Annotated in this window: 51 protein-coding genes (1 of these 51 running past the window's edge); 11 read left to right on the top strand and 40 right to left on the bottom strand. The window is 33.2% G+C overall.

All coding sequences use genetic code 11. The annotated features are described in order from the left end of the window. Positions 1-729 precede the first annotated feature (729 nt). Positions 730-2,223: a right-handed parallel beta-helix repeat-containing protein gene (locus FT986_RS14950; RefSeq protein ID WP_147865742.1), complete on the top strand. Its 1,494-nt coding sequence runs from the start codon at positions 730-732 to the stop codon at positions 2,221-2,223. Between the two features lie 121 nt (positions 2,224-2,344). On the opposite strand, the gene FT986_RS14955 is transcribed toward FT986_RS14950, so the two are convergent. Continuing rightward, positions 2,345-3,028: a response regulator transcription factor gene (locus FT986_RS14955; RefSeq protein WP_147865743.1), complete on the bottom strand. Its 684-nt coding sequence runs from the start codon at positions 3,026-3,028 to the stop codon at positions 2,345-2,347. A gap of 84 nt (positions 3,029-3,112) precedes the next feature. On the opposite strand from FT986_RS14955, the gene FT986_RS14960 reads away from it, so the two are divergent. Together FT986_RS14960 and FT986_RS14965 are read left to right on the top strand one after the other, a co-directional pair. Further along, positions 3,113-3,472, top strand: coding sequence for a hypothetical protein (locus FT986_RS14960; protein ID WP_147865744.1), 360 nt, complete (start codon positions 3,113-3,115; stop codon positions 3,470-3,472). A 784-nt stretch (positions 3,473-4,256) separates the two neighbouring features. Further along, on the top strand, positions 4,257-4,889 hold the full coding sequence (locus FT986_RS14965) for a sensor histidine kinase (protein ID WP_187248651.1): 633 nt from the start codon (positions 4,257-4,259) through the stop codon (positions 4,887-4,889). Positions 4,890-5,124: 235 nt separating this feature from the next. Here FT986_RS14965 and FT986_RS14970 read toward each other — a convergent pair whose 3' ends face one another. The 5 genes from FT986_RS14970 to FT986_RS14990 all read right to left on the bottom strand — a co-directional run bounded on the left by FT986_RS14970 (position 5,125) and on the right by FT986_RS14990 (position 13,983). Beyond that, the gene (locus FT986_RS14970; protein ID WP_147865746.1) at positions 5,125-10,071 is read right to left on the bottom strand and encodes a T9SS type A sorting domain-containing protein; all 4,947 of its coding nucleotides are present in this window, start codon (positions 10,069-10,071) and stop codon (positions 5,125-5,127) included. Positions 10,072-10,087: 16 nt separating this feature from the next. Then, the gene (locus FT986_RS14975; RefSeq protein ID WP_147865747.1) at positions 10,088-11,224 is read right to left on the bottom strand and encodes an ABC transporter substrate-binding protein; all 1,137 of its coding nucleotides are present in this window, start codon (positions 11,222-11,224) and stop codon (positions 10,088-10,090) included. Positions 11,225-11,306: 82 nt separating this feature from the next. Continuing rightward, the gene (locus tag FT986_RS14980; protein WP_147865748.1) at positions 11,307-11,894 is read right to left on the bottom strand and encodes a phage tail protein; all 588 of its coding nucleotides are present in this window, start codon (positions 11,892-11,894) and stop codon (positions 11,307-11,309) included. 376 nt (positions 11,895-12,270) lie between these two features. Further along, entirely contained in the window at positions 12,271-12,972 is a 702-nt protein-coding gene (locus tag FT986_RS14985; RefSeq protein WP_147865749.1) for a LytTR family DNA-binding domain-containing protein, read from the bottom strand. Beyond that, positions 12,973-13,983 (bottom strand): sensor histidine kinase, encoded by a 1,011-nt coding sequence (locus tag FT986_RS14990; protein ID WP_147865750.1) that lies wholly within the window; start codon positions 13,981-13,983, stop codon positions 12,973-12,975. A 161-nt stretch (positions 13,984-14,144) separates the two neighbouring features. Between FT986_RS14990 and FT986_RS14995 the strand changes: the two genes are divergently transcribed. Next, positions 14,145-15,980, top strand: a complete 1,836-nt coding sequence (locus FT986_RS14995; RefSeq protein WP_187248652.1) for a S41 family peptidase — start codon at positions 14,145-14,147, stop codon at positions 15,978-15,980. Between the two features lie 154 nt (positions 15,981-16,134). On the opposite strand, the gene FT986_RS15000 is transcribed toward FT986_RS14995, so the two are convergent. From FT986_RS15000 to FT986_RS15025, 8 genes are all read right to left on the bottom strand, one after another. Continuing rightward, positions 16,135-17,391: a type II toxin-antitoxin system HipA family toxin gene (locus FT986_RS15000; RefSeq protein ID WP_147865752.1), complete on the bottom strand. Its 1,257-nt coding sequence runs from the start codon at positions 17,389-17,391 to the stop codon at positions 16,135-16,137. Between the two features lie 3 nt (positions 17,392-17,394). Continuing rightward, positions 17,395-17,682 carry a helix-turn-helix domain-containing protein gene (locus FT986_RS15005; protein ID WP_147865753.1) on the bottom strand — a complete coding sequence of 96 codons (288 nt, stop codon included), beginning with the start codon at positions 17,680-17,682 and terminating at the stop codon, positions 17,395-17,397. Positions 17,683-17,737: 55 nt separating this feature from the next. After that, positions 17,738-18,580 carry a hypothetical protein gene (locus tag FT986_RS16240; protein WP_255505997.1) on the bottom strand — a complete coding sequence of 281 codons (843 nt, stop codon included), beginning with the start codon at positions 18,578-18,580 and terminating at the stop codon, positions 17,738-17,740. Positions 18,581-18,831: 251 nt separating this feature from the next. Further along, positions 18,832-19,338: a ParB/RepB/Spo0J family partition protein gene (locus FT986_RS16245; RefSeq protein ID WP_255505998.1), complete on the bottom strand. Its 507-nt coding sequence runs from the start codon at positions 19,336-19,338 to the stop codon at positions 18,832-18,834. Further along, the gene (locus FT986_RS16250; protein WP_255505999.1) at positions 19,310-19,600 is read right to left on the bottom strand and encodes a hypothetical protein; all 291 of its coding nucleotides are present in this window, start codon (positions 19,598-19,600) and stop codon (positions 19,310-19,312) included. The genes FT986_RS16245 and FT986_RS16250 overlap by 29 nt, the downstream gene beginning before the upstream one ends. Before the next feature lie 965 nt (positions 19,601-20,565). Beyond that, positions 20,566-20,889, bottom strand: a complete 324-nt coding sequence (locus FT986_RS15015) for a hypothetical protein (RefSeq protein WP_147865754.1) — start codon at positions 20,887-20,889, stop codon at positions 20,566-20,568. 199 nt (positions 20,890-21,088) lie between these two features. Beyond that, positions 21,089-22,045, bottom strand: coding sequence for a hypothetical protein (locus FT986_RS15020; RefSeq protein ID WP_147865755.1), 957 nt, complete (start codon positions 22,043-22,045; stop codon positions 21,089-21,091). A 108-nt stretch (positions 22,046-22,153) separates the two neighbouring features. Beyond that, the gene (locus tag FT986_RS15025; protein WP_147865756.1) at positions 22,154-22,684 is read right to left on the bottom strand and encodes a helix-turn-helix domain-containing protein; all 531 of its coding nucleotides are present in this window, start codon (positions 22,682-22,684) and stop codon (positions 22,154-22,156) included. A gap of 574 nt (positions 22,685-23,258) precedes the next feature. Between FT986_RS15025 and FT986_RS15035 the strand changes: the two genes are divergently transcribed. Then, positions 23,259-23,462: a hypothetical protein gene (locus FT986_RS15035; RefSeq protein ID WP_147865758.1), complete on the top strand. Its 204-nt coding sequence runs from the start codon at positions 23,259-23,261 to the stop codon at positions 23,460-23,462. A 615-nt stretch (positions 23,463-24,077) separates the two neighbouring features. On the opposite strand, the gene FT986_RS15040 is transcribed toward FT986_RS15035, so the two are convergent. Then, entirely contained in the window at positions 24,078-24,530 is a 453-nt protein-coding gene (locus FT986_RS15040; protein ID WP_147865759.1) for a hypothetical protein, read from the bottom strand. A 270-nt stretch (positions 24,531-24,800) separates the two neighbouring features. Beyond that, positions 24,801-25,343 carry a hypothetical protein gene (locus tag FT986_RS15045; protein ID WP_147865760.1) on the bottom strand — a complete coding sequence of 181 codons (543 nt, stop codon included), beginning with the start codon at positions 25,341-25,343 and terminating at the stop codon, positions 24,801-24,803. Between the two features lie 676 nt (positions 25,344-26,019). On the opposite strand from FT986_RS15045, the gene FT986_RS15050 reads away from it, so the two are divergent. After that, positions 26,020-26,247 (top strand): hypothetical protein, encoded by a 228-nt coding sequence (locus FT986_RS15050; RefSeq protein WP_147865761.1) that lies wholly within the window; start codon positions 26,020-26,022, stop codon positions 26,245-26,247. A gap of 1 nt (position 26,248) precedes the next feature. Here the strand turns inward: FT986_RS15050 and FT986_RS15055 are convergent, their stop codons facing one another. Together FT986_RS15055 and FT986_RS15060 are read right to left on the bottom strand one after the other, a co-directional pair. After that, complete coding sequence (locus tag FT986_RS15055; protein WP_147865762.1) at positions 26,249-28,297, bottom strand: hypothetical protein; 2,049 nt, start codon at positions 28,295-28,297, stop codon at positions 26,249-26,251. 5 nt (positions 28,298-28,302) lie between these two features. Continuing rightward, a complete protein-coding gene (locus FT986_RS15060; RefSeq protein ID WP_147865763.1) occupies positions 28,303-28,956 on the bottom strand; it encodes a hypothetical protein in 654 nt (217 codons plus the stop codon). Positions 28,957-29,183: 227 nt separating this feature from the next. On the opposite strand from FT986_RS15060, the gene FT986_RS16035 reads away from it, so the two are divergent. Continuing rightward, positions 29,184-29,327 carry a hypothetical protein gene (locus FT986_RS16035; protein ID WP_187248653.1) on the top strand — a complete coding sequence of 48 codons (144 nt, stop codon included), beginning with the start codon at positions 29,184-29,186 and terminating at the stop codon, positions 29,325-29,327. A gap of 754 nt (positions 29,328-30,081) precedes the next feature. On the opposite strand, the gene FT986_RS15065 is transcribed toward FT986_RS16035, so the two are convergent. Together FT986_RS15065 and FT986_RS15075 are read right to left on the bottom strand one after the other, a co-directional pair. Further along, positions 30,082-30,519 (bottom strand): hypothetical protein, encoded by a 438-nt coding sequence (locus tag FT986_RS15065; RefSeq protein WP_147865764.1) that lies wholly within the window; start codon positions 30,517-30,519, stop codon positions 30,082-30,084. An 892-nt stretch (positions 30,520-31,411) separates the two neighbouring features. Further along, positions 31,412-32,590 carry a site-specific integrase gene (locus FT986_RS15075; protein WP_147865765.1) on the bottom strand — a complete coding sequence of 393 codons (1,179 nt, stop codon included), beginning with the start codon at positions 32,588-32,590 and terminating at the stop codon, positions 31,412-31,414. 626 nt (positions 32,591-33,216) lie between these two features. Here FT986_RS15075 and FT986_RS15080 point away from each other — a divergent pair. Together FT986_RS15080 and FT986_RS15085 are read left to right on the top strand one after the other, a co-directional pair. Continuing rightward, entirely contained in the window at positions 33,217-34,482 is a 1,266-nt protein-coding gene (locus FT986_RS15080) for a site-specific integrase (RefSeq protein WP_025743357.1), read from the top strand. A gap of 21 nt (positions 34,483-34,503) precedes the next feature. Continuing rightward, positions 34,504-35,025: an ORF6N domain-containing protein gene (locus tag FT986_RS15085; RefSeq protein WP_025743358.1), complete on the top strand. Its 522-nt coding sequence runs from the start codon at positions 34,504-34,506 to the stop codon at positions 35,023-35,025. Positions 35,026-35,078: 53 nt separating this feature from the next. Here FT986_RS15085 and FT986_RS15090 read toward each other — a convergent pair whose 3' ends face one another. From FT986_RS15090 to FT986_RS15130, 8 genes are all read right to left on the bottom strand, one after another. Continuing rightward, a complete protein-coding gene (locus FT986_RS15090) occupies positions 35,079-35,945 on the bottom strand; it encodes a cation diffusion facilitator family transporter (protein ID WP_025743359.1) in 867 nt (288 codons plus the stop codon). 84 nt (positions 35,946-36,029) lie between these two features. Then, positions 36,030-36,830: a DUF4138 domain-containing protein gene (locus tag FT986_RS15095; RefSeq protein WP_027126729.1), complete on the bottom strand. Its 801-nt coding sequence runs from the start codon at positions 36,828-36,830 to the stop codon at positions 36,030-36,032. A 13-nt stretch (positions 36,831-36,843) separates the two neighbouring features. Continuing rightward, positions 36,844-37,818, bottom strand: coding sequence for a conjugative transposon protein TraM (traM, locus tag FT986_RS15100; RefSeq protein ID WP_025743361.1), 975 nt, complete (start codon positions 37,816-37,818; stop codon positions 36,844-36,846). Next, entirely contained in the window at positions 37,799-38,425 is a 627-nt protein-coding gene (locus FT986_RS15105) for a conjugal transfer protein TraK (RefSeq protein WP_025743362.1), read from the bottom strand. Before FT986_RS15105 ends, traM begins: the two co-directional genes overlap by 20 nt. 21 nt (positions 38,426-38,446) lie before the next feature. Beyond that, positions 38,447-39,286, bottom strand: a complete 840-nt coding sequence (locus FT986_RS15110) for a hypothetical protein (protein WP_034230060.1) — start codon at positions 39,284-39,286, stop codon at positions 38,447-38,449. Then, positions 39,286-39,843, bottom strand: coding sequence for a conjugal transfer protein (locus FT986_RS15115; protein WP_339917541.1), 558 nt, complete (start codon positions 39,841-39,843; stop codon positions 39,286-39,288). Before FT986_RS15115 ends, FT986_RS15110 begins: the two co-directional genes overlap by 1 nt. A 35-nt stretch (positions 39,844-39,878) precedes the next feature. Further along, complete coding sequence (locus tag FT986_RS15120; RefSeq protein WP_025743365.1) at positions 39,879-42,281, bottom strand: TraG family conjugative transposon ATPase; 2,403 nt, start codon at positions 42,279-42,281, stop codon at positions 39,879-39,881. Between the two features lie 270 nt (positions 42,282-42,551). Further along, positions 42,552-42,839, bottom strand: a complete 288-nt coding sequence (locus FT986_RS15130; protein WP_025743366.1) for a hypothetical protein — start codon at positions 42,837-42,839, stop codon at positions 42,552-42,554. A gap of 229 nt (positions 42,840-43,068) precedes the next feature. Between FT986_RS15130 and FT986_RS15135 the strand changes: the two genes are divergently transcribed. Then, entirely contained in the window at positions 43,069-43,671 is a 603-nt protein-coding gene (locus FT986_RS15135) for an N-acetylmuramoyl-L-alanine amidase (protein WP_231567375.1), read from the top strand. A 72-nt stretch (positions 43,672-43,743) separates the two neighbouring features. Here the strand turns inward: FT986_RS15135 and FT986_RS15140 are convergent, their stop codons facing one another. From FT986_RS15140 to FT986_RS15150, 3 genes are read right to left on the bottom strand one after another with little or no spacing between them, the layout of a single operon-like run. Beyond that, positions 43,744-45,453 (bottom strand): hypothetical protein, encoded by a 1,710-nt coding sequence (locus tag FT986_RS15140; RefSeq protein ID WP_027126734.1) that lies wholly within the window; start codon positions 45,451-45,453, stop codon positions 43,744-43,746. 60 nt (positions 45,454-45,513) lie between these two features. Next, positions 45,514-47,289: an ATP-dependent helicase gene (locus FT986_RS15145; protein WP_027126735.1), complete on the bottom strand. Its 1,776-nt coding sequence runs from the start codon at positions 47,287-47,289 to the stop codon at positions 45,514-45,516. Further along, positions 47,286-49,400 carry an ATP-dependent endonuclease gene (locus FT986_RS15150; RefSeq protein ID WP_027126736.1) on the bottom strand — a complete coding sequence of 705 codons (2,115 nt, stop codon included), beginning with the start codon at positions 49,398-49,400 and terminating at the stop codon, positions 47,286-47,288. The genes FT986_RS15145 and FT986_RS15150 overlap by 4 nt, the downstream gene beginning before the upstream one ends. Before the next feature lie 235 nt (positions 49,401-49,635). On the opposite strand from FT986_RS15150, the gene FT986_RS15155 reads away from it, so the two are divergent. Then, positions 49,636-50,061: a hypothetical protein gene (locus tag FT986_RS15155; RefSeq protein WP_027126737.1), complete on the top strand. Its 426-nt coding sequence runs from the start codon at positions 49,636-49,638 to the stop codon at positions 50,059-50,061. Positions 50,062-50,063: 2 nt separating this feature from the next. Here the strand turns inward: FT986_RS15155 and FT986_RS15160 are convergent, their stop codons facing one another. The 9 genes from FT986_RS15160 to FT986_RS15195 all read right to left on the bottom strand — a co-directional run. Then, complete coding sequence (locus FT986_RS15160) at positions 50,064-50,726, bottom strand: ATPase (RefSeq protein ID WP_110355858.1); 663 nt, start codon at positions 50,724-50,726, stop codon at positions 50,064-50,066. After that, positions 50,723-51,316, bottom strand: coding sequence for a hypothetical protein (locus tag FT986_RS15165; protein ID WP_231567362.1), 594 nt, complete (start codon positions 51,314-51,316; stop codon positions 50,723-50,725). Before FT986_RS15165 ends, FT986_RS15160 begins: the two co-directional genes overlap by 4 nt. 99 nt (positions 51,317-51,415) lie before the next feature. Next, complete coding sequence (locus FT986_RS15170) at positions 51,416-51,694, bottom strand: helix-turn-helix domain-containing protein (RefSeq protein ID WP_025743375.1); 279 nt, start codon at positions 51,692-51,694, stop codon at positions 51,416-51,418. A 276-nt stretch (positions 51,695-51,970) separates the two neighbouring features. Continuing rightward, the gene (locus tag FT986_RS15175) at positions 51,971-52,822 is read right to left on the bottom strand and encodes an RteC domain-containing protein (RefSeq protein ID WP_027126739.1); all 852 of its coding nucleotides are present in this window, start codon (positions 52,820-52,822) and stop codon (positions 51,971-51,973) included. A 506-nt stretch (positions 52,823-53,328) separates the two neighbouring features. Continuing rightward, positions 53,329-55,287 (bottom strand): heavy metal translocating P-type ATPase, encoded by a 1,959-nt coding sequence (locus FT986_RS15180; protein ID WP_076547101.1) that lies wholly within the window; start codon positions 55,285-55,287, stop codon positions 53,329-53,331. Positions 55,288-55,320: 33 nt separating this feature from the next. Next, on the bottom strand, positions 55,321-55,863 hold the full coding sequence (locus FT986_RS15185; RefSeq protein WP_027126741.1) for a hypothetical protein: 543 nt from the start codon (positions 55,861-55,863) through the stop codon (positions 55,321-55,323). Between the two features lie 459 nt (positions 55,864-56,322). Next, positions 56,323-56,682, bottom strand: a complete 360-nt coding sequence (locus FT986_RS15190) for an STAS/SEC14 domain-containing protein (protein WP_027126742.1) — start codon at positions 56,680-56,682, stop codon at positions 56,323-56,325. Between the two features lie 23 nt (positions 56,683-56,705). Continuing rightward, positions 56,706-56,882, bottom strand: coding sequence for a hypothetical protein (locus FT986_RS16040; RefSeq protein ID WP_164674149.1), 177 nt, complete (start codon positions 56,880-56,882; stop codon positions 56,706-56,708). 9 nt (positions 56,883-56,891) lie between these two features. After that, positions 56,892-57,671: the 3' portion of an APC family permease gene (locus FT986_RS15195; RefSeq protein ID WP_027126743.1), read on the bottom strand. It continues 537 nt past the right edge of the window; the window shows 780 of its 1,317 coding nt (coding positions 538-1,317); the start codon falls outside the window, past its right edge; its stop codon occupies positions 56,892-56,894.

Below are 57,671 nucleotides of genomic sequence, written 5' to 3' on the forward strand. Positions count from 1 at the left end.
AAAGGGTGGTACAGCTACGGTACGGGAAGTAAATGGAAACGTGAAATTGAAAGTACAACCGGAAGCGAAGTAAAATGAAAGAATGGGATTCCCATGAAGAGTTGTATCAACCGCTTTTATACTAAACAAGTTTCTATTTGGCACATCTGGTTAAAAAAACTGATCGCTCAATAAATCATACCGCTTCTGCATAAGATCTATTCTCTTAAAATAATTATAAGATAAATGGCAACCTCATAAACCCTATTAAAGCATAGGAGTTAATAGGGTTTAGCCTTCATTATTTTGATGAGACATAAGAGGAAGTATCCCTCATGAGATACGTTCATTTTAATATGTAGTTAACTTTAAAAGTTAAAATAAAAAACCTACTATGGCAGGGATTTCGTGGAGGTGACTCAGGTTCTCGCTCAAGAACATATTTTTTGTAGCGTAGTGGAACGAGGGATTAAAACCTTTGTTAGTAAAATTTATGGAAAGTTGAATCTAATATTCTTTCCTAAAATAATATCTCTATTGACTACAAGTTATTGCCTCAAGTTTACAAGATTATCTCTTAAATAGTTAGAAAAATTGAGACATCCCTATCTACTATAGTTATATAGACGAGGAATAAGCAATTGAGTAAATATCCATCTAAAATTCAAGTATTTATACTGTTTTTTTAAAGATTAAATTCGCATAACTTTCTAAAAATATTAAATTATTCAATAATAATATTATATCGATATGAATCTAGCTAACCTTTCCGAAAAAATTAAAAGCATATTTTTACATGATTTTTTTTCATCTTTAAATTCGGAGTTAAAAAACCGTAACACTGAACTCTTATCAAACCTTAGTAAAGTAAATTCAAACTTAAGTTCTATAAAAACTCCAAGTTCACTAAAGGAGTATATAATTACAAATATCCCCCCAGAAGGAATAATTATAGATGTTTCAGGTGAATATAAATTTGGAAATGATATCATTTGGAGTCCCAATAATTCCTGTACAGCAATCACTATCAATGCCGACAATGTAACTCTTGATCTCAATCAATTTATTTTATCAGTCAATCCTTCTACATTTGTAAATAATAATGGGGCGCAATTTAATGGGATTTCTGTTTTAGAATCAACAAACATTGTCATACAGAATGGCAGCATTGATAAAGTTTCTTACTATGGAGTAAACATCTCCAAATCGTTAGATATTAAAATAGATAATATTACGATTGGCAACATCAACTACATTGAAACTTCAAAAAAAGATCTAACTCCCTGCGGAATATTTATTGAAAGCACAGATGGGTTTTATATACAAAACAGTATAGTTCAAAATGTATCTGTAACCGCTCCATCCTGTGCGGGTATTCAGGTAATTAAATCTAACGATGGTAAGGTATCAAACTGTAGGTTGGAAAAATTCTTAAATAATGATGGCGGTGTACAAGGTTTTAGTTATATATCAAGCACTAAAATTCTTACTCAGAATTGTACTTGTGAAAATTTTCAATCTCATTACCAAGGAATCACTATGACTACGGGTCATACCGTTATAGGTTATGTACCTATTTTTTGTGATCAACTTGAGTTTAATGATTGCAGCTCAACATCCATGACTGGATGTTGTGATGATTGTCATGGCATGTCTGTTTTTTTAGATACCAACGTGGTGGTTAATAATTTTAGAGCCCTAAAAATCACCGATGGGGTAACTCCAAGAAATACAGGGGCAAAAGCAACAGGGTTAGAAGTCTATGGTAGTAACATCATTATTAACAATTGTAAAGCTAAGGATATAAAGGCTATCATTCCACAAGACCTGCAAAGTGCTGGATTTAGTGCTTGGGGCAATAATATTACTTTTAATGATTGTGTAGCAGATAACGTTACTGTAACAGATGCAGAAGGTACACCTTCTGCATCCTATGGTTATGGTATTGGTTTTGGCTGGGCACCTGACCCTAGATCAGAATTTAACGAAGTTGCCAATAATGTAAAATATAACAATTGTACTACTTATAACTGTCAGATAGGTTTCGATACGTGGTATCATACTAACTCTAATTGGAATGAAGTGATGAGTCATGGGGGTGAAATTTTTATATTAGTTCAACCTAATGCTACACGTACCCTCTCCATGGATCAATGTTCCGAATCACCAAATGGCAAATACCAACAGGTCAGCTTGACAAATAGAGCGAAAAATAATACCTATCCGATGATTAAAAAGACTTAGGATTATATATAATATTTTGCTAAAAAAAGTTGAGTTGAAAAAATAATTAACGGGACAGTGGGTTTAATAACTTAAATTATTTTTTTTCGTTTAGAAATATTATAGTTATTAAACTTTATACTTAAATAGAAAACATACTTTCTTTTAAAAATTTTTCATCCATATCAATAATATTGTTCATAAGGGCATATACAACTAGCCCTGCCGTATTTTTAGCGCCTGTTTTGTCTAAAATATGCTGTCGATGTCCTTCAATAGTTCGAATAGAACGGAATACTTTATCGGAAATTTCTTGGTTGGATAATCCATGACAAATCCAATAAAGAACTTCTTTTTCTTTTTTAGTAAGGTATTCTTTTATTTCAAAAAAGGGCCTTGTGGATTGTTGAGACTTACTTCTTATTGCATCTGCAAAGTCTTGTGTAAGATAGAGCCCTTTTTCATATACAGTATCAATAGCTAATTTCAATTCTTCAGGTTGTATCAGTTTAGGTAAGAAAGCATTCACTCCAAGTTTTACCATATATTTTACAAAACTTGGACTATAATACGATGTTAGAATAATGATCTTAACATCTGCAGATAATTTATTAAGATGCTTAGTAGTTTCTATGCCATCCATACTTTTCATACGTAAATCAAGAAGACATATATCAGGAACAATAGGGTTAGTTTTAAATTTTTCTAAAAATTCATCTCCACTCCCAACTGTATAAACTATTTCAAATTTTTCATAATCTTCTAATATACGAACCAAACCGTTTCTAAATAATATTTCATCATCGGCAATGGCAAGGCGAATCATTTATTCAATACATTGGTTAATAACCCAAATATAGTAGTTTTAAATTTTTAATGTATATTTAAGGAAATTATTAATCAAAAAATTATGGGCAAAGAAACAAATTCTATACCACTGCAAACTGCAAAAAGTTGGGCAAAAAAATGGAGAAAAGAAGAAGGTAATTATAATAAGCATCATTTTTTAAAAGCTTTTTTTATTCCCAAAGAAGATATACTTGAAACTTTAATGGAACAAGTTGATGGATTAAGAGCTTATGTAGGTGTAGATGAAAATAATGAAGAAAAATTAATGATTGTGGGAACCAAATATAATCCTGAAACAGATACTTATGAGGATATGTTACCAGATCGAGAAGAAGGCTTAAGAGGTGAGGTTTATGATTTTACAAGACCTTGTCCTCATATGTGTGATCGTGACAGTTCTCTTAATTCCCTAGATGATTAATATGAATGGGTATTGATGCTTTATTATCCTCTCTAAGCACGAGTGTCTTATTATTAAATGTTATACTTTACCTTATAAGTTTTCGTAACTCTTCTAAAACTTATAAGGTTCTTGTTTTTTACCTGATTACTTCTTTGATCATTCAATGCCTCATGGAAGCCTTTGCTTATTTAGGGTTAAACAATCATTTTTTATCAACCTACTATTTAATATTCAGGTTTTCTTTACTTGGCTTCTTTTTCTTCTATTTGTTTAAGGAGTTAAATTTAAACTCTTTAAAAAGATCAGTTGCAATTATTAATCTATTGGTTCTATCGTTAATTATATTTCAGTATTTTTTTTATCCTGCTTTATACTATAAATTTAACCCCATAGGTTTTTTAATTACCTCACTTATATTAATTGGATATTCTATCATATACCTTTATGAGCTTTTATCTAGAAAAAATGATTATTTATATTTAGTAGTAGGGCTATTGATATATTTAATAAGTAGTTCTATAATATTTATAAGTGCTACCGATATTATTAATATTAATAATGATTTGAATTATTATATATGGATTATAAATGCTTCATTATATTTGGGGTATCAGTTATTGATTTCTTGGCAATGGAGGGAACTATATTTTTCGAAGAAGAGTCTCAAGTAACCCTATTTAGTTTATTGTGTTTCTTAGTTGTACTAAGTATTATTCTCATTTTATTTTTTTTCTTTTCCAAAAAGAAAATAATACAAAAAGAGTTAGAGAAAAAAAACTTAGATCTATTTCATCAAAAGAAATTGTTAGAAGAAAATTTATTGGTTCAAGAAGAAGAACGTAAGCGTATTGGTGGTGAACTCCATGATGATATTAGCTCACAACTAAACCTTATGGCTCTAGATTTACAATTGCTCAACAAACCAAAAATTGAGCATAATGATTTAAAAAAAATTCAGCAGCATTTATTAAACTTGATTTTTAAAGCCAATGAAAGTTCAAGAAAAATTGCACACAACCTTTTTCCTCCAATGTTAGAGAAATTTGGTTTAGAAGCAGCTTTAGAAGAACTCATTGATGATTTCAATTTTAGCAATATTCTAAACATTCATTTTAAAAATGAATATGACCTGAATTTGCTTCCTTCTGCAGCACAATTACATATTTATAGAATATTTCAAGAATTGATAAATAATTCGCTCAAACACGGTAAGGCTAATAAAATTGAAATAAAAATTTTAAACACAAATTCAAAGATCAATTTCTTTTATATGGATGATGGCAAAGGTTTTAAAACTCAGAAATTAAATCGAAAAAAATCAGGGCTTGGTCTTAAAAATATTGAAAATCGAATCTTTTTTTTAGATGGAACTTTTCAATTAAAATCACAACCAAAAAAAGGTATAACTTTCAATTTTTCAATTCCTGAAAAATAAAAAACCAGCTATTATAGTCGTTAAGATTTTCTTTCCCCCCAAAGAAATCAACTCGATAATAACCTAGCTGGTTTTAATTATATATACTTATACTTTCTTATTTCAAAATTAATCAAATGACCACTCTTCACAATCAACATTAATCCTATTTATATAAAATCAGGTATTTCTACCTGTTAAAAGTAAAAGCCTCCTAAAACAGGAGGCTTTTATATAAATTTAAATAAATATCTATTTATTCTTTAATTAACTGTTTGACAATCTGTCCGTTCTTACCTTTTAGCATCACTATATAAACGGCTGCTTGGAGGTTAGAAATATCTATCGTCTTTTCATTGCTCATTTGTACAAGCGATACATGCTTTACAAGCCTTCCGTGAAGGTCATAAATGTTCATTTCCTTCATTTCCAAAAGGTCTTTATTGACAAGTATAACTTGGTTCCTTGCTGGATTCGGGAATAGGCTTAAGGATTTTAAACTTAAGGTATTTGTATCCACTTTTAAATCGGTATCAACTGTGATAACAGAAACACAAACCGATGTGTTCCCTAATTGATCTGTTGCTATAAAAGTGAAATTATATTCACCTTCGCTCAATAAAGTGCCCACTGCTGGGTTTTGAGAAATACTGGTTATAGTACCATCACAATTATCAATTGCAAATACATCCCCGTTTGCCACAAAATCAGGTACGGTAAAGAAATTTTCATTAGGGTTGCCCATAACGGTCTGGTCATCTAGACAATCTATAATAGGTCCCATATCGTCCACCACGGTCACCGTGGAAGTACAAGTAGAAACATTTCCGTTATTATCAGTTACAGTTAAGATAACTTGGTTCATCCCGATCATAGAACAATCAAATGTGTTTACATCTATTTGATAATCTGCTATACTACAATTATCAGTTGAACCATTGTCAACATCTTGGGCAGTAATGGTAACATTACCCGTACTGTCTAGTGAAATGGTGATGTCCTGACATATAGCTGTTGGAGCTTCATTATCAGCTATCATTATAGTGGCAGAAGCCGCAGTCGTACACCCATTAGCATCAGTCACTGTCACATTATAAGTTCCTGACATAAGTCCTGCAAGATCTTCGGTCGTTGCCGTATTACTCCACGAATAAGTATAAGGAGCAGTTCCTCCGGTCACGGTTAAATCTACTGTCCCATCATTTCCTGCGTTACAAGAAACATCGGTAGCTATTGCAGAAGCAGAAAGCGCAGTAGGTTCGGTTACCGTTGCAGAAGCAGTTGTTGTACACCCATTGGCATCGGTTACGGTTACGTTGTAAGTTCCTGCGGTAAGTCCAGTCATATCTTCGGTCGTTGCCGTATTGCTCCAAGCATAAGTATAAGGAGCAGTTCCTCCAGTCACGGTTAAATCAACTGTCCCGTCACTTCCTCCATTACAAGAAACATTGGTAGCTATTGTAGCAGCAGAAAGCGCAGTAGGTTCGGTTACCGTTGCAGAAGCGGTTGTTGTACATCCATTGGCATCGGTCACGGTCACATCATAAGTTCCCGCGGTAAGCCCTGTCATATCTTCGGTTGTCGCTGTGTTGTTCCATACATAAGTATAAGGAGCAGTTCCTCCAGTCACGGTTAAATCAATTGACCCGTCACTTCCTCCATTACAAGAAACATTGGTAATTGTAGCACTTGCAGAAAGCGCAGTAGGTTCGGTTACCGTTGCAGAAGCGGTTGTTGTACATCCATTGGCATCGGTCACGGTCACATCATAAGTTCCCGCGGTAAGCCCTGTCATATCTTCGGTTGTCGCTGTGTTGTTCCAAACATAAGTATAAGGAGCAGTTCCCCCAGTTACGGTTAAATCAACTGTACCATCAGATCCCCCATTACAAAAAACATCGGTAGCAATTGCATTAGTTGTTAAATCTGTTGGCTCAGTAATTATTGCACTTGCTGTTACAGTACATCCATTATCGTCTGTTATTGTTACATTATAGGTCCCTGCTGCAACACCTGTTATTGAGGCAGTTGTCGCAGCGTTACTCCATAAGTATGTGTAAGGCGCAGTTCCGCCTGTAGCATTTGCGGTAGCTTCGCCATCATTAGCTCCATTACAAGTTACATTTTCATCAATTATCGTAGAAGTTATTAGTGCGGCCGGTTCAGTAATTGTTACACTTGCTGTATCGGTACATCCGTTACCGTCTGTTATTGTAACATTATAAGTTCCAGCAGTCACTCCTGCTATTGAAGCTGTTGTTGCTGCGTTGCTCCATAAGTATGAGTATGGTGCTGTTCCGCCTGTTGCGCTTGCGGTAGCTGCTCCATCAGTCCCGCCATTACAGTTTATATTAATTTGTGAGGTAATTGTAGAAGATAAATCTTCATATTCAGCTGTTCGGATGGTTACATCATCAACGATGGCAAAATAATAGTCTCCGTCAAACGTAAGGCGTAATTTGCAATTTGTTAGATCCGATACATTAGTCAAACCAGTTAACTCATATGTCAATTTTGTTGTATTAAATATAGTACCGTTAGATGTCCCTTGTAGAATACTAACATCTGTCCAAGTAACACCTCCATCATTAGAATAGCCGACAGATAATTCAGAAATCTGAAAATCTCTATAAAATAAATAAAGGTCAATATATAACTGTTCACCGTTAAATCCAGAAAGATCAAAAGATGGAGATATCAATCGTCCGCTATGAGGAGAAGGTGAAGTACCTAATCCAAAAGCTCCTTGAACTCCTGCATTATCCATAAAATCAGAATCAAAGAGAGCCGCTCCATCAGTATAAGAAGGAGAAGTGATACCTACTGATGATCCATAATATGCTCCTTGCGATACAGCCCCTTGTGTCCAAAATGCATTTCCAGGAGTTCCATTCCCATCGTATACACTTATAGCTTGCCAAGAACCAGTTGTATTAAAAGGGTTTGCGAAACGCCCATTTGCATCCTCGTTAGGGTCATTTGATCCGCTTCCCCATACAATTTGAGCTCCAGGTGCAGTTATAACGGCAGTTGCAGTAGTAGTACATGAGTTATCATCGGTTATGGTAACTGTATAAGATCCTGCAGGTAAATTATTTATTGTAGCAGTGTTTGCACCGTTGCTCCAAGAATATGTATAAGGAGATGTTCCGCCTGTAGCAGTCACAGTTGCAGAACCATTTCCGTTACATGATACATTGGTTTGCGCGGTGATTGATGCAGTAAAATTGCATGTGGGCTCTGTAATGGTTACCGAAGCGGTAGCTGTACATCCATTGGCATCGGTCACTATTACATTATAAGTTCCGGCAATTACCCCTGCTATTGAGGCAGTTGTTGCGGTATTACTCCAAGCATAAGTGTACGGGGCAGTTCCACCTGTTACGGTTACTGTTGCTGCTCCGTTGCTTCCACCATTGGTAGATACATTGCTGTCAACTGTACCATTGGCCACTAGGGCGGCTGGTTGCAATACATCTACAGATTCTGTAGCTGTACATCCATTGGCATCGGTTACTATTACACTATATGTTCCGGTTGTAAGCCCGATCATATCTTCGGTTGTAGCCGTGTTGTTCCAAGTATAAGTATAAGGAGCAGTTCCACCTGTTACGGTTAAGTCAATTGTTCCGTTGTTACCTCCGTTACAGCTTACATTTCCTGCTACCGCATTGGCTGAAAGTACCGTTGGTTCCAGTACATCTACCGATTCTGTAGCAGTACATCCATTGGCATCGGTTATCGTTACTGAATATGTTCCGGCTGTAAGCCCGATCATATCTTCTGTCGTAGCGGTATTGTTCCAAGCATAAGTATAAGGAGCAGTTCCGCCTGTTACGGTTAAGTCAACTGTTCCGTTGTTACCTCCGTTACAGCTTACATTTCCTGCTAATGCATTGGCTGATAAAATATTTGCAGGTTGTGTTATAGTGAAAGACTGTGCATCGGTACATCCGTTGTTATCGGTTACGGTACAAGTCCACGTTCCTGCGCTCAGTCCCGAAACAGATGTAGTACCATCACCTGTTGGATTTCCTGGCGTCCAGTTGTAAGTATATCCTCCGGCTCCTCCAGTTGCTGCATTTACTGTCGCTGCCCCTGTTGCACCTCCATTACAAGCTATGTTGGTTTGCGAGGCTGGAGTAACATTTAATGTTGTTGGTTCGGTTACCGTTGCCGAGGCGGTAGTTGTACAGCCATTACTATCGGTTATAGTTACTTGGTAGGTACCTGCTGTAAGTCCGCTTATCGTATTGCTATTTGAAGTTGATCCTGATGAAGAGGCAATAGTAGTAGAATTTTTAGTCCAAACATAGCTATAATTTGAATCTCCATTAGTTGCGGTTACGGTAAGAGAGCCTGTAGATCCCCCGTTACAAGAAATATTGGTTTGCGATGTTATAGCAGCTGTCATGATACATGCAGGTGCATCTGGTGTTATGCTGGTTGCAGGATATGCTGATGCTTGAATATTAACAGGGCTATCACTAAAAGTCCAATTAGCAGGGTCATTTATTAATGCTCTTATAGTTGAAGCACTTCCTGTAAATGTTCCTGTATATTTAGCATTATCCTGTTCTGGTAAAGAGGGGAACAAAGCTATAGCATTTACGCCGTTTGTTAAACCTGCGGGAATACCCGAAGTACTTGTGCTTGTTGAAGTACAGTCTCCACTAATATGAGTACAAGTAAAACAACTATGCCAACCACCGGCATCGTCACACCCAGAAGTATGCAAATAATTATCATCTCCATATATCCCTGCAATAAAAGTTGGGCTAGCCGGTTCAGCGCCAGATGAGGATTGATAAGCCAAAATACTGTCTCCACCTAGCAGACTAAAGCCAGTATCTAATCCAGATAGAACTGCTGTTCCCTGAGTAACCGTAAAGGTATCGCTGGCAGTTTCTATAATTGAGACTATAGTGCCTAATGGCAAGCCTCCGCCTGGTGCTGTCCAGACAATATGATCTTCCGTATTTCCATACCAGGTAGCAAATTCTGCCTTCCAGCCTTTATCTGTAAAGTAAATAACTTCGCTTGCGGGTATATCCGTTAAAGCTATAAAAGTAAAGCCATCATCTACATCAGTATGATAGCCTACCATGGCTATATCCCCAGCAGATAATGTTTGTCCTTGAATGTCTTGTACCCAGGTACAACACGAAAGCAATAAAATTAAAAAAAGTAATTTTTGTTTCATAATTAATTGATTTTAGTTAATGGCATAAATAAGCGTTCTGCCAACCTCCAGTCTGATTGGTTTGTTCCATACCCATGGCTCTTTCAAAAAAACAACCCTCATTTTTAAGTATTCTTGATTTTTTAATAGATTTTTTTTGATTTTCATTAATGAAAATTTCATATATATAATGATTGAATACGGTATGATTAGTATTCTGATTAAAGAAAACACTTCCCCTGGGCCCATCTATTGAAAGATTCTCTATGGTTGTACAAATATCTGATTGTAATAGTTTTCTTTTAGAATTATATATTTTTTTTATTATTAAGCCGTTTTCATATCCTAGCATGGCAAATATTGTTGGGTGTTCTCCATCATAGGTCTTTTTATAATTTTTTATAAAATCATCTTCAGAATTCTCCTCATTTTCTATCCATGATCCTATTATATAGACTTGACTCGTATTGTTTAAGGGTAAATTTTCTTTTATCGAAAATGGGGTAAAATAATATTCTGTATTATCTAAAAGATTTGTTTGTTGTATAAAGTCACCATGTTCTTCAGCGAAGAGACCACTATGAAAGGCAAAAACAGTTTTTCCGTCATGGCTCTGTATAACTTGTTGCATTATTTCCGCTTCGTTCTCACGCGGATTAAAAGGAGTAATGTAATGTCCCAAAAAACTCATTTGTTTTTCCTTTAAACCCATTTCTATAGCTTCAAGTATTCCATAACCAGCGTCATAATAAGAAGAAGAACTAACTATATTTTTCATACCCTGTTGGGCAAAATACTTACCTAATGAATAACAGGCCTCATTTAGCCCATAGGAATTAATGTAAACCCCTTTGTGCTTCTCTAATTTATATGGGATATTTGCTCCTAAATTGGATACAATAAGAATTATATTATTGTCTTCTGCATAACTGTAAATATTTTTTGTATTGTGATGACCTAAAAAAGCTATTATTAAACTAATTTCTTCTTGAAAATTTAGTTTTTGAATCTTTTCAATTACTTGACGATCATTAATTCCGATATCAATACTTTCCATATAATATTGAACAGGCAGATTATTTAGTTTTATACCTCTAATAAAATCTTGAGATATTGCAGAATATTGAGAAGATTGCAAATATAATATGCCTAATTTTAATGGTAAATCCATCATACTTCTTAATTTAAATAAAAATGAGAGGAAAAATTAGATGTTCTCCTCTCTCTATGCAATAATAATCGTTAATTCTTAAAGTTTACTGTCTCGAAGGAAAAATACCAGTTATTGCTATACAAACATAAACTCCTAAAAATGGGCTACGAGTCTGTAAGGGAATATTCCCTCCGCTATTTGTAGTTGAACCACTTACAATACTTCTAGAAGTAACTCCCCCTACCGAATCTTCTGTTATTGGGGGTTCACTATATATATTGGGAAACCCTCCGTTAGAACCAAATACATTGTTTCCAGAATCAGGTTCGTTTGTATCCCCACCTGTTCCTGTGTTAATAACTGTTTGGGTATTTACATTAGCAAGACCATCTACTAACATGTGGTTATGAGAAGGCATATTTGCAATAGTAACATATGCATTTTCAGCCCCTCCTCTTTCACCCCAAGATACCGTATTTAGTCCTGGGCCATGGCCTACATGTACCATAGATCTTCCCCTTAAATCCGGTAGCGCAAAAGTAGTTCTTCCATCGCCTCCATAGGTTGTTCCCAACAATGAAAACAGTGCCGTATTAGCAGATATAGCGAGTAATTGACCATCGCACAATGCCCATCCCCGAGGGGCAAAATTAAATCCAAAAGGTTGAATTTGTCCAATAAGTGGTTCCATAAGAATAGTATTTGGTTAAAATTATTTTGTTTTTTCTTAAATGACTAAAAACAAATGAATTATTACATTCAAATATATTATGAATTTTAAAAAAAAAACAATCCTATTCTCTATTTAGACAAATACAGGTATTTATACTTAAAAGGGTAATATAGCATTATCTCCTTTGAGTTATTTTAAATAAGCTATACTATAATTGGCTTAAACATTCGTTCCAAAATATAATATTATTTTAAAAATTTCATCAAATTCTATATTCAAGTTAAGTTTTTTTAGATGCTATATTTCTTACTTTTGAACAGCTGTTAGTTTTATGGTAACAAACTTGATTTTAAAACAAGTTTAATATTAAACATAGATGAAAGCAGGAATTAGATTATAATTTATTATCATTTAAATAAGCCTTTAAAGTTTCCCGGTAACTGGTACCCACTGGTATTTCTATATTATTGATGAGCACACATTTTCTATTGTATTGTCTTATTTTAGTTACAGGAACAATATAGGATTTATGTATTCTCATAAATTGATAAGGGCCTAATAAGGTTTCTATCGATTTCAATGTTTTTAGCGCTAAACAATAATTGTTCCCGGTAAAAATTTTAGCATAATCTTTCAATCCCTCAATATAATCGATATCCTTTACTAAAACCTTAATAAACTCATCACCTTCCTTTACAAAGAATGAGGGTTCATGTGTTTTTGGACTACCATTATTCTCTAAATTTTCAAAACGGTTCATGGCTTTACTAAAACGTTCAAATGAAATGGGCTTGAGTAAATAATCCACCACTCCCAGATCAAAACCTTCAACAGCATATTCACTATAGGAAGTAGTCATGATAAATTTCGTCATATCCTTAGAAAGTTTTACCAGTTCTATTCCAGAAATTTCAGGCATTGCTATATCCGTAAAAACAATATCGACTTCATCTCCTCCTTTTAGATAATTAAACGCTTCAACCGAATCTGTAAATGTTTTAATCACCTTAAAATTAGAGAACCTACTTAAATGAAGTACAATCACATCAATAGCCAAAGGTTCATCGTCAATAATTATGGTTTTATATAAATACATCTAGGTTAGTGATATTTTGAGTTGTGCGGTGTGGGTTTCTCCAGTATTAGTGATTTTTATACTTGAGTGTTTGGGGTATAATAAGAGCAAACGTTGTCTTAAGTTTTCAAGTCCTTTTCCTTCACGATTGCTTTCTTGGAAATGCTGTTTTTTAAAAATACTGTTCTCTACAAAAAAAAAGAGTTCATCATTTTCAATATTTACCTTAATTTTAACAAATGCATCCTTTGAATTGGTGTAAAAACCATGTTTAAAAGCATTTTCCACCAGTATGATTAAAAGAAAAGGAGCGATTAAAACCTCCCCATGTACATTTTCGTCAGTAATCAGTTGGATAGAAGCGTCTTTACCAAATCGCATTTTCTCAATATCTATATATTTCTTGATAAAATCTATTTCTCTATTTAACCGTACTTTTCTAAGATGGGTTTCATCGGTTAAATAACGCATCATACTGGATAGTTTTAAGATATAATCGGAAGTCTCTGGATGATTCTTTAAAGATAAACTATACAAAGAGTTGAAGGCATTAAATAAGAAATGGGGATGTAATTGATTCCGAAGTATTTGTTCTTTAGCCTGATTCAATTCTTTTTTTAACTTTTTATATTGATTCAGAAACGCTAAACGGTTGATGAAATAAATACCCAAATAAAATAAAAGCAATTTTCCCAAAAAGCTCGTAAAGTATTCAAAGGATTGTTCAAACTCGATCCTGTTGTGTATCCTGAAGTCTTTGAGCGATGCCAATCCTATAAGTAAAAAAATAAAAAGAACTACGAAGCCTATTTTTTTCCAGATACTATTTAATTTAAACACATAATAATATAGTCCATAAGCCATTAAAACGAATACAAAATTCTCTATAGCATCACTTGTCAAAAAGAAAAGCCAATCATATGGAATTGATAAAAAGGCTTCTCTTAGCAATTCAATTGAGATAATAGCTATAAAGGTCACATTGAAAGTAGTTTTAATAAACTGTATGCTCTTGTTTGATAGTTTCAACATTCTATGTTTTTAATATATATGGTAAATATAGAGAAATGAAATGCTGTTAAGTCGATAATAAAGATAGGTTCGTCGATTCGCTTCTAGTGTTTGTCTATCTCATTTTCAGAGAAACTCTAATTAAATTATGTTTGATGCATATTCACATTAAAATGATAAGTATGAGAACCTGTGCTATACTGGCGATGTTATGTTTTTCTTCCTTAATTGTAGTTGGTCAAAAATTGGAACTAGAAAAAGTATCCCCTTTTACTGCTGTAAAATGGAAGGAAGGGCAACCCATTGTAAGATTTGAGAATGAATGGTATTATTTTGAAAAATTAGAACATTTCAGCAAAAAGGATATTTTAGATTTTTGTAAAACGGAGTACGACGACAATTGGAAAAAACGTTTTTCCGAAGACCTTGTGGAAGTATTGAAACGGTTAGGATATCATCCTCATATAAATGTGAGTTTACAACTTTCTAAAAATGGTGTCTCACAAACAAGTACAGGAACATTTACTTTTGAAAACAGACAGCTTTCGCTCCGTTACAATAAAGCCATAATAGCCTCTAAATTTCCTAAAAAACTCTCAACCACAGAAGCTTTATTGGATTTAAATCAATTTGAAGAAATCTTAAAAAACAGGTCCTCTTATGCTCAACTTTCAAGGTTTGATTATAAATCAGCTATAGCAGAATTGAGGAATACGATTGTAAGTAAAGAAAATGACCTAGATCTAAATGAGTTTGCAAATGAATTAAGCAAAATTATGTCAGAAATTGGGGATAGGCACTCCTCCGTAAAAAATGAGGCTTTCAATTTGTTAACGAACAAAGCCTATAATTTAAAGCTCCCTTTTGGAATCACTACCATCAACAGAAAAATAGTGGCAACAACACAAGATTTAAAAGATGAGAATTATACCTTTTTATATGATTCCCACCCCAATATTAAAAGCATTAATGGAATAGCTATAAAAACCCTCCTGAGCGACTATAATTATAACGACAAAAAGGCTCCACCCCAAGCAAAAATTTCGCAAGGCAGTAATGCAGTACAAAACTATGGAGCATTATTATTCAAAAATAATAATTCATGTCCCGATAGTGTGCAGGTGGTTTTTAGTGATGGCAAAAATGAAAAATCAGAAACATTTCAATTAACTACAGATAAAAAAGGATATTATTCCACATTGCTCCGGGAACATTTTCTTCTCATAAAGAAAACTGAAAAGGGTAACTTTGAGAATCTGAGCACGACACTAGAAAGTAATATAGGATATATCAGTATTCCCAAAATGTTCGCTTATGAAGAGGTCGAAGGTCTCGAAAATTATATTGAGAATACGTTGAGAAATTTTTCCAATACCAAAGCATTAATAATTGACATTAGAAATAATTCTGGTGGCACAAGAGAAATTCTTCAAACATTTGCAGGTTATATTGTTCAACCTGAACAATCACCTTGGGTTGCCAATGTCGCTTATTTGAGAACGGATGAGGATATTCTTGGTGATGAGGAATCAATGAGCGGACGTTATTTATTTAATTATAATTCTGAGAGATTAACTGACATCGACAAAAAAGCAATAAATCTCTTCCGTAACAACTTCAGGCTTCAACAAGCATTTGATGTGTCCAAATTTAGCAATCCCTATTATATGGTTTTAAACCACGGAAAAAAACCATACCCACATCCAGTATATATCTTAGTAAATGAACGTAGTTTCAGTGCAGCATCGGTCTTTACAAGCGCATTTAAAAATTTACCAAACGTGAAGATTGTAGGACAAACAACAGATGGCTCCAGTGGGAATTCCAAAAAATTTCACCTAAACAATTCAAATATTCGAGTGAAAATATCCACTATGCTATCATTTCAAAGAAATGGAAAAACCTTGGATGGAAATGGGACAATTCCAGATATAGCTATTCAGGCTGACGAAAAACAAGTATTGAATGGCATTGACAATCAACTAATTAAATTAGTTGAAATAATTAATAAAAGTTAGTTTTCAAGTGGACTGGTAAATTAGGTATATATAAATACCTTGACTAACAATTTTCTAGAATTATTTAAAAAATCCAGTTTGAGCTACCGGACAAACTTTTAGATTTATTGTTTTCCGAACGTTCTTGACATTCTCGCTTTCGTAGTGATCCATTCTAAATTTCAGTTTTAAATGCTGGTTCCATTAAGAGTTGTTCCTTATTGGAAATACCTATTTGTTTGGCAACCGATTTCCAATCTTTGACCACATTAATGATTTCTTCAATAATGGCGTCCATTTCGTTTTCGCTTAAGCGGAAAAACTCCCCTACACTTTTTGCAAGTTTAAAATCAAGCGCATTATCATCTGTATCTATATTGAGAGCCAATCCGACTTTTTCAATTGAAGGGTTTAAATCGTACGCTGGGGAAAGTTCCCAACCTTTTTCATTAATAATAAAACCGTGGTTCCGCAGATGGTCGTCAGTATTTGATACTGTAATATTAAAAACTATTCTTCGCCACAATTGATGCAAATTTTCTTCTACATTGGTTCCGTAATTCTCAATCACATCAACAATATCCAAATAGCTCGGCGATAAAGACTTTAATGTTTCTTCCGTGTTTCCAGTCATTGTCATTGCAGATGCAAAATGGATGCGACCACCATTTTCGCGGTCAAATCTTTTAGTAAGAAAAGTGTGATATTGTCCAGCTATCATTTCAATTTTTGATTCTGCCATTTCGATACCACAGCTAATCGCAAGTTTATAAGTCAGAAATTCCCAAGCAGCTTTATCTATCGTATCTGTTTTTGAGGGAAATTTTGCAATCCATAGGTTTTCATCATTATCCAAAATATTCGCTTTTGGACGTGCGCCACCCAAAGAAGAGCCTGGTGCAATAAGTACAGCTATCCATTGGCGTATGGCATCGTTTTGCGTATCACTTTCCAATTGGTTAACCGCTTCCTGTAAATCGCCAAGGGATGACCAAGGTGGTGTTGGGCTTTGGTCATCATTATCTAAAAATGAGCCATCTGGATCGGTCTTAAAGCGTAATGCACCCATTCGACTCTCGTCGTATACACCAAGAAGATAATCCATTTCATAAAGCGTTTTTGCCTTCTCGTTTCTAGCTCTGGCATCCTGTGCCTCACGACGTTTCATCAAGGTCTTACCCCAAGTATCTGGCATACTGTCCAAGAATATCCCGAAGTTTTCTTTGTCGGCTGGAAATTGAGGCCCTGAATAAAATGAAATATCTGGATCAAGCAATTGGTACAAACCCTTTTCTAGCCATTCCTTGTTATATTCAAAACTGAATGCTTTTTTCGCTTTCGCAAAATGAGCAGATAGGACACCTATTTCCAAAGGACCATCTAATCCTATCCAATCGGCATATACGTAAATATCAAATTTTCCCTGAGCCATAACCTATAGTAAATCTAAATCTTGTAGTTTACGACCGAATTCATCATCCAATGCTATTTTTGAAAAATCACTCTCAAGATTTAACACCTTAAGGATATTAAAATAGATACCTATTGCGACAGTTGGATCGCCTTTCTCTACACGATGCAAAGTAGCACGATGTATACCTGCGCGTTCTGCAACCTGCTCAGCAGTCAATTTTCTACGTTTTCGCGCAAGCTTGATATTTTCGCCTATTCCATCAAATATCTTCTGATATTTGGGAAGAAGTATTGCTTTTTTAGAATTCATTATGTCGCTCATTAACGACAAATATACGTTTTTTGTTATAAATAAGCGACGTTTACTACGAATTACAATAAAAAGAAGAGCCAGCACGAATGCTGACCCTTCCTTCAAACAACAAAAGCTTATCGTTCAATTCCTGAATTTGCTTTTCAAGACTTTCTATTCGCTCTTTCAAACGTGTTTCACGCTTCTTTCTCTTTTCTTCATATTCTTCTTCAATCTTGGCAATTTTGGTCTTATAATATCCTTGCATTGCATTATAGAATGAAATGTTCGTCAAGTTATTTACGTGATTGTTATCGCCAAAATGCACTTGCTTTGTGAGGATATACCGTATCAGCTTATGAAAGATTTCTTTTTTGAATTTCTTTTTGAAATTCTCGACAATTTTCACATCGGTCATCTTGGATGTATTGCCCAATAATTTTGAAAAAAATCTTTGTCTTCCAACATAGTCCACATTGTTCTCATATAGCGTCAACGAAAATGCCACCATTTCATCTACCGAAAGTGCTTTTTTGGTATCAATGTATTTCGTTTCTCTAATCATCTGGACAACTTCTTCAAACTGCTTATTGTTCTCAATCTGCACCTTACGGATTTCCCTTTCTTTGATTTTAACGATTTGTTCTTTAGGGGAACAATCAGCCATTTTTCTTTCTGCCAATGGTGCTGAATATGTTAAGTTTTCAGATTTGTTCTTCTCAACAATCTTCAAAAAGATTTCTTTGTGCCTGTACGTTTCGGGATGAAACTTTATACCTATTACGAAACCATTTTCGTGAGCTGAAAAGTATGTTTCCAATGTTTCTTCATAATCCTGAATTGCTGCTTGTAACTTTTTTTCAAGCTCGTCATCAGAAAGGTCATAATGTTGATATTCTATTTTTAATTGCTTCATTTGTTGGCTCTTTCGGCTTTTCAACTATTTCAACATCATCCAGAAGATAGACTTTCAAGCCACTTTTTTTCCAATTGTGATATAACCAGTTGATTGCTTCCGTCATCTGCCCAGTACTGTCGTATTTCAGGAATCAACAGAATATTCTCTTTCTTTGATTTCTCAATCAGGTTCAAGAATAATTTGCTTTTCTTCGTCTCGTAACAAGCTGATTTTGTACAGACTATTTTACTATCCCCAAACAGATTGCCTTAATTTGCCGCATTAAATGGACATTCAATGCAAGCCCCAGATTTTGCAACCAATTTTCTATCAGCTACATCAAAAGGTGCTTTCTCTAAATCATAGGTCTGGTCTTTAATCATTCTATTTATCTGATGGGCATTGAAATTCTCGCCCATTGTTTCCAACATCATCTGTTGTTCCTCTGGTTCGAATAACGCTACACCTATACCTAACGAAATGGTCATTTCGCCATTGCGGACAAACTCTTTAAAACCTTCAATTAATCCAGCCAACTTTAAACGTTGTCTTATGAAGTTGCCCGTTCTGCCCAAGCGCTTTGCAATATCAGTAGGTGCATACTTTTCGCTTAGGTATGCAATAGCCTCTGCTTCTTCGGTAGGCTCAACATCCTGTCTTTGTAGATTTTCGATGATTTGTACTTCCAGAATATCATTATTTTTGTATTCCCTAACGATGCACGGAATTGTCTTCTTGTTAGCTAACTTACTTGCTCGATAACGACATTCGCGCATTACGATGATGAACTCTTTTCCAGATTTGCATACAGTTATTGGCATGTAATACACCGTATTTTTCAATACTTTCGGACAGTTGTTTTAAATGGCTATCATCAAAGGTCTTCCTTGGTTGCATCGAATCAGGAATAATCTTCCCAATAGGTAGATTCTGAATTTTAAGCTCTATGGCTTGCTGTCTCAATTTTTCTTTGACTTCTTTTTTAGCGGATGCATTCTTCTTTCCGCTCTTTCTTGTGGTACTTGCTTTTGTTGTCATAATACTCAATTTTTAGATTAAACAATATTTGAGCAGGAACCAAACGGAAGATAAAATCTTGGCTCAAAAGGAAACGGAATAAATAAGTAAGGGAAAGAGCGATGGCTTTATGCCGTAGTCTTTTGATGGAAGTATTTTACGAGTTTAATTTGCGGTTATATTGTATGATAATAAACCCCACTAACGAAAATAGTAGATTGTGGATAGATAAATATTATTATTCTAACAGATAATTAATTAGGATTATAGTCAAATTAGCTCATTTTACATCAACCGTAATTATATTTTGAAAAAGAAGTAATTCTGTACTACATTGAAATAAAAAAGGGTCTCAATTTCTTGAAACCCTTGTCTTTCCTAGTAGCGGGAACTGGATTTAAATTAAGGTTATTTGCTGTTTTATCTAAAGTTAATCTTTTCATTTTCAACGGTTAATAATATTACTTACACACTGTTTTGACACAAACACGACACGCGACAAAACTTAGTTTTTATCCATTTTAAGCGAGTTACGACCGCATGGAGTAAACAAATACTTCCAAATTCTTTTATTGCGGTAGCAATAATGAAAAATCTAAACCCGTAGGATTTTCCTAATCATTATCCCTTAAAAATTAATAAAGCGAGATTTCCCCAAATCCCCAAACCCCCATTTATAGTAATTATCGAAAAAATGTAATTATATAACAAAGCACGTAAATTTTCGGTTTGTTGGGAAACTAAGCGTTACGCTCGTATAGGCGAAAAACACCCAAAATCCCATTTATATATTTATTTATTAAAATATTTTAATGCTATTTCTTAGAAAAATTTATAATTCTGTAATTAGAGATGTAAGGAACTTAAAAACAAGTCTTTAATCTCTTACAAAAATGTTACAAAATTACAAAAGTTAAGTTTAGCATTAAAAAAAACAGGGATTTAGCCCTGTTATAAATTTTTAAAAAAAATTTTAAAATGAGCATTTACTCTCTTGGTTTCCAGAAGAATATCATATATAACCACCCAATTACACCAATAATCATAGAAAATATTCCGACCCAAGTAAGCCAAGAAGAGTAGTTCTCATATTCTTTAAGCTCAGAATTTTTAACCCTTAGTTTATTTTTTAGATATTTCAATTTAATCATTTCAGTACTCGGGTCCTTCTCAATTCCATTAAGTTGTTTTGTAATTAAATCTAGTTTATCTTCATAAGTTGTAATCGATTCAGGAGTTAAGTCAGGTTCATTTTTTAAAATAGAATCATATTTAAAACTTTCAGAAATTTTTAAATTTAATGAATCCATGTATTTATTAAGAATACTGTACTCTTTTTTGAACTCAATTTGCTCTTGCTTTAAATCATATTTTACTTGGAGTGGATAAAATAGGCTAACCATAATCATAGCAAAGCCAATCGTAGTCAAATATTTAAAAATATTGTCCGACGATATGGAACTAAATGCGCTATTTGGATCAAAAAACATTAATAATTATCGTTTAAAGCTATCTAACATTTAATAAATCTTTAGATTTATTAAAACTATCTACCTTTTGTTGAAGAATTTGAAAGCTCTGTTCGCTAGGCATTATTAAATCACTTTCATCAATTTTATTTTTATGCTCTTCATTTGTACAAGATGACAGTAAAACTACCAGAGCTATTGCCTTAAGGTACTGTTTATTTCTATATAAATCTAAGAAACCGGGTGATTGAACATTTACGGCTAAATAAGAATTGGTGTCGCCTTCAATATCAAAATTAAATTCATTAATTATAAATTCAACTAATTCATCATGAGTTCTATTTAATTCATTTAAATGCTTAGTTGGTATGTCCCCATTCATTTCAACATTTAATACGTGATGTATTTTTTCGCCTTTAATAAATGTTTTATTTACAACACGATTTATTTGAATAGATAAATTTTCTAAGTTTGTAATAGTACCATGACGAGTTTTTATATCTAAAAAAGCATCATCTAGTTCTGACATTGATTTATGAGCAACCCATTTTACTCTTCGTCGCTTAACTCTTTCGCACCTATCATCGTTAGCATCTATATAAACACTTTCATCTTGAATATAACCGAAAGATAAATTTTTTGTATCTGAACTTGGTATTACTACAATATCATTTTTTCTTAAATCTGAAAACCTTTTGACCGTATTAATGATTTTTGTTATTGTCGCTTTGTCCCCAGCTCCTCCATCATTTAACCTCCTAGGGTTATCTTCGGCTTTATAAATTGCATTTTCCTTTTCAACAATACGCTGTCTTAAAGCTTGATTTTCCTGAAACATTACAGGTAAATGTCTATTGTCTAAATAATCCCATCCAATAGCAACAAAATTATTATCTCGAAAAACATCATAATTATCACCACCATCAGTACGTATAAACCAATAATTTTGATCTTCATTAATTACAGGAATATTATTGATAATTTGCTCTAATGTCATATATTTTTAATATTGTTTTAGCTAAAAGAGGGGTGATTAATACTTAAATTTTACCGTGTAAATATATAAATTATTTCCTAAGCAACTAATAACCCCTCCAAACAACTCTTAAGCGGTACTTTTCCCTTCATAATTTTTTAACCGGTCTTTATATAATTGTATTTGTTCTTCGAGAAGCTCAATATTTCTAGCTTGTAAACCGTTTATTTTTTGCAGCTCTGCGTTACGCTGTTCTAAACGCTCAACTTCTAAAGTTTTACCTAATACGTAATTTTCTTTTTCATCATGAAGTAGATTATTTTGAATAACTATTTTTCCAAACTCATAATCAATTAATTTCTCTATTGGTGTCGGTATTTTCTGGCTACCATTTATATAATTCTGACAAGTTCTTAATCCTAAACCTAATCGTAACGCTATATCTTTAGTAGGTATAGAAAGTTTTTCTAAAATTTTAACACTTGATTTCTTCTTTTCAAAATGTTCTGGATATTTTAATTTTAAAAGTTCATCAATATTACTTGGCACTTCAATTTCTCCGCTTTCATATTTGCGTATTGTGGCGTGAGATTTATTAATAATCTTACCAAATTCAACTTGCGTTAAATTTAATTTCTTCCTTAGCCTCTTGATCTGCATCAACTAATTTTTGCCATTATTTTTTGGCTTAATAGTTTTACTATTCTTTTCTACTCTCAAATTTGGAATCTGAGGTCTTGTTGGCTTTTTATCAGAATCATTATTGCTCATAATATATATAAAATTAAAAATTCGATACTAGTTAAAATTAAGCTAATAATCATAAATTGTAATTTACTATGCTATAGAATGGATTTACACTCAAATTAAAGTGGCAGAATTTTTAGAGAATCTAAGATTTAATTCTAAATACCACGTAAGCAGATACGAGCGCAACAAGCAAGGTTATTACCTAAGCACGATACATTTAGACGATCACGTTTTTAAAGCTGGCTCTAAAAGCAAAACGATACTAATAGAAAAAACTCACCAAATAGAACTCGATTATTTGTTGCTTAAAAACAAGCGCAAGCATTTTGTCTTAGCGTTACGCAAACGTTTACGCTTTAGCTTAAGATAAATTATGAATGCTCACACTACAATACGCTCGATCTAACTTAATAAAATGTAGTGATGCAAAAAAAAAGAACTTAAAAATTTACCTTATTCTGTTTCAAAAAGTGAAATAAACGCTATGTACCAGGGGTATATTTCTTTAGAAAAGTGTAGAAGAATTTATAAAGAAATAATACAAAACCCTAGAGACCGTATTTTAAGCAATAGTGAATGGTGCGAGTTTGTGGCCAGTGTAAACGTGCCACCGGGTTATAATAACACTTTCGTGGAAGACAATACGTGGGTAGATCGTTTAAATATAAAAAGTCGACTAGAAAAATAACGCTCCTAGCGTTACGTTAATTTACGCTAGCGATTTTGGCTAAGTACTTTAAAACAACTATTTTTAATAAAAAATTTACTTAAGCGCATCAATACCAAAAGGCTGATAATCCGTTCTAAAAACGTGTTGTCAATCCTAAGGGTAAACTTGATATTTACCGTTTTCGATTATGATTACTGTAAATGACAACAACAATTATGGGATCACCAGAAGTGATTTATACGTAAGTAAAAATTTTAAAAACCTTAGATGAGTTTTTTAATTTTGCAGAACCTAGCGACTATCCACAAGCAAAAATGATTTTTTTAGCTCTTACCTAGAGGAAGAGATCAGAATTTTATACAGTCCCGCCAGTAGTGATAAGGTTAACCTCTTTAATATGCAAAACTTATTAATTGCTAAGCCTTTAGAGATATATAAAAAATTTAGAACATTAAAAAAACTAACTTCTATAATATAAAGCGTCACGCTATTTGCGTGACGCTTTATTGGTAAATATATAGTTTATCTACGTTGTAAAATTAAATCTGCAAGTTGTTAAGTGATTAACATTTCAAAATTATCGTTTTAAACAAGACTAAGTTACTTCATAGATGCATTGCTATAAGAGCCTTTTTATTCTAAAATTTTATAGGACCCAATTTTACCACTATTATTTACTTCAATTCTTACAACTGCCTTATCCTTATAGTGTAAAGTAGCATTAGTTAAATCTTTTTCTACTTCTGCAAAAATCATTATTTTCTTTGGCCTACGAAGTTTTATTATAACACCTTCTAGCAAATGAACTGTAAGGCCTTTTTTATGAATAAGAAAGTATTTATCAGTTTCAGATTTTAATTTCATGTCATCTAAATCCAAACCACTATTTTTCTTAGATTTTGGAATTAATAAAACTTCAAGTCCAACGTATTTTTTCTTTGGTAAAGTAAAAGCTGTTCCAACTGAATTTTTGCTAAAAGCTTCGATTATTTCCATTTCAAACTCTCCTAAATCAATCTTTTGTGCTAGACTTAAATTTGAAATCATTACTAAAACACTAAAAACAATTAAAGATTTTTTAAACATATTGTTTAAATTTATAGGGTTATTTTCCTAGTTAGGTAGGTGAAAATTTTCTATCCAATGAAATTTGAAGCCATAGGATTTTGAATGTTTAGGAAATTCTACAGTGGTTTTTTTTAATTCATTCATATTGTAGCCAACGGATGGCAATATGCGTAGGCCGGGATTATCAAGTTTCATCTTAAAAATCTGCTCTAACTTTCGTTAAATTCATAATTTTTTAATTATTCTCATACCCTGCTTACGTATATTATAAGTTATACACTGGTATTACTAATTTTCAAATATTTCTTTTGACAGAATTTCGTACATTGATTCAACAGAACTTTCAACAACTGAAGTCACTTGAGAAGGCTGATTTGTAGCGTTCTTTGATACAGAAGTTCCCGCATCACTATTTAAAACTTCATTATTGTTGTTTTTCAATATAGCCTTAAAATCTATTTGGGAATTTATCGCAACAACACCATAGGATCCGCTAATAGCTGCTGGAACGAATTCAAGATCTGCCCTGGTTAATTCAAGTATTAAATCAGCATTTTCTTTATTTTCAACAATTGTGTAATAGTCTTTAAATCCGTTTTCAAATCCTTTTTTTAACGAAGAATGCCACTCAGTTACATTTATTGGCCTTACACCATTCTTTTCAGGAATTTCAAATTCATTCGAAATACCATCATCAATTAATAAGATAATTTTTTGTTTTGATTCTATTAAATCCAAATTAGGATTAGGGTTCATCAAATTTACTTGAAGCGGACCACATCCTTGAAGGATTAAAGCTAAAATTGCAATTAAAACTGTACTTTTTTTCATTTAAATTATTTTTTATATGTGTATAATAAGTATTAATAATTCAAATATATGTTTTTACAATATATATTACTAGACATCATTAATAATTCATAAATAAATGTTAATTAGCGTTACGCTATAGATATAATATATATAACCATTACCCTTAAAGACGTAATTAGACGATGCATTCAAGATTCTAATGTAAAACCCTAACAGTTTGGCGGCACGATTGCAAAAAAGCCAAAACCAAAATTTTGAATATTATAAAATAGATAACCCAGAGGTAGCCAAGTTTTTAGGTTAAGTAGAAATTAAGACAAAACAAAGTATTGGTATTAGTGTAACCGCACCGCAAGGTGCAGGGAAAACACGTTTTTGCTTTCAGTTGGTAGATGCCTTTGCCAACAATTACAAAGTAGGTATTGCCAGTACGCAAGAACACCCTGCAAGTAGTTTGTTTTTAATTAAAGTGCCTGAATATATCTTTTACAAGAATATACCCAATTAGAAACTCCAGAAATAAGCACCATGTAAGGATCTACATAATCTTATTATGGCCAACGATGTAATTAGGATAGATAGTTTTGAAAAGCTACGAGAGCTTCACAAAACCGTACAAGTAGATAAAGACCTACGTAAAAAATAAGATGGCAAACTGTTTATTATCATCTTCCAGTTAACGAGTGATGGAAAAATGCGTGGCGGCTCCAAATCTCAATTTGATGTAAATATTGTACTCTTAACCGAAAAGTTTGACGATTACAAACAAAACTATATTTATACTGATAAAAACCGCTATAACCATATACAGGCAAGCCATTTAAAATACAATATTTACGAGCGTATAATGCTACCTATAGATGGGAAACTAATAACGCTTACGCGGAAGAAAATACAGGAAGATTTGTGGTTACGAGTTTGAATTAGATATGAAATAATTTATTGAAAAATGTATTATGTCTTGCTTGAGCGATATCTAAGAGTTTTCTAAATGTCATTACTTCAATATGTAGATTTAACTCTGGTTGAATCTTAAAATAAGTGCCAAACGGTGTTTTTTTCCAGCCTTTACCTTTATTATATTCTTCAAGTTGTTTAGGGATTACGTCAAGAATAATATAACCAAACTTAGGTGTATTTTTAGTAATAACTACTTGGTTTCCTTTGTAGTTTTTCTTATCTGGGCGATAAAGAAATTGATCGAAATAAGGTTCTATTAAGTCTGAGTACTCCCAAAAATAATCCCCTTTATTTTTCTGATGAGCTACTTCTCCAGGTCTTTTAAATTCAAAAATAACCATTGAATTGACTTCTCCAGAATTTCGATTACCAAAACTTATAGGATTGTTAAACATATTTGGGTCATCATCTATATCAAAAGTCTCTGTTAAAAGAAGATCTGGTTCTTTTCTACTATTTTTTTGTGAAATTGAAGTAATAGATTTATCCGAAGCAATAAATTTATAATTAATGAACCTTTCATCTAATAACCATAAATTATGATTCTCATAAGATATTTGATTATTAGTTAAACCCATAGGAAATATAATATTATGAATATCTTCCTCTAATTTATAATTGCCACTTTCGTCAGCATCAAGAAATTTTTCAAATAACTGTATTATAGCTCTTCTTCTAGTCATATAATCTGCAAGACTATCTATATCATATGCAGTTTTTTCCTTTATGTCATCTTTAATTTGTTCAATAGCTTCTTCACTAATTTGTTTTTCAGATATAAATTTTTCTATATGTTTTTCAACTTTCTTTCTTGCAGTATAGGATACTTTGTACAAATGTTCCTCCAATTTATCCTCAGATAGATTTGGTGGGATAGAATTGATCAAATTTTCATTCTTTAAAAGACTTCTGTATCTCGGTGCTTTTGTAATAATATAATTTTGAATTTCTTTTTTACTTTTATCTCTAGAATCTTTTACAAATTCTTTATATTCATCTTCCAAAACCTTTGTTAGTTCATTTTCTATATCTTGAAAACTAATAGTATTGGAGTTGTTGAAAAGTAAATTTTCATTTTCTTTTGTAATATTGAAACCATTTCGAGAAGTAAATACTTTATTGTTGAGATATTCAGAAACCATATAAACATCTAAATAATATAATTTCCCATTATTAGAAACAGGGTAGTTAAATAGACTATTAAAGTTCTTAATATTTTTAGGGTTACCTACAACTCTTGAATTAGCACAATAATAAACGTAATTATTTCTTCTATTTCCTTCTTTTAAAGTTTTAGTTATAAAAATTTTAAATTCTTCACCTTTAACTGAAAAAGTTCTTTCTTTCTCCTTTGAAACTCTATTAAATAAATCATTTATAACTTCAACATCATCATTATCCTCATCGAATACTTCAATTCTAGGTAGTGTATCACTCAAATAATAGATTAAACAATGTTGCATTATTTTTTCAGCTACCTCATATGCCGAAATTGCAGTTTCTTCCCTTAAATAATCTATTTTACAATGGTTTAGTTCAACTGAAGTTTTATATACATTTAATTTAGACTTTTGCACATCGTGCGCTCCAATTTCATTTTCTACGGTAAATTTAAAATCCCTCGATGACCATTCACCATCTTCAGTTTTATAATTACTTTTAATATGTAAATTTTTGTATGCTGCCAATACGGTAAATCTACCAATACCTTTGCAACCATAATCTTTATTGATCTTTGAGAACGGCGTCTCAAAAGACTTAAAATTACTTTCATTAAATCCATTACCATTGTCAGTTATAATAAATGAATCGATAGTCCTTATGTTATTAAATTCAGATTGGATAGGATAGGAACCTCTTTTAATTTTAATTTGAATTTTCTTGTCTTTTTTATCTAAAGAAGATTTCTGTAAGCTAATTATAGAATTAACTACACATTCTAGCATTGGTAAAAACGCATCATCCTTAGTTAAATCAATTGTCTCAACAAAATTACTTACAGGTAAAATCATAAAATTTAAATTTTATTTTTTCGAAATATAGTCTTTTTTTGTTGTAAAACCATTTCAATTTTAGACAGCAATATTTCATAAAATACTCTGTGCTGTATGAGAAAGTGATTGGTAATATTATTCAATTTGCTTATATCAATATAAATAAATGTTTTCCAATCAAAACTATTCGGATTTTTAACCATATTAATAGGTTTAATTTTAAAAATATCAGTGAAATAATTTATATTCTCGATTAATAATGGGATATATATATCATCTACATAATTTATAATTTCATTAATCCTTTTCTCATCAATCAAAAAATTTTTAAACTTATTATAATCATCTACTCCACTTGGTTTTAAATTAATCAACTCACAAAAACAATCTTCAAATTTTGCATATTTATTATTTTTATATAAATACACTTGTTGTATTATACAACCATATAAAAGATTTATTAAATAATATTTTGGCTTTTGTATCTCTTCTGTGTAAAGATAACCTTTGGGTTCTTTAGGTTTTGTAACCCCAATATAAAAAGCTTCATAATCAATTAATTCTTCTTTTAAATAAATATGATTTACTTCAATTCCATCTTCTTGTAATCTATATGCGATAGAGTGTCCTAATTCATGATAAAAAGTAGTATTGAAGTTGATTTCATTTACGTCCATCTTGATAAATTTCCCCTAAATATAACCCTTCCCTATAAAACTTTCTTAAAAAATTGCACCAATGATATACAAATGTTTATTTGAAATGCGACAAATAGTTATCTGAAACTTTAAATCAGAAAAAACATTTTATTAATAAGGCGGTGGGAAGTACTGGTAACGGCTTCAACTTACATCATCTTTAGATGACTGTTTGTCGCACCACCGCCCGATTTAAATATCTAGTTATGCGACAGACAGATAAAATCTTAGAAACTCAGATTTTTGAGCAACAGAAAAGAGAACTTTTAAAAACCTTAAATGAGTCTTTTGAGTTAATGCAACATCAACCAACAAAGCAAGTTTGTAATAAAACTCTACGAGATCTATAAAGAAATTCAAGTCCAAGCTTAAAATCTAAAAACCGTAACATTCATGTGTTACGGTTTTTTTATCTACTTGTATTAATAAACAATTAAGTACAGTTATTAACAGTCTAAATGTTGAAAACCTGTGAATTTATATAACCAATTAATCATTCAGTTTAGTCTCTATATAGTTTAAATTTGCTCTATATAGTAATGGAACTATCTATATTGAAATAACAAAACCGGAATTGCAGTTCCGGTTTTAGTTGATAACGTTTCCAATAAGAAATTAACAATGGAAACTTACTATATCCTAATTTTCATGTTTTACCTTTTGATTAGAGAAACAAACAGGTAAAATAAAGACCCATCTGTATAAGCAGGTGGGTTTTTTATAATTGCAAATATAATTTATTCAAATTACTTTTATAAACTTTTTGATGTTTTTATATAAAGTCCACCTTGCCATTTGATAACTATTTATTATTATAATCCCCTTAACACAATAATAAAAGAACAGTCTCATTAGCAAACTTATCAGTGTTTTATATCTACTCTTCAAGATAAGCAACTAGTAAGATTGCCTTTTAAGCTTTGGGTTGGCCAATACCTTGTTCTAGAAAAAATAGATAATTCTAATCGTATATTTCGTATCAACCAACAAAGTAGGTTTGTAGCAAAACCCTACGAGATCTATAAAAAGCACAAGCAGATGCTCAAAATCCAAAAAACCGTAACGCTCAAGTGTTACGGTTTTTAAATTTTATTTTAGGCGTATTTAAAATTTATGTCTTACAGTTCTTTCCGTTACGTTTTCGCCATACTTACTTTTGAAGGTTTCTAGCTTTTTTTCGTCTATCACACCATCCCTATTAATAACTTTTTGGTTAATCAACTCTTTAATTATCCATTTAGAAGTACGACCTAAAAATTTTGTGGTTTCTATCTTAATGTCTTGTTCGGGAAAAAATAACTCTATAAAATCGTCACCTCGGTATTCATTAGTTCCGCTAAGGTTGTAATTCCAAAAAATAACTTCATCTTTTGTTTCCGGGTTATAAAAAGATGCTTGATGTGCCATGTTTCTCCTCTCAAACTCAAAAACTTTAACATTGTCTATTAAAACGTTTCCTTTCTTAAATTTAACTTTTTGAGCAAAACCAGATAGAGATATGCTTAAGAAAAAAATAGTAATGAGTAAAAATCTAATTTTCATAATTATATGATTTTAAAATTGAGTTAAAAAAATAAACATTTTTTTTAAATTTGGTTACCTATTATGACAAGCTGGAATGCATTCTATACAACCATCAACATTGTTATATTTTTTTTAGCTTCTACGATTGCAGTATTACAACTAAAGAAGTAAACTAATTCTGAATAACTTTTTATTTTGTTAAAGTATATACAAGTTTTTTTATGCACTTCATGTTCTCCAGTTGGTTGTGCATTATCATTAACTACGTAATATTCCATAATTAATCTATTTTAGCTAGTTAATAGATAAAAATAACTTTTTTCTCAAATTATAAAGAGTATTTTTTTATCTACTTACCACAATAATGTCCGTAACAAGAAATTAAGTTAACCTAATCGTTAGTATACTTATAAAGTGAGCGTATTATTGCGTAACGCTCAAACAAAATTTACACCTACCAAACTATCCCATTTCTTTTTAAATTTCTCAATGAAAAATGCTACTTATACGTCATTACCCCAGACGGAAATTTTAAAGTTACAGAGGTAGAACCTTTTTATATTACACGCAAAAATTGGGAAATTTACATAGCTCCAGTAAAAATGTCCGTAGGCGATTTTAACCCTATTTTATACGCAAACAATGTAAAATAACCTAAAATGACAAAAAATGACAAAAAATGACAAAAATAATAGGGCAAATGACAAAAACAAAAAACACGTTTTGTCATTGGGTTAAAATGATCACATATAGACAGTTAAATGCCTTTTTGCTAAAAAATGACAAAACCGCTAAATAATTTTTGTCATTTTTCAACCTGTTGAATTTCGGCTTTTTAAGTGCCAAAAATCGCTAAAATGACAAAAAATGACAAAATTTCGATTTTCAAACCCAACTCATTTTATTTTTTCTAAAAATTAAAATCTAAATCTCTTAAAAATTCATCTGCTTTATAATTTCTTGGAGCGTAGGTTTCGGTAATTTTTATATCGTGATGCCTAGCTTGATCTCTAATTTTTATAAGCGGCACATCTAAGTAAAATAATTCGGTTATTCCGGTATCTTTTAGGGAGTAAAATTGATACTTGCTTTCAAAATTTAGAGCGTTACGCATTTTAGCCCATTCGTCTGAAACTTTTTTAGGTTCTAATTTATTTTTCCCTGTCTTAAAATTTTCATTAGAAAACAAAAAATCATCTACAAAAGAAGTGTCAATATGTTTTGCTAAAAGAATTTTTAGTTTTTTAGGTATCGTAACAATTCCGTCTTTATTGTTTTTAGAAATTTCCGCAGGAATAAATACCGTACTCTTTTTTAAATCTATATTCTTTACTTGCAGCTTGGTTAGTTCCGTTCTACGGATAAAACAAAAATAAACTAACAAACAAAGCGTTAAATACTCTTTAGATATTCTCGATTGATATTTAAAAATATCGTTTCTTAAATAGGTAGGTAATATTTCACGCTTCTTTTTCCCCACTTTTCGTTTAGAAATTTTTAAAGTTGGGTTGCTTGGTAAATATTTTCTATCTACCATAAAAACGCAAAGTTGACTATAAAAAGAAAGATAATTGTTGCTAGTCCTAGCGGTTCTTTTTTTATCATAATAAATATGATCTAAAAACTCTATAATAAAAGTACGGTCAAATTGAATGGTAAATAAATCTTCTTTACCTCTTTCTTTAAGGTAGCCCTCTATATTTTTTGCGTAGGAAGTGTAAGATCTGTAAGTATCTTTTCTTAGAAGGTTATCATTTAATTTTCTTTCAGCTTGACCTAAAAACTTCTCCAAAACATCTACGAGCTTAAAAAATTCATTATCTGCGTAGCCGTCAAAGAGCGGAGACCACCCTTTTTCTAATTTTTTATTTATTTCCGAACACATGCGCTTTGCGTAACGCATCCTTACTGTTTTATTGGAATATTTTTTTACTCGTCTCCTAAAGAGTTTCATTTTCTGTTCTCCAGGAACTTTTACACGAAAATAAATACGCCAATCATTACCGTTTAAACCGCCTATTTCGGCAGGTTCAAAATCTAAAAAAATTTCTTTGTGAGTTGCGGAATGTGAATTTTGATTTGTGGACATTTTTTTTTTAACCGATTACACCGATTAAAAAATTGTTATTACCCATATTTTACCCAGACAAACGGTATAAAAACCGCAAAACCCCTGCTACTGCAGGGGTTTTATTAAATCTAGTAGCGGGAACTGGACTCGAACCAGTGACCTTCGGGTTATGAGTTTAAGCAATCTTATATAACAGAATATTTTAAAATTTTAAAAAGTTTTGTTTCTAATCCTTTATATTTTAGTATATTGATTCTTACTTAAGTTATAAATTAATACAATAAGTTCTAAAATATATTCGAGTTAATCGTGAGTTCAGAATTACTCTAGACCTTAAAACCCTATAAAATATAGGCTGACGAGATGGTTTTCATCATCCTGCCACCCCGACAAATTATAGTATCAATCTATAACAAAAACCTGTTAATCGTATGATTTTCAGGTTTTTCTGTTTTTAAGAATATCATAAGAATTGATATGTTTTGATTAAAAATGTCAACAAATCGGATAACAAATTAAAATTTCAAAAAGTGTTGACCAGATTTATGACCAACGGTCTGCTAATCAATAAATAAATGTATCTTTATAAGTGATTTGACTTTCGTCTGATAACAACGAATTATTGTTAACTAAAAGACGAAATAATGAAAACATCTACCACCTTCAGTATTTTGTTCTGGGCGGACTTCTCCAGGGCAAAAAATGACCAAGCATCTATTTACGCAAGAATTACGGTAAATGGCAAGCGAGCTACCATCAGTCTAAAACGAAAAGTTTTAGTGTCTGATTGGGATGTCCATAAAAACAGAGCTCGGGGAACAAATCAGAAATCAAGAATTCTAAACAGTTATTTAGATGAAACTTACAATCATCTGTTTAAATGTTATCGCGATTTAATGAATGAGCATAAATTGATTACCGCACAGGTCGTTAAGGCTCGATATTTCGGTAATGACGAAAATAATCGTTCCATTACAGATATTATCAATTACCATAATGAAGATATGGTAAACAAATTAAAGTGGGGAACACAAAAAAATTATTACACTACACAGAGTTATATCTCCAAATTTTTATCGAAATCCTATAAGACCACAGACCTTTATTTACGGGAACTTGATTATCACTTTATCATAAAGTTTGAGAAATATCTCCGGGACTACATACCAGAAGACCATCAAAAGCCAATGGGCAACAATACCGTAATGAAGCATATCGAGCGTTTTAGAAAGATGATAAATTTATCGTTTAAATTGGGTTGGATTCAACGCGACCCATTTATCAATTTCAAATCTAAATTCATTAAAAACGAAAGAGGCTTTTTAAGTCTCGAAGAGCTTCAAGAGATAGAAAATAAACAATTTAGCATTCCAAGATTGGAATTGGTAAAGGATTTGTTTGTTTTTAGTTGCTATACCAGTTTAAGTTATATCGATGTCATCCATTTAACTGCGGATAATATCTGTATTGGCATCGATGGCGAACTTTGGATTTATTACAAACGGGAAAAGACGACAAAGCCCATACGAATACCTTTGTTGCCAAAGGCGATGCAAATTGTTGAAAAATACAAGAGCAACCGTAAATCAATATCACAAGGAAGTATATTTCCTAAAATCTCAAATCAAAAACTAAATTCTTATTTAAAGGAAATTGCTGATGTTTGTGGTATTAAAAAGAACCTTACTTTCCACATTGCCCGACATACATTTGCTACAACGGTTACATTAAGTAATGGTATGCCCATTGAGACGGTTTCAAAATTGTTGGGTCACTCCCGAATATCTACAACCCAAATTTATGCTAAAGTCATTGAACGTAAAGTAAGTGATGATATGCAAAAATTAAGGGCTCAATTCAATGAGATAGAAAATGAATCTATCTCTAAAGTGGTTTCTCAAAATTCATAATTCCAGTTAATTAAAAATACAATGGAACTATCTATAATAAAAAATAAAATCCATAATATTCAAGGAAACAAAGTTATTCTTGATTTTGACCTTGCTGAACTCTATGAAGTAGAAACTAGAGTACTAAAACAAGCGGTTAGACGTAATCTTAAACGTTTCCCCGATGATTTTATGTTTCAGCTTTCAAAAGATGAGTGGAAAGAGGTTATCACAAATTGTGACAACCTTCCAGAGAACATTAAATTTAGTCCTGCCACTCCGTTTGCCTTTACCGAACAGGGCGTGGCAATGCTTTCTAGCGTACTTAACAGCGACAAGGCCATTGACGTAAATATATCTATTATGCGTGCATTTGTAGCGTTACGGCAGCATCTTACAGATTATAGCAACCTTAAAGAACATATAGCCCAACTTGAAAAAGAAATGAATATCAAATTTAAGGACATTCATCAGGCTTTGAATTATTTACTGCAAAAGGACAAGGTACAGATTGAACAGCATAACAGGGAACGAATTGGTTTTAAAACGGATAGGAAAGATTAGTAACTTTTCTTTGCTTATCAGAATAGACAATTTTTATGAATATATTGCTTTTATTAATTCGGTTCAATATGAATTAGTATGTGTCCTAAATTCGGTATTTCTTTTTGTAAATGGTCTTTTAACTTATGAGCAATGTCGTGACCAGATTTTACCGAAATTTCATTATTCACAATTGCGTGTAAATCCACGTGGAATTTCATTCCGGATTTTCTAATAAAACATTTCTCTGTTCCTAAAACACCTTGAACTTCTGTTGATTTTTCTCTAATTTCAATTATCAGTTCGTCATAAAGTTGTTCGTCCATAACTTCTCCTAAAGCTGGACGTAATATTAAATAACTATTATATAAAATGAATCCAGAAGCGAATAAGGCAGCCCAATCATCTGCTGTTTCATAACCTTTTCCATATATGATTGCTATCGAAATACCGATAAAGGCCATTACCGAAGTTATGGCATCACTTCTATGATGCCAAGCATCTGCTTTTAATGATGAACTATTTGTTTGTTTACTTTTTTTAATTACAATTTGAAATGAGATTTCTTTCCAAGCTATTATTAGACCTAGCACAATCAAAGTCCAAGATTTCGGGATTTTATGAGGTGTTTGAATGTTTTGAATACTTTCATAGGCGATTATTGTGGCAGAAACAACAAGGAATGTAACAACTCCAAAGGTAATTAATGGCTCAATTTTGCCGTGTCCATAGGGATGATTTTCGTCCGCTGGTCGTTTTGCATATTTAAAACCTAATAAAACTAAAAATGAAGCAAAAATATCCGTTGTCGATTCAATCGCATCTGCAATTAAAGCATAAGAATTTCCAAAAAATCCCGCAAGTCCTTTAATTAAGGCTAAAGCAGTATTCCCAATTATGCTGAAATAAGTTGTTCGTATTGCGGTTTGTTCGTTATTCATTCTAATTTTAGTTGTCAATAAATTTGTTATATTTATAACAAAGATACTTTTTTAATCACAAAAAAAAGAGGTGATAAACACCTCTTAAATTTTGGTTTCCAAAATCATTTTTCTGCTCCCTTTTAGCTCCTTCAGCTCCAGCATTAACTTTTCGTTGTCGCCTAAAACAAACTTTGGAACTACATACACAAAGCATTGACTTTCTCCATCAGTAATGGAATATGGCATTTTGTGTTTGTAAATAACTTCTTGTTGTAATCTTTGGTAAGAGGCTTTACGCTTTTTGTTTCCGTTGGTTCTATAAACTTTAATGTAGTCAATTTCAAAATCGATTCCAGACCTGTTCTTGACCTCTATAACCAAATACACTTCAGAAGCATCATACGCTATTTTTTGTAATTGGACTTTAATTCCTTTTTTGCGTTTGGTTTCAATACGCTCAAAGTTGGATTTTAATAAATACTCGCTGAATTTTTGAAAATGTGTTATTCTATTTGCATATTCGTTCAACGGTTTAACTTCTGGCTTCTGCTTAATCTTTTCCGGAAGTTCACTGCCAATGCTTTCATTTTCATTGATAAAATAATTCAGTTCTGGAAGTTTTTCAGAATATTTCAAAATATAAGAATAAACGCGACCATCACTTGTAACGGTCAATAGGTTGCTTTCTGTTCCAGGCTTCGCCTGTAACAAACCGAAATACTGCTCTTTCTCACGATTATAGGTGAATACAAAATTGGAAGCTCCTGTAATTCCTTGTCGAATAGGGTTTGGAAAAAACAGGGCAACGTTTTTCTGGTCGTTGGCGTAAATAGTGTCAAGGGGTTGCTGTGCTGAAATTGACATTGAACAAATCAATAACAGTAATGTGATATATGTTTTCATAAGAGTGAGTTTATTAATTGCCCATTATGGGCTTTCCTTGATATTTTGTTTTAGGAAGTCTTAAAATGAGTTTGTAATTATCGGTTATCGTAACCTTTACGTTTTTATGGTTACGTTGGAATATTTTCTTGAAACCGCTTACTTGCGGAACACCAGTAATATTAATGTCGTCCACCATATCGCCAACAATTTCATTGGTAACTTCTGCTCTAAAACTGTTTTCAACATAAATGCCTTCGCTACCATCCTGAAAATCATAGGCTTTCAATTTTACTGGTTGATGATTGATATTCTCAATGTCTATGATGGTGCGATTGGGTTTAAAATTGACAAATCCATAAATAGGCGTATTCTTGGAATAGCGTTGTCCATAAATGGTAGCATCTTTTATCAACCGCATTTGTAAGCGATAATTGGTTTTAACTGTTTGTGTGCCATCTACTCGTACATAAATGAAATCATCGGTATTTTTTGAATTCAAATCCTCATTTTCAATAGGATGCGAAGCAAAAAAGAGTTGATGCTCCAAAGCACGTTCTTTGGCTTCCACGTTCGTTTCTTGCTCTTCAATAGCATCCGTTGTGTCTTTTTCCTTCTTAACAGGTGGTTTTGGTGGATAGTATCTTGGATTAATATTTTCAAACGTTCTATCTGAATATCGAATCTGCCCTTGTTGGTAAATGCTATCTACCATCTGCATTTTTTTCTTGTCCAATAAATCAGGGTCATATACGCCTGTGGAATCCAACAGCCGTTCATCATAAATGCTGGGTGCGTTGGTTTCCCTAACTTCCTTTAAGTCGTTTAGGGCATCCAATTTGGAATCGTATTCCTTTTGGTCGTCTTCCAGTTCCGGTACAGGAATCTGGTTGTTCTCAATGGTCGGTTCTTCGTCCTCGCCCAATATAAGCATTGCATAGCCACCTATAAAAAGCAGGATGCATACCAACACGATGGCAAAGACTATTTTATTTTTTTCTACTTTCATAATTTTCTAATTTTCGTAATGTGCTTTCAAAAAAGTTGGTAATTAGCAGTCCGTGGGTATTGTTTGGAAAGTTTCTATCTACGTGAATCAAATTTCCAATAGTGGTCAACTCATAAGTATCTGTGATAGTACCTCTATTGATTTCAAAAATGGTTTTCGTTTCAAACTTGTAGGGTTCGTTTTGAATATCAACTTTGGATTCGATATTCAATACTTTTTGAACCAACGAGTATTGCAACAAACGGTTATAAACTCCATCGGCTTTTTTCTGTCGGTACAGAGCATCTACAGAACTATTACCCAACCAAAGGGCTTTCTCCAAGTTCTTTTCGTAATTGCTGGCATCAATGTTATAGAAATAAGTGTGAAACAACTCCAATTGTGCCAAGACTTCTACTTTTAAATTTTCTTGTTGAGATACCAGTTTCAAGGGAATAACACTTCCGTCCGAATTGACTACAAAAGCATTATTAACTGTTTCTTTATGCAGCTTTATGACCATCAAAACGGAAATGACGCACGTGAGCACAGCTCCAATAACGACGGTCAATACTATAAAGCGATTGAGCTTTAAGATGTTGTAAATATTCTTATATGGTGTTTTCATCTGTAAATTATTATTGCTTTATCAGCCTGTAAAGAGTTTAAAAGTGAACGAGGTCGCTCGTTTATATAATTTGAATTTCAGCAATACAATAAATCCGATAGACCCTAACTGTAAAAGCGGTGCGAAAAAATTACTCCCCCAATCCGTACCAAATAAGTCGCTCCAGAAATTTGTATTGATTTCGGTATAAAGATTATTCACGAAAACATTGACCAGAAAGAAGGCAGGAACTAACATATATACGCCAGCGTAAAGCTTAAAAAAGTTGTATGCCAACGACCTGAACTTTTCAAAAACCGCCAAGCTGATGACCAAAGGGAAAAAGGCTTGCATTATGCCCAGCAAAAAGAATCGTTCTGCAAGGAATAAGGGGTAAATAAACAAATCCAATAGCCAGAGAAATATTCCGGCAATAAAGGATAGTATTTTTAAGCCGTATAAAGGTGTTACTAATGCTTCATAAAGCATTGCCATTGCTTTTTTGGTGGCATCCCAAGCACTTACATCCTGTTCGATGTCAATATCTTGCATCTGTAAAGGAAGAAGTGCGGGTGCCGTGTCCCGATATTGGTTTTCAATGGCCACCAAAATGGTGTCGAAAACACTTAATACCTGTGTGGAAAAAATGACTAAAATCACTATTGCAAAGTTTTTGGCCAGTTCCGCAGGGGTCAATCCCCACGTATAACCCTCATTATTGGCTACACCTTCATTGTACTTTTTTAGGATGTTGATGAGAAAAAACAAGAGGGCGAGTGTCTTCATTCCTACAATAGTGTATTGTGAGAAATCACTATTTTTTATCGTTTGAAAAATAGTGTCCACAAACTCTAACCCTATGCCTAAAAAAATACCTGACATTAGTAATCGGTTTCTCGGTTATTGATTTTGTACTGCATTTCTCGAAATTGAATAATCTCTCGATAGCGTCTGGTTTTTGCCTCAATTTCCGCTACCATTTCCTTGGATTCCAGCTCTTTTTCTTTAAGGACTTCGGCACGTTCGGCATCGGTCATTTTCAGATTGTCGCTGGACAATATTTGGTCGATATATTCCATACCAGCCATAGAGTTCTGAAGGATGGCATCAAAGGAATCTGAAATGCGTGTAACTTCATTTGGTTTAATAAAAGGGGAATTGAGGATTTCCCTCAAATCATCCTGTACAACATCAAACAATCGTTGGTTGTTTCTTGCCAGTTCCCTGACTGCTTGAAGTTGTTTGATGACATTGTTTACCTTATCGATATTCTCTTTTTGGGTTTTAAGGAATTTTACCGTCTTCATTAAATTGGCGGTTTGTTTACCTGATTCCAATAATGATTTTACAAAAGAGATAAAGTTTGTGTTGTCATACACAGGCATCCCCTGGGCCGAAGCCTTACTTCCAATTAGCACTACAAATAGTGCGGATAACATTAGATTTCTGATAGTGTGTCTCATAATTTTTATTTTTAAGAATTAATAAATATTTTAATGGCTTTCTCCATATTTTGGTGTTCTTCAAAATGTTTCATAATGTCTTCGTTTTCTTTGCCATCCGTGAGGTAAGCAGCAAAGACTTCGGGCGGTACTTCCAATCGGAAAATGTTGCTTTCCTTTCCGATTTTGATGAACATTTCGGTATATTTTCGTGTTCCTGTAAGGTTGTTACGAATGGATTTTAACTGGTTTAAATCGTGACTGGTAAGGTTGAGCCTGTTTTTTAATTCGGCATAGCCTTTTTCATTACGAAGGCTGTAAATTACTTGGGTGTTTTCAAGAATACTCGCCGATGTGGAATTGTTGGGCAATTGGTTAATGGATTGCAGTATAATCCCAATCGCTCCATTTTGTTTTCTAATGGCTTGATAATAGAATTCTACACTTTCGAGTACATTTCCAAATTTGAGCTGTTTGGCAAACTCGTCGAATAGGATGATTCCCCTCTCGGCTTTATTTCTCCAAATGGTTCTTTGAATGGCAGATTTAATCAGCTTCAACATTACGGAAAGGATTTCCTTATTGTCCTTTACTTCATCAAGTTCAAAAACAATCAGTCTTTTATCCTCAATTTTATAGGTCTGGTCTTCACTTACATTGAACAGGAAGCTGTACAAGCCATCATCCACATATTCAGAGAGAATGTGCAGAAAATCGTAGATGTTGAAATGTTGCTCTTGAATATGTAGTTCTTCTAAAAAGGTGTCTTTTTTTGTATCAACGAACTGGTATAAATTTTCCAAAGAATGTGTACCACCCACATTTTGTAGATAGTAGTACCGAAGTACTTTTTTGACCGCCACTTCTTCAGCTTTAGTCGTTGCTTTGCCCGAAGCCAAGAGCTCTAAAAGGAAGATTGCCAAATCTTCCAATCGCTCTGGTGTCAAATCATTGACATCAGAGATATAGAATGGATTGATACCCAAATTTTTTCCCTGTTCATAGCGAAGGATGATATGGTCGTCTGGATAGAGCTTGGCAAATTTTGAATATGAACCACCTAAATCAATAATGACCAATCGAACATTTTGTTCAAAATATTGGCGTAGAATATTGTTTGCCAAAAAAGATTTTCCCTCTCCAGTAGGTGCGAAAATGGCAAAGTTCCTTGCCTTGATGCGTTTCTTCTTTTCATCCCAGACATCTTTAAGTACAGGAATGTTATGTTGTCTGTCATTAAAGATGACACCTGTGGCATCTGACTGATAGTTGGTATTGTTAATGTACAGGCAAAGAGCGTGTTTTAAATCGGTTACGTATAAATCCTCATTAGAAAAATTGGAAGTAAAACAGCAATATGAGTTTAAGAAATATTGCTTGCGTTCTTCGCCTTTTGGATAATAAGGCACTATATCCAATTCTTTGAATTCGGTTTTTATTTTGGAAGCAATTCTTTCTAATTGTGCTTCATCTTTATCCCAGAATATAATATTTAGATGACCCCTAATAATTCTTGAACTATCGTCCTCATTGATTTTGGTAACAATGTCTTCAATCTTCTTTAAGATGACTTTGTTCTGTGTTCCAAAATTGGAACTCTTTTTGAGTTCTTCAATTTTCTTGTCCAACAGCTTTCGCCATTTGTGCTTATCATCCAAATAAATGATTTGGTTGACAATATGATTTTCATTGAGATTCAACCCTAATCCGTCAATAAATCCTTGGTGGAATACAAAGTCGTCCGAAGTAAATTTATCATTGGTCTTGCTACTCTGAACCACATCGCCATAACACAATTCGCTATTGATGGCCAGCACATCAAAATGATGGTCGCCAATTTCAATATTCGCTTTTTTCAATAGAATGTCGGTATCAAATCCTTCGTTGAATCCATTAAAATAAGCATTGGTCAATGACAAGACTTTATCGATACCCAAAGGTATCAATGACACTTTCCGGCTGTTATTTACAAAGGAAACGGCATCGTTAACAGAAGCAATAAATTCCTGAACGTTATGGTCCATTTGCTTATGAATACCCTTTTCGACCTTGCGGAATGGGTTGGTAAACTTCGGTGCGTTCAAAGCTTTGTTGTGCGGAAGTATAAAGAATAGGTAAGAAGAATGTTTAATGAATTCCCGACCTTTAAAATAATCGTGTGTGGCACGTTGCAAAAAGCTTTTGTTCGGAAGTTCTTCCGCCAAATATTCAGCTTTCTGATAGATGTCCTGTTTGTGGATAACCGTGGCAATAGGCAATGATTTAAACGCTTGAAACCACGAACCGTGAATATCCTCAAAATCTTTTTCCGCGAGGGAATAGATTTCAGGATTGTCCACTTGATAGCCCAATACCACATTGCCGTTATTAGCGAACACGATATGGTCTTGAATATCCAAAATAGGATGATATGCCGATAGGTTAATTTTCTTCATAGTACAGACGACTTCCTTTTTTGTTACTAATTGTTTGTGGGAATACCTTTTTGATGTGCATCAATGCAGGGTTTTTGGTAATGTGAGTCAATACGATATACAGTGCACCGTTCAATAGAAATACTGAAATGATAACAGTAAAGCTGAACGAAAAGATGATGAACAGCAATGAACCGATAACAACGGTCATCATTAAAGCGAACAATGATATGGGCAGACCCATAATCACGGCTCGCTTGCGTATGTTTTTATAGACCTCGAATCGTTTCATTACACTACGATGCTAATGAGGTACGTAAAGATGCCCACGACTGCTCCCGCAATCAATACAAAGACCAGTACGCGGGTAATCCCTTTTTTTAAATCGGCATTTTCGCCAAAGAAATGTCCAGCATTAAATAGGAATCCAATTAAAAAGATAACGCCCAAAATAATGGGGAAAATGGTTCGGATAGTATCAGAAACATCGTTTACGGAATCTTCGATACCTCCAATTTGTGCAAAAGTTGTACTTGAAATAAGTAATGATAAGATGGTTACATAATGTGATTTTTTCATAATCAAAGTGATTTAGATTTTACGTCAATTTTGATATTTGAAAAATAGTGTATATTGCAATACAAAGAACTGATAATCAGTAAATTGTGAATAAAATAAGTTTTGATGTCAATTGTTTTTATTTGATGCGAATTGGTATCAAATTTTATGAAAATTGAAAAGTGCGATGTTGATAACTCTAAAATTTTGGAAGTGGGTAACGCCCAAAAACGTCAGTTTTGTGATTTTGATGCTACAATTCTGTGTGATTTTCGGTCAACAAAAAGTCATTATCATCGACCCTGGACACGGTGGAAAAGATACTGGTGCAATCGGTACAAATAGTATTCAAGAAAAGGATGTATCGTTAAGTATTGCCAAAGAGATTATAAGGCTAAATGAAACCCTCTTAAATAACGAGTTTGATATGTATTCGACCAGATATATGGACACTTTAATTTCTTTATCCGATAGAAGTCGATTAGCTGAAAGCTTAAAGGCTGATGTGTTTGTATCGTTACATTGCAATGCCTCTAACACATCGGCAAAAGGAATGGACATTTACGTGCATAATACCAACGATGAAGAAGTACTTATAAAGAAATCTATCGGAATGGGATTGTCCATTTTGGAAGAAAGCACTCTGAAATTGGACTTTAAAAAACGAGCAGTTCGATTCGCAAATTTTCAAGTGCTACGTGAAAATATCGAAATTCGCCCTGCTATACTCATCGAAATGGGCTTTATTTCGAGCACCGATGAAGCAGATTATTTTTTAAAGCCCAAAAATATAAGAGCAATGGCATTGGCCATTTTAATGGGATTGTATAACTATTTAAATGTTGGGTTATGAAGGAAATATTTATGGAAATTGTAAAAAGCATTAGAAAGATTATTATAACTATCTTCAAAGAGATAATTAAAACTAAAAATCCTCAATCCTAAATTTTAGTTTTTTGTCAAAATATAACTTGTCAAAATAATTTTGTAGGGTTGGGTCAGTAAAAACAACATATTCACTTTCACATATTTCTTTGAAGTTCTTTGGGTCTTTTAGGAACATAGCACATACATCCAATTCATCATTGGTTATTAATCTTCCGTGTAGTAATTCTCTATGCTCCAAAAAGTTAAAAATCTTTCTGGATGGATTACTGAAACTATTGTAAAGCACTTTCAAAAAAGTTTCTAAATCATCGACATATATTGACCAAGGGTAAGGGTCTTCATTATTTTTCCTTTTAAGCATTAATCCTAAATCGGTTTGTATGGAAGCAAATCTTTCTGAAGTAACTACAATGCAAAAAATCTCGTGAATTTCATTCGTGATAATTACCTCCGATTTATTTTTCAAGCTAACAATAACCTTTTCATTGTTTAACAATTCCTGTTCAACCTGATAGCATTGGTCATAACCTTTTTGAATACAGTCGTTAAAGTCAGATTTAATTCTTTGGTATGCTTGTTCCGTAACCCTTCGTGGTTCTCTATATCTTGAAGCCTTACATTCAATGATATAGGCGTTATTATCCACAAGGATTAATATATCTTTTTCTTCTGGCTCGTTGTTTATGTAATAGTTGGTGAAAATTTTAATCCTTTTTGATTTTTTGAAGAATTTTTTAAATATATCCAAAGTATGGCTTTCCAAAACAACTTTTCCTCTACGGAAATTTACTTGTTCTTTTTCCTTTTTTGTTTGAGTAAGCGTGGTATAAAGTAAATCATATAGAGCTGAAGGCAATTGTTTTTGATATACGTTTAAATACTGATTATCACTAATTCTTATAATCGGTTTATTTTCTAAAGGATTTTGTTGGGAATAAAATAAATTACTATGATTATCTTTAATATCAATTGAAAATAAGCCACAGAAAATATCAATATGTTTTTCTTCAAAAGAGAGGTGAAAATCTTGTTTGGCAAAAAGTAAACATTGGTGGGGTTTCTCAAAAAAATTCAAAAAACTTTCTTGGGTCTCATTCGAAAGTTCTAACAGCTTATCTGTAAACTCATTCTCTGCTAATAATCCATTTGCAGATTGTCGAGCCAGTTTGTCAAAGCCTTTGTCTAAAATAAATGACTTTGAATTTATTGACTTTGCACGATAAATTAATTCAGAATGATTGCATAAATTAATTAAGGTTTTTAAATCGATTTCTAATCTTTCCTGTATTTTATCTTGATAAGGTTTAAACATCCTAATAACCTTATTTACCTCTTGTTCTCTATAATTTAATATTCCGTTTTGAAAGTAATTTTTGAATGCTAATTCGTGAACAAGTAATTTTTGTCTTTTATCAGAAATCTCATCAAATTCATTTCCCTCATAATTTTCTGATAAATAGAAACTAACTATCTCTAAAAGAATGTCAGCAACTTGCTGAAGTACTAAATCATTTTTTTCTGAATAATGAAGTTCTTCCTTGCCTGCCAATGGTGTAGAGAGTCTTAACATTATCAGATATAAAGAATCTTTTAATTTTGACTTGAATTTTTTTGAAAATCCAATATTGCTTCTTTCTGGATGGTGTCTAATAAAATCAGCAAAAAAACATACAAAGCTCTCTTTTGTATAACGAGAGATTATTTTTTGAATTTCTAATGATTTTTTCTCTAAATCTATTTTCTTCATTTTATCCTAAAAACACTATCCTTAATTTTTCAAATCGTTACAAATGGATTACAACATTTTTTATATTTCATCAAATTCAAAATTAAGATTTTGCAATTCTGGGGTAATCTCTAACGGGTTTCCTTTTTTGGTTTGTCTGCCAGTTTCTGATATCAAGTGTAAATTGGTTTTGGCTCTTGAACAGATAACATAAAGTAGTTTTTTTGAAGCGGCAACAGGGTCTCCAGTAAAAATGTCATTCCAATGTGGGATATACCCATTTAGCAAACCATAAGCAATAACGGTTTCAAATTCTTCTCCTTTAACACCAACGCAAGTATTGATGACGACGCCTGACATTTCTCTATAAAAACTCATAAATGATGCTATGTCACTTGGAACTTGAAACGTTGGGTCTTCAAGACGGCTCTTTATTACATCGAAAAAGGTCTTCCTATTTATAAGAAGTTGTGCGTAAATAGTTTGGTCAATCCCAACAGCCTCTAAAAACTGGTCAAAACAATCATTAAGATAATCGATACCTTCAGTTTCATTGGATGTTATCGAGTTAATCAATTTCAATACATTTCGCTCTGTTTGATATTGTTCGCTGAATTCAGTATTGGTATGTTCTTTAAAGTTTTCAATTACTTCAGAACACCATTTGTATCGCAATGAATATATTTTTGGTTGTGGCTGCGTTAAGAACAACCTCGATAACTTATACCAAATGTTATTTCGATTTTTTGACATTGGTGCTAAACCTGAAGCATCAAAATTTACATCTGGTAGTTTAGCTCTCAACTGTTTTGTGATAGTAGTTATTAACCACCATTGCGGAACCAATACGCATATTTCATCTTCTGGAATTCCATTATCTAAACTATGCTCTATAAGTCGTCCAATTTCATCTACTAAATATCCTTTGTCAATGGTGTTATTGTACGTTATTATACTATCAACGTCTTTATTAGTACCAATAGCTTCAATTTTAATTGGGTTTGTCTGGAATATAGAGTAAAAGTCGATAATTCTTTGTGTGGACCTATAATTTCCAGAAAGCGTAAGTTGCTCAATAGGTAAAGTGTTTAACTCTTCCTGTATTTCTTCCAAACTTTTGGCAATGCCACCCAAAGATGCATAAATTGCTTGGTCTGTATCTCCTACTAAAAATAGATTTGAGCTACCTTCCCCAGTTGTTACAATCGACGAAATAATTGCGTAAAGCAAATCTTGCGTGTCTTGATATTCATCAACACATATAAGGCTAAAAATGTTCGATAACGTTTTTTTTATTTTAGGATGCTTGGTTAAGAGTTTGTATGAATAGTATAGTAGAAGCTCAAAATCAATTAACTTCTCTGTTTGTAGCCTTTCGTGATAATCCTTAAGGACTCTTTTTTGAATTGTTTTTGGTTCGGCAAATGTGCCGTCCCTATTGAATCTGAAATTAATCGGGTCAATAGGTTTTAACTTATGCTTTTCTTTAAGTTCACTTATGATATCCGAGGCATAAGTTTCATCGGCAATTAAATAGCCGTTTTCAAGTTCAGGTAAATAACAGGAATAGGGTTTTATAATCCATTCGAGACAAAATGAATGCAAAGTGCCAGACCAAACCCGATTACTATTAATTCCCATTGCGTTTAATCTGCGATATATTTCTTCGGAAGCCCTTACGGTAAAAGTTAGAGCGACAATCCTTTGTTTACTGTTTACATCAATATTTTTTAGAGCATAAGCGAGTTTATGAATAATCACTCGTGTTTTTCCACTTCCTGGGCAAGCTGTAAGAAGTACATTTCCATCTTTAACAACGGCATCTTTTTGTTGGTCGCTTAAAGTATCTAAAATCATATAAACGATAAAAATTTAGTAAATTGGTCATTAGGAAAGTTGGCTATATAGTCATCAATAACCTGTTGGTCTTCTTTATCCTTAAAACTAATTTTTGTTGCTACATCGTAATAACTATCATTTTTACTACGACTAATTTTTCGTAACCTGTATTTAGCGGTTTTAGCTTTAGAGGCATTATTTAAATGCGAAGATGCAAAAGCAACGGCTTTCAAAATATATTCAGGAATATAAGTATTGTAAACTAAATTATCTGCAACAACCAACGCCAGCCAACCTTTGCCTTTTTTATCAGCCAATCGTAAAACTTCTACACCTGCAATCGAAACTGATTTTTCTTCTAACTTTTTCTTTGAAGAATCAATAGCTGCTTGTTGTTTGAAAATTTCAGGAAGTGATTGTACGTATTCGTGGCTATTCCCATTCAAAAGGAAATCAACTTCAAAGGTGTATTTAGAGTAAAAAGGAATCAAGAAGTCGTTTTTGTCACAAAATTTATCCAATTCCTTTTTTCTTTCAGCTCCACTAATTTGCGATGCCCTACAATGTTTTTCATAAGCAGAATCATCAACTTCATTTGCAGGTAAATTGACAATACTGGCATCCAAGTCAGTTAGTATGGCACAGTTTTTCTGAATTCTATCCTTATGGAAAAGCCTTGCAACATTTTTAAAACCTGTACTTCCAATGTTTACGAGACTTATCCCAATTTCATCGAGCGAAATTCCAAAGACTTTTTTAAACATTTGAGGAATGAGAATCTGTTCTGCATCGCCTTCAACCAAAACAACGCCTTTCGCGAAAAGCAAGTTGCTTCTTATGGCGTCCAAGTACCTTTCGGCTCTTGTTATATAATCATCATCAAGATTGTTAGATGGTTGATATACCAAAGTCTGCATATTTCCTCGGCTTAAAATATTTACTGAACTTATTCGGCTTACAGATGAAATGTGAGTAGAATGCGTTGAAATAATAACCTGTGTTTTATTGGTTTGCACATTATCAAAAAGGGTTTTTTGAATATGCGTATGAATATGTGCTTCTGGTTCTTCTATTAAAAGAAAATTTGCAATTCTATCCGTTCTGATTTTTTCATACTCCAATAGCTTTAGTGATAGGTAAATCATATTTGCACCTCCCAAACTCAACTCCCATATTTTACCCATATAACCTTCTTCATCTGGGTCGCCAACCCATAGTTTGAGTGATTGCAGTAGTTTTTCCATATCATTTGGAAGTTCTGATTTGACATCTATATTAGGGCCGTAAGTAGTACCCACAGCTTCCTTAATACTTTTGTCAATTCCATCTTTCACATCCTTTACTTCTTTGAGAGAACTAATTTGGTCGTTAAGTTTGTTAACGCTATCAATGATGTCCGTTTGTTTTGAAACTTCAATAGTTTTTTCCTTTCCTCGTAATAAATTAATCAATGGATTAGTAGAATAGGAACGTAAGTCGCTTTCGACATCTCGAAGTGCTTTAATGAACGTACAAGAAACCTCGTTGTGCACACTTATTTCCCTCGGCAGAAACGTTCCAAAAATCAATTCTTCTTTATCATCTGGGTTTGGGAATTCAACAGCATCAAAATCGCCAACATACTTTTTATAGGTAGTGTCATCACTAAAATCTCCAGAGCCTCTGCATAAGTAAGACGTTTCATAATCATCAATCGTAAGTTTATCAAAAAAAAGCTGAAGCCCTGCTACACTTTTACCTGCGGTTTGTGAATAATCATATAATTCTTTTCTAAACTGATATTTTGGTCTAAAGTACACCGAGTAACTTCCAGTCTTTTTGCTGCCTTCCATATCTCCCGAAGATTGTACTGCCAGTACCTGTGCTTCTTCACTCGCATCCAGTTCGTCAAAAGTAACCGATAAAATTATCCAATGTCCAGCCCATTTACCCAGACCTCGGTTAAAGTCAGACTCATTAAATCTTATATATCTTGGAAGTTTATCATCAATTAAAACTCGTAAAGCAAAAAAGAGATTGGTTTTACCTGAACCGTTTTCTCCTAAAATAGTATTTATACCTTTTTTAAAAATGAATTTTGATTTATAGAAATTTCTAAAATTCCTAATGGATAGTGAACTTATATGCATAATAATTATTTTGAAACAATAAAAAAGCCAATGATTTCCCATTAGCTTTTTAAACATTAATATTTTAAGCGTAATCGCCTATAAATATACTGAAATGTCTTTTTAAATTCTTACGGTTTCCTACAAATTGTTAAAATTTTATTAAGAATATATCTTTACTTCTGGAAGTCAAAATTTTGGTTTTTTTTCGTAAATTAAGCCTAATTAGAGTGTTATAAACTCTAGTGCAAATAAAATGAGAGCAATTGCAATTTTCTTTTTGAACGTACTTCAAAATACTTTGGGGATGACTTTTGGATGGTTGTTTAAACCAAAAACCAAACGAAATTCATTTAAGGCCTTATCTGATGTTGAAATGGTAAAATATCTTGAAAAAAGAAGGCAATACAAAGGCTATAAAAAACAATGGCTGTATTACAGGTGTAGAGAAGAAGGTTTATTAGAAACCTATTACAAATTGTTCGATACTGAAGTTGAGGGACAAGATTCTGGAACGAAATTTAGTTTCGGTAAATATAGAGGGGAATATGTTGAAGCTATTTGGGAATCTGATAAAGAGTATATCAATTGGCTTTCCCAACAAGAATGGTTGGCTCAATATTTGGATGAAAGCGATATGATACACGAACTACTTCTTTTAGAGGAAGAAAACCAAAATTAGATTTAATCCCTTTTATCACGACTGCTTTTATCAAAGGCAATTAAATTGAACAGTTGTCGCATCCTTGAACGTACCCTATTCCCATAACGTTCCTCCAGTTCTTTAGCATTGAGGTTTGTAGTTGCGTGTGTTTTAGTTTTATGACTTAAAAATAAATCATAACGTGAAAGTAAGATTTCGCCCATTACATTACAATCTTTTCCAAAATGCCTTCCGGTGGGTTCTACACCCAAATCATCAAAACAATAAAACTTTTTGTCGCCGTAATTTTCAATGATGGTGTACCCAATATTATTAAAGGCAAAGGCAATGTTTCGTGTGGGTATAACCTCATACGATTTCTGATGTGGCACAATATGGCGTAACAGTTTCATTAAACTGGTTTTTCCACAACCAACAGGACCAGAAAGCAAAATCCCTTTATCGCGGTCGATGTCTAATTTTTTGCAATTAGCTTCATCCCTGATAAAATAATTACAGAGCTTGAATATAATATCACGGTCTTCTTCAAAAATTTTGAATTTCTTGCCAAAAAGTAGTTTTCCTTTGGCATTGAGATAAATTAGCATTTTATCAAAATCATAAAGCATTTGATTGTCTTTCAGTTCTCCCAAGGTGTATTGAACGCTACCCTCGGTAATGATATGTGGTTTGTGGGGATTCATAATGGTTCATTATAATTTTTGTTGGAACTTGTCTTTAGGTTGTCCGTATTTTGGCTAACTGCAACCATTGTTTTTTCTTCTTTTAGCTCTTCGGCCTTTATCATCCAGTTTCGAGCTGTGGCGTGCCAATCGACAATTTTTGTTTTTCCACCTACTTTCCAACCGATGCCTTGGTAGTGGTTGTAAAATTTTTTGGCTTCCAATTCTGGCCAATTTTCCTTTTCAAAAAAATCAATGACTTCATTTTCATTTTTTGGCTTGTCAAGTTTAGTATCATTTGCTTTGTTTTTTCCTGTTTGTATATGTTTGTTTATAGATACCACCGCTTGTCCATTGCTTGTCCCGATATTGGTAGGGTTTGGGTACAGAGCTTGTCCATCACTTGTCCCAAAATTGAACATCTTGATTCTGCTGCCTTTAAATGGATTATGTGAGGGTTCGTATAATAGGTATTTCCAATGATGTAGTTCTTTGATGCAGCGATGGTAGGTAGTTTTTGAACCAATCTTGGAAAACCGCATCGCTTCTTCTCGATTGATATAGAATTCTGTCGGAAAGTGATAGTTGTTCCATAATTGAAACAATGCCACGTACAAACTTATGTGCGTGGGATTTAAACGGCTATCCTTTGAGAATTGTAAGAATACAGCGTTTAGGTGCTTAATGTAATTGACCTGCTCCAAAACGATTTAGAATTTGTTATGAACTTTATTATTTTCCATTACGCTAATTATTTCTTCGTAATCGTAATAGAGTACACCCCCTACTTTGGTGTAGGGCAATGTGCCATTAATTCTTAAATTCTGTAACGTGCCAGAAGAGATTCCCAAAAGCTTTTTTACTTCAGGGGATTTTAGCCACCTTTTGGTAATATGACCAGATTGGCTATTGAGTAGTTCCTTGATATCATCGAGCAGTTCCATTTTGAATTCTCGAAGGTCGTCTGTGGTAATAATACTTGTGGGCATAATAGAACGGATTAAAAGAAAGGGACTACCGTTTTGCTTTCATCTAAAATGATAGCCCCTGACCTGATTTGACTTTCGTTCTACAAAATTGGGGTAGTTTGCTGGATTTTATTCACAAGTTAGGCCTACTTGGGTGTTTTTCTTCTCTCATTTTCAATGTAATACAATAGAGGGTTTTGGTACTTCTTCAGAAAAAATACCCTATCTAAAAACCACCAAATAAAATGAGATTTTCCATAAAACAAGAAACACCCAAGTTGAAGCATCTTGGGTGTTTTATTTTACGTTATCAGTATCATCCATCCGTTTGGTCAACTGCTTTTTCAGAATATCCAAAAATTTGGTTCTGCCATTTTTACGCATCCGTATTTCCAAAAAAGCTCTGTAATAATCGCCCAAGTCCACTTTAAATGTTTTTTCAACAAAATAGGCAATATCTTTAATGTCAACAGTACCATTATTAATGACATCTGTACTGTGCAAAGCGTATATCAGTTCAATTAAATATATTTTGTGGGCTGTCCAGGTAATTTTGGTTTTACTTTGTAACAATCTTAAACTTGCATAATTTCCATTATTCTCCAATTTATCAATTTCCCGTTTTAAGTGTACAATCAAAAGGTCGTAGGCTAAAATTGAGGCCACGGTACTATCGTGGCTTGTTGCAAATTCTTCATCAACAAAAAAGTGAAATGAGTCTGGGAACAACCGAATATCTGCCTTGCCTCTTAAAAAATATTGCTCATCAAATACAGTAGCTTCCCTGCGGTAATAATGGTAAAAATCAAGATTGTCGTTAAAGTAGGTTTGAAGTTTCTCAATATAATTGTTCAAATACTTTACTTGCGATTTATTGCTTCCCCTGGGTCTTTTACTTTCAATGTTAAATAATTTTACGTAATAAATAAGTTTGCTATAAATTTTTGGTTTAGTACATTTAAAGAAATGAATTTCCTCTAATTTGGTTTCAAATTCATAATCAACTACGATACTTCTAACTGATTTAAGGGTCTGTTTTGCAAGTTTAATCCCTTTTTCAGCTTTGAGTAAAATATCTTGTTCTTCTATTTCAAGAATATCTAATTTATTGTCTAATTTTTTTAATATATCGTCGTAATTTGTCGTCATTCATTCTGGGTATCATTATTTTCACTTAATCTTCTGCAATAACGTTGCATTTAAAATTGTAATTAATTAAATAGATATAAAGTACTTTAGGAATTGCAAGAACAGTACAAAGAAGATTAACACAATAACAACGATTAGAATACTAATCCAAATTATTTTATCTTTTTTGGTAATACTATTTTTTACAGAGGGTACTTTATTGCTTTTTTTATTTCGTCTATTCCGTCTATTTTCCGACATAGAATATCATTTTTACTATATATCAATCATTTCCACTTCAATTTTTGTAGCCACACAAACCACTTGGAATATTTTATTATCTTAATTCATTAATGCTTATGAATATTTCCTTTTAGCACAAAAAAATAAAGCAGAAATGCGGCTATTACCATAAGGATTATCATAAGAATACCTTTGACCTTATCTCTTTTTGTGATGTCGGTATTCGATGATTTCCGATTTTTTTTGTTTCTTCTATTTCTTCTTTTTTGAGACATTCTTTTATACTATTTCCAATTCATCTTCTGTAATCGAACCGCATTCAGAATGGCTAACAAGGCCACGCCTACATCGGCAAAAACTGCTTCCCACATCGTTGCCAGACCACCTGCGCCCAAAACCAAAACCACTGCTTTTACACCAAAGGCCAACCCAATATTCTGCCAAACGATGCGTCTTGTAGAACGTCCTATTTTTATGGCTCTAGCTATTTTACTTGGTTGGTCTGTTTGGATGATTACATCTGCGGTCTCTATCGCCACATCGCTGCCCAAACCACCCATTGCAATGCCAACATCGCTCGCTGCCAAAACCGGTGCATCGTTGATGCCATCGCCTATAAAGGCTACTTTAGTATTAAATTGTTTTTTCAAATGCTCAACTTCGTTGAGCTTATCTTCTGGTAACAAACCGCCTTTTGCAGTATCAATACCCATTTCTTTTGCCACTTGTTGGGTTATGGAATCCTTATCGCCGGAAAGCATTATGATTTTGGAAATTCCAGATTCTCTAATTTGTTTGATGGCTTCGTGGGCATCTTCTTTCAATTCGTCTGCAATGATGACATAGCCAGCGAATTTACCATCAATGGAAACCATTACGATGGATTCTACAATGTTGTCGGTTTCAGATGGAACTTCGATATTATTTGAAGTCATCAATGCTTTGTTGCCTACCAAGACCGTTTTGCCATTTACTTTGCCTTTTAATCCTTTACCCGCGACTTCGGTTACTTCTTTTGCCTGAAAATCTTCGCCATCGGCTTTATATTCCATTATGGCCTTGGCAATGGGATGGGTGGATTGTTCTTCCATTGCCATTAGGTATTTCATAAATTCGGGTTCATCCCAATCAATGGTTTTTATTTCCTTGATTTTGAAAACACCTTTGGTCACGGTTCCGGTTTTGTCCATTACCACTGTGGTTATCCTTGTCATTTCATCTAAAAAAGATGCTCCCTTAAAGAGAATTCCATTTTTTGAAGCTGCTCCCAATCCACCAAAATAACCCAACGGAATAGAGATAACCAAGGCACACGGACAGGAAATTACCAAGAATATCAATGCTCTATATAACCAATCGTTAAACACATAATCATCCACAAAAAAGTAGGGCAAAAATGTTAATCCAATCGCCAAGAATACCACAATAGGTGTATAGATTCTTGCAAATTTTCTAATGAACAATTCGGTTTTTGATTTACGAGCCGTGGCATTCTGGACCATATCAAGGATTCGGGCAATGGAACTGTCTTTAAATTCCTTGGTGGTTTCGATTTCAATAACGCCATCAAGGTTGATGCTTCCTGCAAATACTTTTTCTCCTTTTGCAATGGTGTCAGGTTTGCTTTCGCCCGTTAATGCTGCGGTATTGAACGAGCCTTTTTCGGACAATAAAATACCATCCAAAGGAATTTTTTCGCCCACACGGACTTGCACTTTTTCGCCAATAGCAACGATTTCGGGATTTACAGAAACATAATTGTTGTTCCTATAGACCAAGGCTTCATTAGGTCTTACATCTAGTAATGCCTTGATGCTTCTCTTGGCTCTTTTAACGGCGGCACTTTGGAACAATTCGCCTACCGCATAAAACAACATTACTGCCACACCTTCGGGATATTCGCCAATGGCGAATGCACCTATGGTTGCGATGGACATCAATAAAAACTCGGTAAAGAAATCGCCATTTTTGATGCTGTTCCAACCTTCCTTTATCACAGGAAAACCTACTGGAAGATATGCGACTGCATACCAGACAATACGTATCCAATCTTTAAAAAAAGCTACGTCAAAATAATCCATCGCAATACCAATAATCAGCATTACAAAGCTGAAAATTGCTGGTACATAAATTTTAAATTTCCCTATACTTTCCGGACTGCTATGGTTGTGGCCATCATTGCGCTTGTGATTATCGGATGAAGTTTTATTTAAATCTCTTAAATTCAGTTTCTTTTTTTTCATTTATATCAATTATAATTTTATTTAAATTCACAGTCATTCCAATCTCAACACCAATTGGGCAAACTGCACCTCTATGGTATCATCGATACCCTCTATTAAGGAATCCAAACCAGTATTTGAAACCAATAATTGTCCGGTTGCACTTATCAGGCAGGACATACTTACTCCTTGTTCTATATGGGTAATGGTTGCTTTAAATTGTGATTTAAAGGATTTCCCTTGATAAGTAACATCTATCAGCCAATTAAAGTTGATAGGGTCGTGCCGTTTTGATAAAAAATCCTGTGATGGAATAGTGCCAGTAAACCGAAGTATTAAAGGGTCTTCCCGCTGTTCTAAAAGGGCATTGATTTTAGGACTATATGTTGATAAAGTCTTAAGGTCGAGTACACCATTGACCACTTTGGAATCATAATCAAGATATAGTGCCAATTTATGGCTTTCTGCCTTGATGGGTTTATCATCAACCAAAGTCATCATCATAATATGACCTTCTTCAGTTGTATAAACTTTTTGGGCATTTACCTTATAATAACTAACCAACAAGATTATTAAAAAACAATGTTTAATATTCATAATGCGCATCTTTACTTGTATAATTTAAAAAAGCAGCTTCTACTTTTGCTTTTAATACTATTAATCATTTTGCTTTAAAAAGCATCATAAAAGCTGCCTGCTATTAATTAAGTTTTCACTTAACTTATTTAAATAAAAAATTTCGCTCATTCCTATAACGATTTACCGCTACTTGTTATCTATATCCTTTTCTCGTTTACCGAAATAATAAATTAGCGCAACACTTGCACCTAATAAGCCAAACAGAGTGTTCTCAAAAATTTGATTCCCATTGATATTTAAAATTTCAATGAAATTATTTATTAAATATTGCCATCAATTGATTTCGTAATTCTGGCTGCTAAACGTGAAAATTGTTATCCCAAAAGGTTGAAGGATAAAAACACCTATGGCAAACCCAATTAAAATGGTAATAAGAATGCTTTTTTTATTCATCGTCTGTCTTTTACGGAAGTAAGCTTACTGGCTCTCAATCCAATTTTTGGCATCTTCCTTTTGGTCTATATTGAAATACTTAATATCGGCATTGGTAAAAGGCTTCATAAATTGGGTTATCCAATTCTGCCATTTTTTATCTCCTACCATTGCTATTTTTTCATAGTCCGTGGCGTGGGCTGTGTCCATTTTTAGGTCTTCCCATAAACCAGGTAAATCCCAACCTGTAAAGTTGACCATCTCAAAATACCACCGGACTTTCATTCCTTTGTCCAGTATGGCGTGGATAAGTGGATGGATTTTTTCTATATCTTCTTTTCTCAATTTGCCCGAAGCTTTTGTTGCAACAATATTTTTTTCTTTTAATTCGATTATCTGTAACATTTTATATAGTTTTTAATTAATAATTATCCTTCTAAATCGTAAAACCATTCTTCCGCCCTTATGATGCCTTCTGATAAAGCTTCTTTTGCTGAAATATCTTTTTTTTCAATTAGTTCTTTTGCTATGGACAGGGCTTTTTCTCGTACAATAGGATTTAAGGTATCTAGGTCAGTTTTAAAATCTTCAAACATCCAGTCCATAGCTTCATTTTAATGGTTAAAAAGTTCCTTTTCTTTTTCAGGGTCTATTTCATCTTTTGACTTTTTGTCCAAAAAATAATCAAGCACAATACCCACGATAACAGCACCTACGAACGCTGAATAAACCTGCCAATTAAATTGGATTATCAATGATAGACTTATAAGTATCGCCAAAATGGGTAAAATCGGCACTCGTCCTATAGCCAAAGGAACTTTAAATGGTCGTTCTTGCTCTGGTGCTTTAAACCGAAGCACGATAAGTGCGACATTTACGGCAACAAAAACAAGTAAAGCGCCTAAAGAAGACATACCTGCTACAATCTTAATATCGCCCAACAATAAAAATCCCGCAACTGCTGCCATAACTACAATAGTAGTAACCCACGGTACTTTCTGTGCATTGGTTTTGGTCATAAACTTTGGAAGTTCTCCGACACTGGCCATTCCAAAAAGCAGCCTACTTATGGATATGATACCACTAAAAGCAGCATTAGCCGTAGCAAAAAGTGCAGCGATAGCCAATACCACAGGCAACCAATTGTTGAGATTGGAAGCTGCAAGAGAAAGTGGCGAATCCACGTTTGCCAAAGCGGAAGGGTCTGCAATATTCAAAACCGTAAAAGCAATAAATAAATAAATTATTGTAGTTATTACCATAGTCATTAAAAATGCACGGGGAATTGTTTTCCCTGGGTTCTTAACTTCCGAACCCAAAGCTGCCATATGTTCAAAACCAGTATAGATAAAGAACAGTGTAGCTGTGGCCGCCAAAGTTCCAGAAATCGATTC

Source organism: Mesonia sp. K4-1, assembly GCF_008017825.1.
In the GTDB taxonomy this organism is placed as follows: Bacteria; Bacteroidota; Bacteroidia; order Flavobacteriales; family Flavobacteriaceae; genus Mesonia.

Bases quoted from the DNA above. Each gene is read 5' to 3' on its own strand.
- FT986_RS15040 (WP_147865759.1), bottom strand. From the start codon at position 24,530: ATGTTTAAAAAATCTTTAATTGTTTTTAGTGTTTTAGTAATGATTTCA.
- FT986_RS15130 (WP_025743366.1), bottom strand. From the start codon at position 42,839: ATGAAAAAATCACATTATGTAACCATCTTATCATTACTTATTTCAAGT.
- FT986_RS14975 (WP_147865747.1), bottom strand. From the start codon at position 11,224: ATGATGGATTTACCATTAAAATTAGGCATATTATATTTGCAATCTTCT.
- FT986_RS15160 (WP_110355858.1), bottom strand. From the start codon at position 50,726: ATGAATCCCCACAAACCACATATCATTACCGAGGGTAGCGTTCAATAC.
- FT986_RS14985 (WP_147865749.1), bottom strand. From the start codon at position 12,972: ATGTATTTATATAAAACCATAATTATTGACGATGAACCTTTGGCTATT.
- FT986_RS15080 (WP_025743357.1), top strand. From the start codon at position 33,217: ATGAAAACATCTACCACCTTCAGTATTTTGTTCTGGGCGGACTTCTCC.
- FT986_RS15155 (WP_027126737.1), top strand. From the start codon at position 49,636: ATGAGAGCAATTGCAATTTTCTTTTTGAACGTACTTCAAAATACTTTG.
- FT986_RS15065 (WP_147865764.1), bottom strand. From the start codon at position 30,519: ATGAAAATTAGATTTTTACTCATTACTATTTTTTTCTTAAGCATATCT.
- traM (WP_025743361.1), bottom strand. From the start codon at position 37,818: ATGAAAGTAGAAAAAAATAAAATAGTCTTTGCCATCGTGTTGGTATGC.
- FT986_RS15085 (WP_025743358.1), top strand. From the start codon at position 34,504: ATGGAACTATCTATAATAAAAAATAAAATCCATAATATTCAAGGAAAC.
- FT986_RS14955 (WP_147865743.1), bottom strand. From the start codon at position 3,028: ATGATTCGCCTTGCCATTGCCGATGATGAAATATTATTTAGAAACGGT.
- FT986_RS16040 (WP_164674149.1), bottom strand. From the start codon at position 56,882: ATGGACTGGATGTTTGAAGATTTTAAAACTGACCTAGATACCTTAAAT.
- FT986_RS15135 (WP_231567375.1), top strand. From the start codon at position 43,069: ATGCTACAATTCTGTGTGATTTTCGGTCAACAAAAAGTCATTATCATC.
- FT986_RS15060 (WP_147865763.1), bottom strand. From the start codon at position 28,956: ATGGACGTAAATGAAATCAACTTCAATACTACTTTTTATCATGAATTA.
- FT986_RS16245 (WP_255505998.1), bottom strand. From the start codon at position 19,338: ATGCGCGAATGTCGTTATCGAGCAAGTAAGTTAGCTAACAAGAAGACA.
- FT986_RS15015 (WP_147865754.1), bottom strand. From the start codon at position 20,889: ATGGATTCATTAAATTTAAAAATTTCTGAAAGTTTTAAATATGATTCT.
- FT986_RS15175 (WP_027126739.1), bottom strand. From the start codon at position 52,822: ATGACGACAAATTACGACGATATATTAAAAAAATTAGACAATAAATTA.
- FT986_RS16035 (WP_187248653.1), top strand. From the start codon at position 29,184: ATGCGACAGACAGATAAAATCTTAGAAACTCAGATTTTTGAGCAACAG.
- FT986_RS14990 (WP_147865750.1), bottom strand. From the start codon at position 13,983: ATGTTGAAACTATCAAACAAGAGCATACAGTTTATTAAAACTACTTTC.
- FT986_RS15020 (WP_147865755.1), bottom strand. From the start codon at position 22,045: ATGACATTAGAGCAAATTATCAATAATATTCCTGTAATTAATGAAGAT.
- FT986_RS14970 (WP_147865746.1), bottom strand. From the start codon at position 10,071: ATGAAACAAAAATTACTTTTTTTAATTTTATTGCTTTCGTGTTGTACC.
- FT986_RS15055 (WP_147865762.1), bottom strand. From the start codon at position 28,297: ATGATTTTACCTGTAAGTAATTTTGTTGAGACAATTGATTTAACTAAG.
- FT986_RS15000 (WP_147865752.1), bottom strand. From the start codon at position 17,391: ATGGCTCAGGGAAAATTTGATATTTACGTATATGCCGATTGGATAGGA.
- FT986_RS15190 (WP_027126742.1), bottom strand. From the start codon at position 56,682: ATGTTACAGATAATCGAATTAAAAGAAAAAAATATTGTTGCAACAAAA.
- FT986_RS14995 (WP_187248652.1), top strand. From the start codon at position 14,145: ATGAGAACCTGTGCTATACTGGCGATGTTATGTTTTTCTTCCTTAATT.
- FT986_RS15025 (WP_147865756.1), bottom strand. From the start codon at position 22,684: ATGCAGATCAAGAGGCTAAGGAAGAAATTAAATTTAACGCAAGTTGAA.
- FT986_RS15035 (WP_147865758.1), top strand. From the start codon at position 23,259: ATGTACCAGGGGTATATTTCTTTAGAAAAGTGTAGAAGAATTTATAAA.
- FT986_RS15145 (WP_027126735.1), bottom strand. From the start codon at position 47,289: ATGATTTTAGATACTTTAAGCGACCAACAAAAAGATGCCGTTGTTAAA.
- FT986_RS15180 (WP_076547101.1), bottom strand. From the start codon at position 55,287: ATGAAAAAAAAGAAACTGAATTTAAGAGATTTAAATAAAACTTCATCC.
- FT986_RS15045 (WP_147865760.1), bottom strand. From the start codon at position 25,343: ATGAAAAAAAGTACAGTTTTAATTGCAATTTTAGCTTTAATCCTTCAA.
- FT986_RS14980 (WP_147865748.1), bottom strand. From the start codon at position 11,894: ATGGAACCACTTATTGGACAAATTCAACCTTTTGGATTTAATTTTGCC.
- FT986_RS16250 (WP_255505999.1), bottom strand. From the start codon at position 19,600: ATGACAACAAAAGCAAGTACCACAAGAAAGAGCGGAAAGAAGAATGCA.
- FT986_RS15005 (WP_147865753.1), bottom strand. From the start codon at position 17,682: ATGAATTCTAAAAAAGCAATACTTCTTCCCAAATATCAGAAGATATTT.
- FT986_RS14950 (WP_147865742.1), top strand. From the start codon at position 730: ATGAATCTAGCTAACCTTTCCGAAAAAATTAAAAGCATATTTTTACAT.
- FT986_RS15110 (WP_034230060.1), bottom strand. From the start codon at position 39,286: ATGTCAGGTATTTTTTTAGGCATAGGGTTAGAGTTTGTGGACACTATT.
- FT986_RS15105 (WP_025743362.1), bottom strand. From the start codon at position 38,425: ATGAAAACACCATATAAGAATATTTACAACATCTTAAAGCTCAATCGC.
- FT986_RS15185 (WP_027126741.1), bottom strand. From the start codon at position 55,863: ATGAATATTAAACATTGTTTTTTAATAATCTTGTTGGTTAGTTATTAT.
- FT986_RS15090 (WP_025743359.1), bottom strand. From the start codon at position 35,945: ATGAATAACGAACAAACCGCAATACGAACAACTTATTTCAGCATAATT.
- FT986_RS15095 (WP_027126729.1), bottom strand. From the start codon at position 36,830: ATGAAAACATATATCACATTACTGTTATTGATTTGTTCAATGTCAATT.
- FT986_RS15075 (WP_147865765.1), bottom strand. From the start codon at position 32,590: ATGTCCACAAATCAAAATTCACATTCCGCAACTCACAAAGAAATTTTT.
- FT986_RS15115 (WP_339917541.1), bottom strand. From the start codon at position 39,843: ATGTTATCCGCACTATTTGTAGTGCTAATTGGAAGTAAGGCTTCGGCC.
- FT986_RS15120 (WP_025743365.1), bottom strand. From the start codon at position 42,281: ATGAAGAAAATTAACCTATCGGCATATCATCCTATTTTGGATATTCAA.
- FT986_RS15170 (WP_025743375.1), bottom strand. From the start codon at position 51,694: ATGCCCACAAGTATTATTACCACAGACGACCTTCGAGAATTCAAAATG.
- FT986_RS15140 (WP_027126734.1), bottom strand. From the start codon at position 45,453: ATGAAGAAAATAGATTTAGAGAAAAAATCATTAGAAATTCAAAAAATA.
- FT986_RS14960 (WP_147865744.1), top strand. From the start codon at position 3,113: ATGGGCAAAGAAACAAATTCTATACCACTGCAAACTGCAAAAAGTTGG.
- FT986_RS15050 (WP_147865761.1), top strand. From the start codon at position 26,020: ATGCGTGGCGGCTCCAAATCTCAATTTGATGTAAATATTGTACTCTTA.
- FT986_RS15150 (WP_027126736.1), bottom strand. From the start codon at position 49,400: ATGCATATAAGTTCACTATCCATTAGGAATTTTAGAAATTTCTATAAA.
- FT986_RS16240 (WP_255505997.1), bottom strand. From the start codon at position 18,580: ATGAAGCAATTAAAAATAGAATATCAACATTATGACCTTTCTGATGAC.